General features: G+C 52.8%; 49 protein-coding genes and 1 riboswitch (2 of these 50 cut by a window edge). Of the genes, 33 read left to right on the top strand and 16 right to left on the bottom strand.

Annotation, left to right across the window (positions count from 1 at the left end; translation table 11 throughout):
• On the bottom strand, positions 1–398 hold the beginning of the coding sequence (gene thiB / locus HV243_RS20740) for a thiamine ABC transporter substrate binding subunit (protein WP_047358335.1). Its footprint begins 586 nt before the window's first position; the window shows 398 of its 984 coding nt (coding positions 1–398); it begins with the start codon at positions 396–398; its stop codon lies beyond the left edge, outside the window.
• A 33-nt stretch (positions 399–431) separates the two neighbouring features.
• A riboswitch (TPP riboswitch) is annotated at positions 432–534 on the bottom strand.
• A gap of 239 nt (positions 535–773) precedes the next feature.
• On the bottom strand, positions 774–2,429 hold the full coding sequence (gene sgrR / locus HV243_RS20735) for an HTH-type transcriptional regulator SgrR (RefSeq protein ID WP_053388885.1): 1,656 nt from the start codon (positions 2,427–2,429) through the stop codon (positions 774–776).
• A 99-nt stretch (positions 2,430–2,528) separates the two neighbouring features.
• Here sgrR and sgrT point away from each other — a divergent pair, with 99 nt between their 5' ends.
• Together sgrT and HV243_RS20725 are read left to right on the top strand one after the other, a co-directional pair.
• On the top strand, positions 2,529–2,651 hold the full coding sequence (gene sgrT, locus HV243_RS20730; protein WP_016151681.1) for a glucose uptake inhibitor SgrT: 123 nt from the start codon (positions 2,529–2,531) through the stop codon (positions 2,649–2,651).
• 115 nt (positions 2,652–2,766) lie between these two features.
• Complete coding sequence (locus HV243_RS20725; RefSeq protein ID WP_019078362.1) at positions 2,767–3,945, top strand: sugar efflux transporter; 1,179 nt, start codon at positions 2,767–2,769, stop codon at positions 3,943–3,945.
• Positions 3,946–3,994: 49 nt separating this feature from the next.
• On the opposite strand, the gene leuD is transcribed toward HV243_RS20725, so the two are convergent.
• From leuD to leuA, 4 genes are read right to left on the bottom strand one after another with little or no spacing between them, the layout of a single operon-like run.
• On the bottom strand, positions 3,995–4,600 hold the full coding sequence (gene leuD, locus HV243_RS20720) for a 3-isopropylmalate dehydratase small subunit (protein ID WP_053388886.1): 606 nt from the start codon (positions 4,598–4,600) through the stop codon (positions 3,995–3,997).
• 10 nt (positions 4,601–4,610) lie between these two features.
• Positions 4,611–6,011, bottom strand: a complete 1,401-nt coding sequence (gene leuC / locus HV243_RS20715; RefSeq protein ID WP_016155685.1) for a 3-isopropylmalate dehydratase large subunit — start codon at positions 6,009–6,011, stop codon at positions 4,611–4,613.
• Positions 6,012–6,013: 2 nt separating this feature from the next.
• Positions 6,014–7,105 (bottom strand): 3-isopropylmalate dehydrogenase, encoded by a 1,092-nt coding sequence (gene leuB, locus HV243_RS20710; protein WP_016155686.1) that lies wholly within the window; start codon positions 7,103–7,105, stop codon positions 6,014–6,016.
• Entirely contained in the window at positions 7,105–8,676 is a 1,572-nt protein-coding gene (gene leuA / locus HV243_RS20705; RefSeq protein WP_016151686.1) for a 2-isopropylmalate synthase, read from the bottom strand. The genes leuB and leuA overlap by 1 nt, the downstream gene beginning before the upstream one ends.
• Positions 8,677–9,507: 831 nt before the next feature.
• On the opposite strand from leuA, the gene leuO reads away from it, so the two are divergent.
• The 23 genes from leuO to mutT all read left to right on the top strand — a co-directional run bounded on the left by leuO (position 9,508) and on the right by mutT (position 36,756).
• Positions 9,508–10,455 (top strand): transcriptional regulator LeuO, encoded by a 948-nt coding sequence (gene leuO, locus HV243_RS20695; RefSeq protein ID WP_016151687.1) that lies wholly within the window; start codon positions 9,508–9,510, stop codon positions 10,453–10,455.
• A gap of 318 nt (positions 10,456–10,773) precedes the next feature.
• The gene (gene ilvI, locus HV243_RS20690; protein ID WP_016151688.1) at positions 10,774–12,498 is read left to right on the top strand and encodes an acetolactate synthase 3 large subunit; all 1,725 of its coding nucleotides are present in this window, start codon (positions 10,774–10,776) and stop codon (positions 12,496–12,498) included.
• A gap of 2 nt (positions 12,499–12,500) precedes the next feature.
• Positions 12,501–12,992, top strand: a complete 492-nt coding sequence (gene ilvN / locus HV243_RS20685; RefSeq protein ID WP_003829566.1) for an acetolactate synthase small subunit — start codon at positions 12,501–12,503, stop codon at positions 12,990–12,992.
• A gap of 175 nt (positions 12,993–13,167) precedes the next feature.
• Positions 13,168–14,172 carry a catabolite repressor/activator gene (gene cra, locus HV243_RS20680; protein WP_016151689.1) on the top strand — a complete coding sequence of 335 codons (1,005 nt, stop codon included), beginning with the start codon at positions 13,168–13,170 and terminating at the stop codon, positions 14,170–14,172.
• Positions 14,173–14,785: 613 nt separating this feature from the next.
• Positions 14,786–15,244, top strand: a complete 459-nt coding sequence (gene mraZ / locus HV243_RS20675) for a division/cell wall cluster transcriptional repressor MraZ (protein ID WP_005124560.1) — start codon at positions 14,786–14,788, stop codon at positions 15,242–15,244.
• Position 15,245: 1 nt separating this feature from the next.
• A complete protein-coding gene (gene rsmH / locus HV243_RS20670; RefSeq protein WP_016151690.1) occupies positions 15,246–16,187 on the top strand; it encodes a 16S rRNA (cytosine(1402)-N(4))-methyltransferase RsmH in 942 nt (313 codons plus the stop codon).
• Positions 16,184–16,549 (top strand): cell division protein FtsL, encoded by a 366-nt coding sequence (gene ftsL, locus HV243_RS20665; RefSeq protein WP_006686695.1) that lies wholly within the window; start codon positions 16,184–16,186, stop codon positions 16,547–16,549. Before rsmH ends, ftsL begins: the two co-directional genes overlap by 4 nt.
• 15 nt (positions 16,550–16,564) lie before the next feature.
• Positions 16,565–18,331, top strand: coding sequence for a peptidoglycan glycosyltransferase FtsI (gene ftsI / locus HV243_RS20660; RefSeq protein ID WP_016151691.1), 1,767 nt, complete (start codon positions 16,565–16,567; stop codon positions 18,329–18,331).
• Positions 18,318–19,805 carry a UDP-N-acetylmuramoyl-L-alanyl-D-glutamate--2,6-diaminopimelate ligase gene (gene murE, locus HV243_RS20655; protein WP_016151692.1) on the top strand — a complete coding sequence of 496 codons (1,488 nt, stop codon included), beginning with the start codon at positions 18,318–18,320 and terminating at the stop codon, positions 19,803–19,805. Before ftsI ends, murE begins: the two co-directional genes overlap by 14 nt.
• Positions 19,802–21,160, top strand: a complete 1,359-nt coding sequence (gene murF, locus HV243_RS20650) for a UDP-N-acetylmuramoyl-tripeptide--D-alanyl-D-alanine ligase (protein ID WP_019078371.1) — start codon at positions 19,802–19,804, stop codon at positions 21,158–21,160. Before murE ends, murF begins: the two co-directional genes overlap by 4 nt.
• Positions 21,154–22,236, top strand: a complete 1,083-nt coding sequence (gene mraY / locus HV243_RS20645; protein WP_016151694.1) for a phospho-N-acetylmuramoyl-pentapeptide-transferase — start codon at positions 21,154–21,156, stop codon at positions 22,234–22,236. Before murF ends, mraY begins: the two co-directional genes overlap by 7 nt.
• A 2-nt stretch (positions 22,237–22,238) precedes the next feature.
• On the top strand, positions 22,239–23,555 hold the full coding sequence (gene murD, locus HV243_RS20640) for a UDP-N-acetylmuramoyl-L-alanine--D-glutamate ligase (protein ID WP_047417193.1): 1,317 nt from the start codon (positions 22,239–22,241) through the stop codon (positions 23,553–23,555).
• Positions 23,555–24,799 carry a cell division protein FtsW gene (gene ftsW / locus HV243_RS20635; protein ID WP_016151696.1) on the top strand — a complete coding sequence of 415 codons (1,245 nt, stop codon included), beginning with the start codon at positions 23,555–23,557 and terminating at the stop codon, positions 24,797–24,799. The genes murD and ftsW overlap by 1 nt, the downstream gene beginning before the upstream one ends.
• Positions 24,796–25,863 (top strand): undecaprenyldiphospho-muramoylpentapeptide beta-N-acetylglucosaminyltransferase, encoded by a 1,068-nt coding sequence (gene murG / locus HV243_RS20630; RefSeq protein WP_181603870.1) that lies wholly within the window; start codon positions 24,796–24,798, stop codon positions 25,861–25,863. Before ftsW ends, murG begins: the two co-directional genes overlap by 4 nt.
• 51 nt (positions 25,864–25,914) lie before the next feature.
• Positions 25,915–27,390, top strand: coding sequence for a UDP-N-acetylmuramate--L-alanine ligase (gene murC / locus HV243_RS20625; RefSeq protein ID WP_016151698.1), 1,476 nt, complete (start codon positions 25,915–25,917; stop codon positions 27,388–27,390).
• Positions 27,383–28,303, top strand: coding sequence for a D-alanine--D-alanine ligase (locus HV243_RS20620; RefSeq protein WP_016151699.1), 921 nt, complete (start codon positions 27,383–27,385; stop codon positions 28,301–28,303). The genes murC and HV243_RS20620 overlap by 8 nt, the downstream gene beginning before the upstream one ends.
• Before the next feature lies 1 nt (position 28,304).
• A complete protein-coding gene (gene ftsQ / locus HV243_RS20615; protein ID WP_003018758.1) occupies positions 28,305–29,138 on the top strand; it encodes a cell division protein FtsQ in 834 nt (277 codons plus the stop codon).
• Complete coding sequence (gene ftsA, locus HV243_RS20610) at positions 29,135–30,397, top strand: cell division protein FtsA (protein ID WP_003018755.1); 1,263 nt, start codon at positions 29,135–29,137, stop codon at positions 30,395–30,397. The genes ftsQ and ftsA overlap by 4 nt, the downstream gene beginning before the upstream one ends.
• Before the next feature lie 186 nt (positions 30,398–30,583).
• On the top strand, positions 30,584–31,735 hold the full coding sequence (ftsZ, locus tag HV243_RS20605) for a cell division protein FtsZ (protein ID WP_003018753.1): 1,152 nt from the start codon (positions 30,584–30,586) through the stop codon (positions 31,733–31,735).
• Between the two features lie 100 nt (positions 31,736–31,835).
• On the top strand, positions 31,836–32,753 hold the full coding sequence (gene lpxC / locus HV243_RS20600) for a UDP-3-O-acyl-N-acetylglucosamine deacetylase (protein ID WP_006686706.1): 918 nt from the start codon (positions 31,836–31,838) through the stop codon (positions 32,751–32,753).
• A 284-nt stretch (positions 32,754–33,037) separates the two neighbouring features.
• Positions 33,038–33,544 (top strand): secA translation cis-regulator SecM, encoded by a 507-nt coding sequence (gene secM, locus HV243_RS20595; protein ID WP_029139762.1) that lies wholly within the window; start codon positions 33,038–33,040, stop codon positions 33,542–33,544.
• Between the two features lie 60 nt (positions 33,545–33,604).
• Positions 33,605–36,310 carry a preprotein translocase subunit SecA gene (gene secA / locus HV243_RS20590; protein WP_016151702.1) on the top strand — a complete coding sequence of 902 codons (2,706 nt, stop codon included), beginning with the start codon at positions 33,605–33,607 and terminating at the stop codon, positions 36,308–36,310.
• A 56-nt stretch (positions 36,311–36,366) separates the two neighbouring features.
• A complete protein-coding gene (gene mutT, locus HV243_RS20585; RefSeq protein WP_016155691.1) occupies positions 36,367–36,756 on the top strand; it encodes an 8-oxo-dGTP diphosphatase MutT in 390 nt (129 codons plus the stop codon).
• An 88-nt stretch (positions 36,757–36,844) separates the two neighbouring features.
• On the opposite strand, the gene yacG is transcribed toward mutT, so the two are convergent.
• The 3 genes from yacG to coaE are packed head-to-tail and all read right to left on the bottom strand — an operon-like array spanning position 36,845 to position 38,412.
• Entirely contained in the window at positions 36,845–37,039 is a 195-nt protein-coding gene (gene yacG / locus HV243_RS20580) for a DNA gyrase inhibitor YacG (RefSeq protein WP_016151704.1), read from the bottom strand.
• A 9-nt stretch (positions 37,040–37,048) separates the two neighbouring features.
• Positions 37,049–37,792 carry a cell division protein ZapD gene (zapD, locus tag HV243_RS20575; protein ID WP_016151705.1) on the bottom strand — a complete coding sequence of 248 codons (744 nt, stop codon included), beginning with the start codon at positions 37,790–37,792 and terminating at the stop codon, positions 37,049–37,051.
• Positions 37,792–38,412, bottom strand: coding sequence for a dephospho-CoA kinase (gene coaE / locus HV243_RS20570; protein WP_046275369.1), 621 nt, complete (start codon positions 38,410–38,412; stop codon positions 37,792–37,794). The genes zapD and coaE overlap by 1 nt, the downstream gene beginning before the upstream one ends.
• Before the next feature lie 225 nt (positions 38,413–38,637).
• Here coaE and HV243_RS20565 point away from each other — a divergent pair, with 225 nt between their 5' ends.
• A complete protein-coding gene (locus HV243_RS20565) occupies positions 38,638–39,681 on the top strand; it encodes a GMP reductase (RefSeq protein ID WP_019078378.1) in 1,044 nt (347 codons plus the stop codon).
• Between the two features lie 55 nt (positions 39,682–39,736).
• Here HV243_RS20565 and hofC read toward each other — a convergent pair whose 3' ends face one another.
• The 4 genes from hofC to nadC all read right to left on the bottom strand — a co-directional run bounded on the left by hofC (position 39,737) and on the right by nadC (position 43,898).
• On the bottom strand, positions 39,737–40,939 hold the full coding sequence (gene hofC, locus HV243_RS20560) for a protein transport protein HofC (protein ID WP_053388888.1): 1,203 nt from the start codon (positions 40,937–40,939) through the stop codon (positions 39,737–39,739).
• Positions 40,929–42,314: a type II secretion system protein GspE gene (gene gspE / locus HV243_RS20555; RefSeq protein WP_053388889.1), complete on the bottom strand. Its 1,386-nt coding sequence runs from the start codon at positions 42,312–42,314 to the stop codon at positions 40,929–40,931. The genes hofC and gspE overlap by 11 nt, the downstream gene beginning before the upstream one ends.
• 9 nt (positions 42,315–42,323) lie before the next feature.
• Entirely contained in the window at positions 42,324–42,761 is a 438-nt protein-coding gene (gene ppdD, locus HV243_RS20550) for a prepilin peptidase-dependent pilin (protein ID WP_016151710.1), read from the bottom strand.
• A gap of 243 nt (positions 42,762–43,004) precedes the next feature.
• The gene (gene nadC, locus HV243_RS20545; protein WP_047358402.1) at positions 43,005–43,898 is read right to left on the bottom strand and encodes a carboxylating nicotinate-nucleotide diphosphorylase; all 894 of its coding nucleotides are present in this window, start codon (positions 43,896–43,898) and stop codon (positions 43,005–43,007) included.
• 87 nt (positions 43,899–43,985) lie between these two features.
• Between nadC and ampD the strand changes: the two genes are divergently transcribed.
• Together ampD and ampE are read left to right on the top strand one after the other, a co-directional pair.
• A complete protein-coding gene (gene ampD, locus HV243_RS20540) occupies positions 43,986–44,549 on the top strand; it encodes a 1,6-anhydro-N-acetylmuramyl-L-alanine amidase AmpD (RefSeq protein WP_016151712.1) in 564 nt (187 codons plus the stop codon).
• The gene (gene ampE, locus HV243_RS20535; protein WP_016155697.1) at positions 44,546–45,400 is read left to right on the top strand and encodes a beta-lactamase regulator AmpE; all 855 of its coding nucleotides are present in this window, start codon (positions 44,546–44,548) and stop codon (positions 45,398–45,400) included. Before ampD ends, ampE begins: the two co-directional genes overlap by 4 nt.
• An 85-nt stretch (positions 45,401–45,485) precedes the next feature.
• On the opposite strand, the gene HV243_RS20530 is transcribed toward ampE, so the two are convergent.
• From HV243_RS20530 to aroP, 3 genes are all read right to left on the bottom strand, one after another.
• Entirely contained in the window at positions 45,486–46,436 is a 951-nt protein-coding gene (locus HV243_RS20530) for a family 43 glycosylhydrolase (RefSeq protein WP_047358326.1), read from the bottom strand.
• Positions 46,436–47,842 carry an MFS transporter gene (locus tag HV243_RS20525; protein WP_016151715.1) on the bottom strand — a complete coding sequence of 469 codons (1,407 nt, stop codon included), beginning with the start codon at positions 47,840–47,842 and terminating at the stop codon, positions 46,436–46,438. Before HV243_RS20525 ends, HV243_RS20530 begins: the two co-directional genes overlap by 1 nt.
• A 157-nt stretch (positions 47,843–47,999) precedes the next feature.
• Complete coding sequence (aroP, locus tag HV243_RS20520) at positions 48,000–49,373, bottom strand: aromatic amino acid transporter AroP (protein ID WP_087121850.1); 1,374 nt, start codon at positions 49,371–49,373, stop codon at positions 48,000–48,002.
• A 564-nt stretch (positions 49,374–49,937) separates the two neighbouring features.
• On the opposite strand from aroP, the gene pdhR reads away from it, so the two are divergent.
• From pdhR to tnpA, 5 genes are all read left to right on the top strand, one after another.
• Positions 49,938–50,702 carry a pyruvate dehydrogenase complex transcriptional repressor PdhR gene (pdhR, locus tag HV243_RS20515; RefSeq protein WP_003018699.1) on the top strand — a complete coding sequence of 255 codons (765 nt, stop codon included), beginning with the start codon at positions 49,938–49,940 and terminating at the stop codon, positions 50,700–50,702.
• 162 nt (positions 50,703–50,864) lie between these two features.
• Positions 50,865–53,528 (top strand): pyruvate dehydrogenase (acetyl-transferring), homodimeric type, encoded by a 2,664-nt coding sequence (gene aceE / locus HV243_RS20510; protein WP_016151717.1) that lies wholly within the window; start codon positions 50,865–50,867, stop codon positions 53,526–53,528.
• A gap of 14 nt (positions 53,529–53,542) precedes the next feature.
• A complete protein-coding gene (gene aceF, locus HV243_RS20505; RefSeq protein ID WP_053388890.1) occupies positions 53,543–55,438 on the top strand; it encodes a pyruvate dehydrogenase complex dihydrolipoyllysine-residue acetyltransferase in 1,896 nt (631 codons plus the stop codon).
• Positions 55,439–55,613: 175 nt separating this feature from the next.
• Entirely contained in the window at positions 55,614–57,038 is a 1,425-nt protein-coding gene (lpdA, locus tag HV243_RS20500; RefSeq protein ID WP_149330698.1) for a dihydrolipoyl dehydrogenase, read from the top strand.
• A 186-nt stretch (positions 57,039–57,224) separates the two neighbouring features.
• On the top strand, positions 57,225–57,671 hold the 5' portion of the coding sequence (gene tnpA, locus HV243_RS20495; protein WP_149330718.1) for an IS200/IS605 family transposase. It continues 12 nt past the right edge of the window; 447 of the gene's 459 nt are visible here — the first part of the coding sequence; it begins with the start codon at positions 57,225–57,227; its stop codon lies beyond the right edge, outside the window.

Raw genomic sequence — 57,671 nt, 5'->3', positions numbered from 1 at the left:
TTGTTCTTATCATAAACAAAGGCGAAATAGCCGTAATCAAACGGAACGAAGGTATCGTTTTTCCAGCCGCCGGGCACGTTTACGGCTTCACTTGCTACACCGCTTTTGGCAAACAGTTTGGTTTGGGTGGCGGCTTCCAGAAGGTTGTTATCGAGGCCCAGTACGACGTCAGCTTTACTGTTTTTTCCTTCCATGCGCAGGCGGTTAAGCAGCGAGACGCCATCTTCCAGCGCGACCAGTTTCAGTTCACAGTTGCAGTCAGCTTCAAAGGCTTTTTTTATTGTCGGGCCCGGGCCCCAGTCAGCTGCGAACGAGTCGTAGGTATAAATGGTCAGTACAGGTTTGGCGAAAGCAGGCGCTGCGCACAGCAGTAAAAGCGGAAGACATTTTTTAAACACTTTGCACCTCATAAAGTTGGGTGGCAAAGGACTTGAGTTGCAGCCTCAAATCCCTTCGCCGGCATTATCCGGATCAGGTTCGACGGGTATCTCTCAGCCCATACACTTCATCATTCACGCTGCCTCTGTGTTGGCTGCGTTACTCGGCCCATCTCCGGGCCTCGCCCCTTCGGGGCCGCTGCAAGCAGCGTTCAAATCTGCTCCCGGCAGATTTGTCGCTCACCCCAGTCACATAGTTATCTATGCTCCTGGGGACTCACTCGCTTGCCGCCTTGATGCATCATGAATGATTTTGTGTATGTTTTTATTTAGCACCCCGTTGAGAACGGCGTTAGTGTAATGATTTTGTTGCTATGCGGCAATCAAGAGCCGGATCTAAGGATCCGGTGGTGCAAACCACGCTGATTTAAAATCAAACCAGCCGAGGGTATTCATGCGTAACCCGCGCATACTGCGCTGTCCTTGAATGATGAGCCAGTGGTGGATTAGCGGCACAATGGCCTTTGTAGCGAGCAACTGTTGGCACCATGCCGCCAGGCTCATTTCGCCCGTTCGCCAGCGAGCTGCATCGTTTTCCCAGTCCCGCGAGATACAGTTTTGCAGCAACGGGACTTCGCACAAATGGGCGAACAGCGAGAAATCCAGCGGTAGGGTAAAGTTGGCGCTGTTGAGCCAGATATCACTGACGATTTCACCCGCATGCCATTGATCGTAGTCGATCTCCTGAATATTTAACTGTACCTGATGCTCTGCCAGCAACGTCTTCATGATCTGCGCGATAATCCGATGTTCGATGTGATCGCGATAGTAGGTGATCGTCAGCGTTTCCAGTCCGGCGGGTTTTTCACCATGGCCGGGTTTGGCATGGTGCCAGCGGGGGAGCAAACCGTAGGCGGGAAACCACAGTCGCTGGAACTGTTCGTCGGCGTGGCAGATGAGATGGGTTGGCGAAAGAACGCGGCTAACCCAATCGCGAACCTCCTGATTAGCGCCACGGTGGGTGCGCGCATCAAACAGCAGGTAGTAGCATCCTTCCTCGAGGCGGCTTTCGATCGCCTTTTCATCCTCCGTGGGGCCTTTTAGCGTCAACCCACCGCCAGGCTCTTCGCCGATATCGGGTAATACCCAAACGTTAACTTCGTCGATCAGCGCCCGGTAGCCAAAGTAATCATCAAATGCATGAATTTTCAGTTGGTTATTGGTATTGCGCATCACCGAATAGGGACCAGTGCCAATTGGGTGGCTGGAGAAGTTGCTGAGCGTCTCCCATTCTCGCGGCAGGATCATGGCGGGGACTTGCCCCAATAGCCAGGGAAGCCAGCGGTCGGGTTGGGCGAGATGGATATCCAGCGTCCAGGCCGTGGGAGAAACGATCTGCGTGATGTGCGAGTACAGCGGCAGGGCGTTAATGCGCATCAGCGAGGTGATGACATCTTCCATTTCCAGTTCGCGGCCATGATGAAAATGAATCCCCGGACGCAGGAAGAATCGCCAGTGTAACGGTGAAATCTGCTGCCAGTGATGGGCGATGTCCGCTTCCAGTTCCCCATTTTCCTCATTTACCCGAATTAAGGCGCTGAAGATTTGCCGGGCGATATGAGTTTCTGAACGGCGTAGCGCCGTACCGGGAAGCAGGTTGTGCATGGGACGATAATAGAGAACGCGCATGATGTGCCGCCCCTGGCGAAAACTGCGCCCCAGGTGAGAAACCAGCATCTGTCGTACGGCCGTTTTGTCACCGACCAACTGCACCAGTTGATCGATGCGATCCTGTTCCAGCAGGTCTTCTGCCCGCTGCTGCTGGAGTGCCAGCCCGGTATAGAGGAAAGTCAGGCGCGAGCGTTTACCTCGCCCTACTTCGGCTTCCCACGTTAACCAGCCGCGTTCTTGCATGGTATTGAGCAGGGTACGCATATGGCGGCGCGAACAACTCAGCAGCTCCGCCAGCTCGTTCAGCGTCGTGTCTTGCGTTTTGCCGTCACAGCATTGCCACAGACGGATGAACTGTTGTTGCAGACGACCAGAAGACATAAAAGGGGAACTCCTGCGAAAAACTCAGCAATTTTATTATCCCTATATTAAGCCAATAATAGATTCCGATGAAGCGATGAGACAACGAAGGGGTCATCTATGCGTCAGTTCTGGTTGAAATACTTTACCGCGACAGAAAAATCGTCCTGGTTGGCTTGCCTGAGCGCACCGCAGCGCTTAAAGATGCTCGAAGAACTGATGCAGTGGGAGGTGACAGCCTGACTCCTGAATTGGGAATTGCAGACATCATGTGTGACTGAGTATTGGTGTTAATCGCCGCGCCAGCAGATAATCACTGCTGGCTTTTTTTGTTTCTGCTGCGCTAAAAGGAACTGTAATGCTCTGGATTATGACCATGGGACGGCGCCTCAACGGCGTTTACGCGGCATTTATGCTAGTCGCTTTTATGATGGGCGTAGCAGGTGCATTGCAGGCACCCACGCTGAGCTTGTTCCTGAGCCGTGAAGTCGGGGCGCAGCCGTTTTGGGTCGGGCTGTTTTATACCGTCAATGCGATTGTCGGGATCGTTGTCAGCCTTGGCCTCGCGAAACGATCCGACAGCCAGGGCGACAGGCGCAAGCTGATCATGTTCTGCTGCCTGATGGCAATCGGAAACGCGCTGCTGTTTGCGTTTAATCGCCACTATCTCACGCTTATCACCTGCGGTGTACTGCTGGCCTCGCTGGCGAATACCGCCATGCCGCAGCTGTTTGCGCTGGCGCGGGAATACGCTGATAACTCCGCGCGTGAAGTGGTGATGTTTAGCTCGGTGATGCGTGCGCAGCTTTCGCTGGCCTGGGTAATTGGACCGCCGCTGGCCTTCATGCTGGCGCTGAATTACGGCTTTACGGCGATGTTTTCCATTGCCGCAGGGATTTTCGCCATTAGCCTGGTGCTGATTGCGCTGATACTGCCGTCAGTTACACGGGTGGAGCAACCTGTTGACGTACCGCTGGAACAGACCGGCGGTTGGCAGGACAAAAATGTGCGCATGTTGTTTATTGCCTCCACGCTGATGTGGACCTGCAATACCATGTACATCATCGATATGCCGCTGTGGATAAGCCTTGAGCTGGGGTTACCGGACAAGCTGGCCGGGATCCTGATGGGGACGGCGGCTGGGCTGGAAATTCCGGCGATGATCCTGGCGGGCTACTATGTGAAGCGCTTTGGCAAACGGCGAATGATGATCGCGGCCGTCGCGGCGGGCGTACTGTTTTATCTTGGTTTGATCTTCTTTCACAGCCGCACGGCGCTGCTGGTGCTGCAACTGTTTAATGCAGTATTTATCGGTATCATCGCCGGGATAGGAATGCTGTGGTTTCAGGATCTTATGCCCGGGCGTGCGGGGTCAGCGACCACATTATTTACCAACAGTATTTCAACGGGGGTCATTCTCGCGGGAGTGATTCAGGGGGCTGTTGCGCAAAGCTACGGTCACTTTGCCGTCTATTGGGTGATTGCGGCGATTTCTGTGGTCACGCTGGTGATGACCGGGCGGGTAAAGGACGTTTGATTTTTGTAGTGCCGGATGGCAGCTTACGCCTTATCCGGCACCACAAGGACTAGCGCATAAACGCTGGCTGCTTGTCTTCGTACTCGGTGATGGCCGCTTCATGCTGCAGCGTCAGCCCGATGCTGTCCAGACCGTTCAGCATGCAGTGGCGGCGGAAGTCGTCGATTTTAAAGCTGTAGGACTTATCGCCCGCTTTCACCACCTGCGCTTGCAGATCCACTTCAAATGTAATGCCCGGATTGGCTTTCACCAGGGCGAACATTTCATCTACCTGCGCGTCGCTCAAGGTCACCGGCAGCAGTTGGTTATTGAAGCTGTTGCCGTAGAAGATGTCAGCGAAGCTTGGCGCGATCACTACTTTAAAGCCGTAATCGGTCAGCGCCCATGGCGCATGTTCACGGGAAGAGCCGCAGCCAAAGTTTTCCCGCGCCAGCAGAATTGACGCGCCTTTATATTCCGGGAAGTTCAGTACGAACTCTGGGTTAGGCTGTTGCCCTTTTTCATCCAGAAAACGCCAGTCGTTAAACAGATGAGCGCCAAAACCGGTGCGCGTAACCTTCTGCAAAAACTGTTTGGGAATAATCGCGTCGGTATCCACGTTGGCGGCATCCAGTGGGACAACCAGGCCGGTATGTTGGGTAAATTTCTCTGCCATGGTAGTTTCCTTATTTGATGCTGCGAATGTCGGCAAAATGACCGGTAACGGCGGCAGCGGCGGCCATGGCCGGGCTGACTAAGTGCGTGCGACCACCGCGGCCCTGGCGGCCTTCAAAGTTACGGTTGCTGGTGGATGCACAGCGCTCGCCTGGGTTCAGGCGGTCATTGTTCATGGCCAGACACATGGAACAGCCCGGTAAACGCCATTCAAACCCGGCTTCGATGAAGATCTTGTCCAGACCTTCCGCTTCAGCCTGCGCTTTCACCGGACCAGAACCCGGCACAACCAGCGCCTGTACGCCTGGCGCAACTTTGCGCCCTTTGGCGATTTGGGCCGCAGCGCGTAAATCTTCAATACGCGAGTTGGTACAGGAACCGATAAACACTTTATCGATGGCCACTTCTGTTAACGGAATGCCCGGTTTCAGCCCCATATATGCCAGCGCTTTTTCAGCCGATGCGCGCTCAACGGGATCGGAAAATGACGCCGGGTCGGGAATATTATCGTTCACCGAGATGACCTGACCCGGGTTCGTACCCCAAGTGACCTGCGGTGCGATCTCTTCTGCCTGCAGGGTAACGACGGTATCAAACGTCGCGTTGTCGTCGGTTTTCAGCGTTTTCCAGTACGCAACCGCGTTGGTAAAATCCTCACCCTTCGGTGCGTGTAAACGCCCCTGCACATAGTTAAAGGTGGTTTCATCCGGTGCGACCAGACCCGCTTTGGCGCCCATTTCAATGGCCATGTTGCACAGGGTCATACGGCCTTCCATGCTCAGCGCACGGATGGCTTCGCCACAAAATTCAACGACGTGCCCGGTACCGCCTGCACTACCGGTTTTACCGATAATCGCCAGCACGATATCTTTGGCGGTAATGCCAGGTGCTGCCGTGCCGTTAACTTCAATCTTCATGGTTTTGGCACGCCCCTGTTTCAGGGTCTGCGTCGCCAGAACGTGTTCAACTTCAGAGGTGCCAATACCAAAGGCCAGCGCGCCAAACGCGCCGTGTGTGGCGGTGTGGGAGTCGCCGCAAACGATGGTCATACCCGGCAACGTTACGCCTTGCTCAGGCCCCATCACGTGAACGATCCCCTGATACGGGTGGTTCAGGTCGTACAGTTCGACGCCAAATTCATTGCAGTTTTTGATTAATTCCTGCATCTGAATGCGGGCCATTTCGCCGGAAGCGTTAATGTCTTTGGTCTGCGTGGAGACGTTATGGTCCATGGTGGCAAAGGTTTTACCCGGCTGGCGCACCTGACGGCCATGCGCACGCAGGCCATCAAACGCCTGCGGAGAGGTCACTTCATGCACCAGATGTCTGTCGATATACAACAGCGGGGTTTCGTTTTGCGCTTCGTAAACGACGTGCGCATCGAACAATTTTTCGTATAACGTTTTGGCCATGATTACACCCCTTCTGCGACGTAACGGGCAATAATGTCACCCATTTCATCGGTACCGACTGCGGCAGCGCCACGGGCTAAGTCACCGGTGCGAATGCCTTCTTCTAATGCGCGGTTGATGGCGCTCTCAATTGCGGTTGCCGCATCATTGGCGTCCAGGCTGTAGCGCAGCAGCAGCGCCAGCGAAAGGATTTGGGCGATAGGGTTAGCAATGTTTTTCCCGGCGATATCCGGAGCGGAGCCGCCAGCGGGCTCGTACAGACCAAAGCCCTGCTCATTCAGGCTGGCGGACGGTAACATCCCCATTGATCCGGTGATCATGGCGCATTCGTCAGACAGAATGTCGCCAAACAGGTTGGAGCACAGCAGCACGTCGAACTGGGATGGATCTTTGATCAACTGCATCGTCGCGTTGTCGATGTACATATGCGCCAGCTCAACATCCGGATATTCATTAGCAATTTCATTGACGATTTGGCGCCACAGAATAGACGTTTGCAGTACGTTGGCTTTATCAATCGACGTGACTTTGCGGCGACGCTGGCGAGCAGATTCAAACGCGATACGTGCGATACGCTCGATCTCGAAACGGTGATAAACCTCGGTATCAAAGGCTTTTTCATGTTGTCCGCTGCCTTCGCGGCCTTTTGGCTGACCGAAGTAGATACCGCCGGTCAGTTCGCGCACGCACAGGATGTCGAAACCGTTCGCGGCAATATCTGCGCGCAGAGGGCAAAATGCTTCCAGACCCTGGTACAGCTTAGCCGGGCGCAGGTTGCTGAATAATTTGAAGTGTTTACGCAACGGCAGCAGCGCGCCGCGTTCAGGCTGCTGGTTTGGTGGCAGATTTTCCCATTTCGGGCCGCCAACGGAGCCAAACAGAATGGCGTCAGCTTGCTCACAGCCTTCAACCGTCGCAGGCGGCAGCGGCTGACCATGGTTATCGATAGCGGCACCCCCCACGTCGTAGTGGCTGGTGGTAATGCGCATGTTAAAACGGTTGCGGATTGCGTCCAGTACCTTCAGGGCTTGCGCCATCACTTCCGGGCCAATACCGTCGCCCGGCAAAACAGCAATATGATAATTCTTCGACATCACACGGTTTCCTTGTTGTTCTCGTTGTTCTGAGCTTTGCGTTGCAATTCTTTTTCGACTTCTTCGGCGCGCCAAATGTTGTTCAGCACATGAACCATCGCTTTCGCGGACGATTCGACGATATCTGTTGCCAGACCGACGCCGTGGAAGCGGCGACCGTTATAATTAGCAACGATATCCACCTGGCCCAGCGCATCTTTACCGTGCCCTTTGGCGGTCAGGCTGTATTTCACCAGTTCGATGTTGTACTCGGTCACACGGTTGATGGCCTGATAAATGGCATCGACCGGACCGTTACCGTTCGCCGCTTCGGCTTTGACTTCTTCACCGCAGGCCAGCTTGACGGAGGCGGTGGCGATGTCATTTGAGCCGGACTGCACGCTGAAGTAATCCAGACGGAAATGCTCCGGCTCTTCCTGCTGTTTATTAATAAAGGCCAGCGCTTCCAGGTCGTAATCAAATACCTGACCTTTTTTATCCGCCAGCTTCAGGAATGCGTCGTACAGGTTGTCCAGGTTGTATTCATTCTCTTTATATCCCATCTCGTCCATACGGTGTTTCACCGCGGCGCGTCCGGAACGGGAAGTCAGGTTCAACTGCACCTGGTTCAGACCGATGGATTCAGGCGTCATGATTTCGTAGTTTTCACGATTTTTCAGTACGCCGTCCTGATGGATGCCAGAGGAGTGGGCAAAGGCGCCGCTACCGACAATGGCTTTGTTGGCCGGAATGGGCATGTTGCAGATTTGGCTGACTAACTGACTGGTACGCCAGATTTCCTGGTGATTAATGCGGGTCTGTACGTTCAGGATATCTTTGCGCACTTTGATCGCCATGATCACTTCTTCCAGTGAGCAGTTACCGGCGCGTTCGCCGATACCGTTCATCGCGCCTTCCACCTGGCGAGCACCGGCGTGGACGGCCGCCAACGCGTTGCCAACGCCCAGACCTAAATCATCATGGGTGTGCACGGAGATGATGGCTTTATCGATATTCGGTACGCGTTCATACAGACCAGAAATGATTGCTCCGAATTCGAAAGGCATGGTGTAGCCAACGGTATCGGGGATATTGATAGTTTTGGCACCCGCATTAATCGCGGCTTCGACCACGCGGGCCAGATCGGCAATAGGGGTACGGCCAGCATCCTCGCATGAGAACTCCACGTCATCCGTATAATTACGCGCACGCTTCACCATGTAGACTGCTCGCTCGATCACTTCATCCAACGTGCTACGCAATTTCGTCGCGATATGCATCGGCGAGGTGGCGATGAACGTATGAATGCGGAAAGCCTCAGCGACCTTCAGAGATTCTGCGGCAACGTCGATATCTTTTTCTACGCAGCGGGCTAAGGCGCAAACGCGGCTGTTCTTCACCTGACGAGCGATGGTTTGTACGGACTCAAAGTCACCCGGTGAAGAGACCGGAAAACCGACCTCCATCACGTCAACGCCCATACGCTCGAGGGCCAGCGCAATCTGCAGTTTTTCTTTCACACTCAGGCTCGCCTGTAACGCCTGTTCACCGTCACGTAAGGTGGTATCGAAAATAATGACTTGCTGGCTCATGGTTTAGGTCCTTGGTCTTTAGGGCGCCTTGCTTCGAGCATAAAAAAACCCGCGCAACGGCGCGGGTTTTTTGTCTTAACTGGAGCTGACTTAATGCTGAATGTCGTCCACCAGTCTACCGCGCAATGAGAATGCGTTTAGTAGTAGTAGACCGATAAAACGAGCAATGTAAGTCATCAATCAAGCTCCAGGCGAATGCGATATGCTTTTAGTGGTACTGGATATGAAGACTGATGTCAACCCCATTCCCTGCAAATGCTCCCGTTAAGGGGGAAAGTTTCTGATAAACTTAAGCGAATTGTGCTGAATTTCTCAGGTTATATAAAATTAATCATCTGATCGTTGAACATGTTTTTCACGGTTTGACATATTTAAGCATATTTATTTGCATTTATGGTAACGAAGAACTAAAGATAACGCCTCATTTGGGATTTCATATCTTTATGATTTATCAGCTTTTATATTCATTCTGAATGGATGAAACCAATGTGTTACCCAATAATTGATAAATTAATGTTAACTTTTAATGTGTTAATAATAGAAATGTTTAATTAAAACTTAAATACATATTCACTGTGCGTATGATTGTGTATTCGCCACGCTTATGGTTATATTGTTTTCGAAATTTAAACATATGAATCATCGCGCAGTGACATCTGCCGCACTACGCTTGTGGTGTTCTTTTGTACATTTAGATTTGTGCCTTTATGTTTTCCTAATTTTAATGTTTTTCCTTTTTCTTATTTTATATGCATGGTAAATCATATTAACGGAGATTATTTCTGCACTCCGTCTGGGAAAAGGGAGTTTAGAGTGACAGTGGAGTTAAATATGCCAGAAGTAAAAATAATAGATAAATCTAATCTCATAGAGATGGGGAAGCCACAGCTTCGCATGGTTGATCTTAATTTATTAACTGTTTTTGATGCGGTGATGCAGGAACAAAATATTACGCGTGCTGCACATACGCTGGGGATGTCGCAACCCGCTGTCAGTAATGCGGTCGCACGCCTGAAAGTCATGTTTAACGATGAGCTTTTTGTTCGTTATGGCCGTGGAATCCAGCCGACAGCAAGAGCCTTCCAGCTGTTTGGCTCCGTTCGTCAGGCATTGCAATTAGTGCAGAATGAACTGCCTGGTTCCGGCTTTGAACCTACCAGCAGCGAGCGTGTATTCAATCTTTGCGTATGCAGTCCATTGGATAATATTCTTACTTCGTTGATTTATAATCGAGTTGAACAAGTCGCGCCGAACATTAATGTCGTTTTTAAATCTTCACTAAATCTAAATACCGAGCACCAATTACGTTATCAGGAAACTGAGTTTGTTATTAGCTATGAAGAATTCCGTCGTCCGGAATTTACCAGTGTTCCGTTATTCAATGACGAAATGGTGTTAGTGGCAAGCAAAAAACATCCGCGCATTAGTGGCCCATTGCTGGAAAGCAATCTCTATCATGAACAGCATGCCGTGGTTTCGCTTGATCGCTTCGCCTCATTCAGCCAGCCGTGGTATGACACACCGGATAAACAATCCTGCGTGGCTTATCAGGGAATGGCATTAATCAGCGTGCTTAATATTGTGTCGCAAACGCACCTGGTCTCTATTGCGCCGCGTTGGTTGGCGGAAGAGTTCGCCGATTCTTTAGAACTGCAGATATTGCCTTTACCTTTAAAATTGAACAGCCGCACATGTTATCTTTCCTGGCATGAGGCTGCGGGGCGCGATAAAGGACATCAATGGATGGAAGAACTGTTGGTCTCCGTCTGTAAGAAGTAGCCGCTGGCAGAATAAATCGGGGAATACATCTGGTTTATTCTGCTTTTATCTTTATATCTAAAATTTTGTGCTGAACTCAACTTTTTACGTATGTCTGAAAGTGTAAAAAAATAGACTAATTGCTGTAAGTCCCCCTTTTTAAGCGATTATTTATCATATCAATTGCTTATGCTGGTTTAATTCTCCATTTATTCAATTCTGACCTCCGTTTTATTCTTATTTACTCCAGTGCCACCCCTTCGGAGTCAATTGCCATGCGTCATCGTCAGCGGTTAATGTGTTGTTAAACCGTAATTCATTATAAGAGTGAGGCAAGCCATGGAGATGTTGTCTGGAGCCGAGATGGTCGTCCGATCGCTTATCGATCAGGGTGTGAAGCAGGTATTCGGTTATCCCGGGGGGGCCGTCCTCGATATTTATGATGCATTGCATACGGTCGGCGGTATTGATCATGTGTTAGTCCGTCATGAGCAAGCCGCGGTACATATGGCTGATGGCCTGGCGCGTGCCACGGGAGAAGTGGGCGTCGTTTTGGTCACTTCCGGACCAGGGGCAACCAATGCGATCACCGGGATTGCAACAGCATATATGGATTCCATTCCGCTGGTGATCCTCTCCGGCCAGGTCGCCACTTCCCTGATTGGCTACGATGCCTTCCAGGAGTGCGACATGGTGGGTATATCCCGCCCGGTGGTAAAACACAGTTTTCTGGTTAAACAAACGGAAGATATCCCGCAGGTGCTGAAAAAAGCCTTCTGGTTGGCGGCAAGCGGTCGTCCGGGGCCTGTGGTGGTGGATTTGCCGAAAGATATTCTGAATCCGGCGAAAAAACTGCCTTATAGCTGGCCGGAGTCGGTGAGTATGCGTTCGTATAACCCGACAACGACCGGGCACAAAGGACAGATAAAACGTGCTTTGCAGACGCTGGTCGCGGCGAAGAAACCGGTTGTCTATGTTGGTGGTGGCGCGGTGAATGCCGCCTGTCACGAACAACTGGGGCAAATTGCCGAAGCACTTAATCTGCCGGTTGTCTCCTCGCTGATGGGGTTAGGCGCGTTTCCGGCCACGCATCGCCAGGCGCTGGGAATGTTGGGCATGCATGGTACTTACGAAGCGAATATGACCATGCATCATTCTGATGTGATCTTTGCCGTCGGCGTTCGTTTTGACGATCGAACGACCAATAACCTGGCAAAATATTGCCCGAATGCGACCGTGCTGCATATCGACATCGATCCGACCTCAATTTCAAAAACCGTCACTGCGGATATTCCGATTGTGGGCGATGCTCGCCTGGTGCTGGATCAGATGCTTGAACTGCTGCCGCAGGAGAAATCGCAGCAGCCGCTGGATGATAACCGTGACTGGTGGCAACAGATCGAACACTGGCGCGCTCGTCAGTGCCTGAAATACGACACGCAAAGTGAAAGTATTAAACCGCAGGCGGTGATTGAAACCATCTGGCGTCTGACGAAAGGGGATGCATACGTGACCTCTGACGTTGGCCAGCATCAAATGTTTGCCGCACTTTACTATCCGTTCGATAAACCACGCCGCTGGATTAACTCAGGCGGCCTCGGCACCATGGGATTCGGTTTACCCGCGGCGTTAGGGGTGAAAATGGCGCTGCCGGATGAAACAGTGGTGTGCGTTACCGGGGATGGCAGCATTCAGATGAACATCCAGGAACTGTCGACGGCGCTGCAATATGAGCTACCGGTACTGGTGCTCAACCTTAACAACCGCTATCTCGGCATGGTCAAACAGTGGCAGGACATGATTTACTCCGGGCGTCACTCCCAGTCTTACATGCAGTCGCTACCCGATTTTGTGCGCCTTGCTGAAGCTTATGGGCATATCGGTATCCAGATTAATCATCCAGGCGAACTGGAGAGCAAGCTGGGCGAAGCGCTGGAACATGTGCGTAACCATCGCCTGGTGTTTGTTGATGTCACCGTCGACGGCAGTGAGCATGTCTACCCGATGCAGATTCGTGGGGGCGGGATGGACGAAATGTGGTTAAGTAAAACGGAGAGGACCTGATTATGCGCCGGATATTATCAGTATTGCTGGAAAACGAGTCGGGTGCATTGTCACGTGTGATTGGCCTCTTCGCCCAGCGCGGATACAACATTGAAAGCCTGACCGTCGCGCCGACTGACGACCCGACCTTATCGCGGATGACGATTCAAACGGTAGGGGATGAGAAAGTCCTGGAGCAGATCGAAAAGCAGCTACACAAACTGGTGGATGTTCTGCGCGTCAGCGAACTGGGGCAGGGCGCCCACGTTGAACGAGAAATCATGCTGGTGAAAATCCAGGCCAGCGGCTATGGCCGGGAAGAGGTGAAACGCAACACGGAGATATTCCGTGGGCAAATCATCGATGTTACGCCGTCGATCTACACCGTACAGCTGGCGGGCACCAGCGATAAGCTGGATGCGTTTCTGGCAACGCTACGGGAAGTCGCCAAAATCGTGGAAGTTGCCCGTTCCGGCGTGGTGGGGCTTTCCCGCGGCGATAAAATTATGCGCTAACGCTTACCTGACCTACGCGAGATGCCTTGGCTATCGGTTGCTTTTTTTTGCGAAATCAGCAGTAACCAGAGACAAAAGCGGTTGCCGCAGTCATTATTCTGCGCTTAGATGTTAAGAAGTTTAACCCATGCCATCTTAAAGGTTATGGTTTGTACATTTTATGCAAGGGGCAATTGTGAAACTGGATGAAATCGCTCGGTTGGCCGGCGTTTCGCGAACGACTGCAAGCTACGTTATTAACGGCAAAGCAAAGCAATACCGCGTAAGCGACAAAACGGTTGAAAAAGTCATGGCGGTGGTGCGTGAGCATAATTACCACCCGAATGCCGTGGCGGCCGGGCTGCGTGCTGGACGCACACGTTCTATCGGGCTGGTGATCCCGGATCTCGAGAACACGAGCTATACCCGGATCGCAAACTATCTGGAGCGCCAGGCGCGTCAGCGCGGGTATCAACTACTGATTGCCTGCTCTGAAGATCAGCCGGATAACGAAATGCGCTGTATTGAGCATCTTTTACAACGTCAGGTTGATGCCATTATCGTTTCGACTTCCTTGCCGCCTGAACATCCGTTTTATCAGCGCTGGGCGAACAGTTCATTCCCGATTGTGGCGCTGGATCGCGCGCTGGATCGTGAACATTTCACCAGCGTGGTGGGCGCAGACCAGGATGATGCGCAGATGCTGGCGGAGGAGTTACGTAAATTCCCTGCTGAAACCGTGCTCTATCTGGGGGCGCTTCCTGAATTGTCCGTCAGTTTCCTGCGCGAACAGGGTTTCCGTACCGCGTGGAAGGACGATCCGCGTGAAGTGCATTTTCTCTATGCCAACAGCTATGAGCGGGAGGCGGCCGCGCAGTTATTTGATAAATGGCTGGAAACGCATCCAATGCCTCAGGCGTTGTTTACCACGTCGTTTGCCCTGTTGCAGGGGGTGATGGATGTGACCCTGCGCCGCGACGGGCAGTTACCGTCTGATTTAGCGATTGCGACTTTTGGCGACCACGAGCTGCTCGACTTCCTGCAGTGCCCGGTTCTGGCGGTGGCGCAGCGCCATCGAGATGTCGCGGAACGCGTGCTGGAGATTGTGTTGGCAAGCCTGGATGAGCCGCGTAAACCCAAACCAGGTTTAACGCGTATACGGCGTAATCTGTACCGTCGCGGTATTCTAAGCCGTAACTAAGTTGCCTCAATTGATGATGTCGGCGGATAAGCCTCTGACATCATCAATTATCCCGTTCTCGGAAATAACCGCATTATAATTAAGAATATTCTTTAGAATTATCTGAAATTGATTCTTCTATTATGCCGAATTAAAAATGCAACTATCCATTTTTGGGTAATTGAGACGTAACGATGCGTTACGGTTGTATTATTTTGTTACAAGCATGTAGGGATTTGCCGAATTAACAAACACTTTACTGGTGTGTTGCGACAATCTCGCCCTTATCTCGCTCCTGTGCGGCGTACAGACTGATTAACTGGTACTGTTATCTCGCTGCATATTGTCCTAAAATGCCGCTCGCGTCGCAAACTGACACTTTATATTTTTCTTTTGATGATATTCAGTTGTTTTAAACAATCATGAGTTGTTGGATTTTTTTCTTACAAATATTCATGACGTTAATTTGCTTCGTTTGCTGTACGGAATTTGTTCAACGCTGATATTAGCCGTAAACAATGGGTTTTTTGCTCCGCTAAGCGCCGTGACTTGCTTGACAAGGTTTTCCTCCGCTCCGTAAACTCCTTTAAGTGGGAATTTGTGGGATAAAGTGGTAATCGGGGGTGAGGCTGGCATGTTCCGGGGAGCAACGTTAGTTAATCTCGACAGTAAAGGGCGCTTATCTGTGCCTACCCGTTATCGGGATCAACTGCTCGAGAGCGCTACCGGTCAAATGGTTTGCACCATTGACATCCATCACCCGTGCCTGCTGCTGTACCCCCTGCCTGAATGGGAAATTATCGAGCAGAAGTTATCGCGTCTGTCGAGCATGAATCCAGTTGAGCGTCGCGTACAGCGCCTGTTGTTGGGTCATGCTAGCGAATGTCAGATGGATAGCGCTGGCCGATTATTGATAGCGCCCATTCTGCGGCAACACGCAGGGCTAACGAAAGAAGTGATGCTGGTTGGGCAGTTCAATAAGTTTGAGCTGTGGGATGAAACGACCTGGTATCAACAGGTCAAGGAAGATATCGACGCTGAGCAGTCTGTTACCGGCGCGCTGTCGGAACGATTGCAGGATTTGTCTCTATAAAATGATGGAAAATTATAAACATACAACGGTGTTGCTGGATGAAGCCGTAAACGGCCTGAATATTCGTCCAGACGGCATCTACATTGACGGGACATTTGGTCGCGGTGGTCACTCACGTCTGATCCTCTCGCAACTTGGCGAAGAGGGGCGTTTACTGGCCATCGATCGCGATCCGCAGGCGATTGCCGTTGCAAAGACGATTACCGATCCCCGTTTTTCCATCGTCCATGGTCCTTTTTCTGCGCTGGCTGATTATGTCGCCGAGCGCGGACTTACCGGTAAGATCGACGGGATTCTTCTTGATCTTGGGGTGTCTTCTCCACAGCTTGATGATGCTGAGCGCGGATTCTCATTTATGCGTGACGGTCCGTTAGATATGCGTATGGACCCTACACGCGGTCAGTCAGCGGCCGAATGGCTGCAAACCGCCGATGAAGCAGATATTGCCTGGGTGATTAAAACCTTTGGCGAAGAGCGCTTCGGCAAACGTATTGCTCGCGCCATCGTAGAGCGCAACCGCATCGAACCGATGACCCGCACTAAAGAGCTGGCGGAAGTGATTGCGGCGGCAATGCCGGTGAAAGACAAATTCAAACATCCCGCGACCCGTACCTTCCAGGCGGTGCGCATTTGGGTGAACAGTGAACTGGAGGAGATAGAGCAGGCGCTAAAAAGCTCGCTCAGCGTGCTGGCACCAGGTGGTCGCCTTTCGGTAATCAGTTTCCATTCGCTTGAAGATCGCATTGTGAAACGCTTTATGCGCGAACAAAGCCGTGGTCCTCAGGTTCCGGCTGGAATACCGATGACCGAAGCGCAGATCAAAAAGCTGGGCGGCCGTGAGTTAAGAGCACTAGGCAAGATGATGCCGGGTGAAGAAGAGGTAGCTGAAAATCCTCGTGCCCGTAGTTCAGTTCTGCGTATTGCAGAGAGGACGAACGCATGATCAGCAGAGTGACAGAAGCCCTCAGCAAAGTTAAAGGATCGATAGGAAGCAACGAGCGCCATGCCTTGCCTGGCGTGATCGGTGACGATCTTTTGCGGTATGGGAAGCTGCCACTCTGTCTGTTCATTTGCATTATTTTGACGGCGGTTACCGTCGTGACAACAGCACACCATACGCGGTTACTGACCGCGCAGCGTGAGCAGCTGGTTCTGGAGCGAGATGCGTTGGATATCGAATGGCGCAACTTGATCCTTGAGGAGAACGCGCTCGGCGACCATAGCCGTGTTGAACGGATCGCAACGGAAAAGCTGCAAATGCAGCATGTTGATCCCTCACAAGAAAATATCGTAGTACAAAAATAAGGATAAACGCGACGCATGAAAGCAGCGGCAAAAACGCACAAGCCAAAACGCCAGGAAGAACAAGCCAACTTTATCAGTTGGCGTTTTGCGTTACTGTGCGGCTGTATTTTGCTGGCACTGGGTTTTCTGCTGGGGCGCGTTGCCTGGCTGCAAATCATCGCGCCGGACATGCTGGTGCGTCAGGGCGATATGCGCTCTCTGCGCGTACAGGAAGTGTCCACATCGCGCGGGATGATTACCGACCGTTCAGGTCGTCCGCTGGCGGTGAGCGTTCCGGTTAAGGCGATTTGGGCCGACCCCAAAGAGGTGCATGACGCAGGCGGTGTAAGCGTTGGTGAACGCTGGAGAGCGCTGTCGACCGCGTTGAATCTCCCGCTCGATCAACTGGCTTCCCGCATTAACGCCAACCCGAAAGGGCGCTTTATCTATCTGGCGCGTCAGGTAAACCCTGACATGGCTGACTACATCAAAAAACTGAAGCTGCCAGGCATTCACCTGCGCGAAGAATCCCGCCGTTACTATCCTTCCGGAGAAGTGACCGCTCACCTTATCGGCTTTACTAACGTCGACAGCCAGGGGATTGAAGGCGTTGAGAAGAGCTTCGACAAATGGCTCACCGGGCAACCGGGCGAACGTATTGTACGTAAAGACCGTTATGGCCGCGTCATTGAGGATATTTCCTCTACCGACAGTCAGGCGGCGCATAACCTTGCGCTAAGTATCGATGAGCGTTTACAGGCGCTGGTCTACCGCGAACTGAATAATGCCGTGGCGTTTAACAAGGCGGAGTCAGGCAGTGCGGTACTGGTGGATGTGAACACCGGTGAAGTGCTGGCGATGGCCAACAGCCCGTCCTACAACCCGAACAATCTCACCGGTACGCCGAAGGATGCGATGCGTAACCGTACGATTACCGACGTGTTTGAACCGGGTTCCACCGTCAAACCGATGGTGGTGATGACGGCGCTGCAGCGTGGCGTGGTTCGCGAAAATACCGTACTTAACACTATCCCTTACCGAATTAATGGCCACGAAATTAAAGACGTGGCGCGTTATAGCGAATTGACCCTCACCGGGGTTTTGCAGAAGTCGAGTAACGTCGGTGTTTCCAAGCTGGCGTTAGCGATGCCGTCCTCAGCGTTAGTAGACACTTACTCACGTTTTGGGCTGGGAAAAGCGACCAATTTGGGGTTGGTCGGAGAACGCAGTGGCTTATATCCTCAAAAACAACGGTGGTCTGACATAGAGAGGGCCACCTTCTCTTTCGGCTATGGGCTAATGGTAACGCCGTTACAGTTAGCGCGAGTCTATGCAACGATCGGCAGCTATGGCGTTTATCGGCCACTGTCGATCACCAAAGTTGACCCTCCTGTTCCGGGCGAGCGTATCTTCCCGGAATCAACCGTGCGTACCGTAGTGCACATGATGGAAAGCGTGGCGCTGCCCGGCGGCGGCGGCGTGAAGGCGGCGATTAAAGGCTATCGTATCGCCATTAAAACCGGTACGGCGAAGAAAGTAGGGCCGGATGGCCGCTACATCAACAAATACATTGCTTATACCGCAGGCGTTGCGCCTGCGAGTCAGCCGCGCTTCGCGCTGGTTGTTGTTATCAACGATCCGCAGGCGGGTAAATACTACGGTGGCGCCGTTTCCGCGCCGGTCTTTGGTGCCATCATGGGCGGCGTACTGCGCACCATGAACATCGAACCGGATGCGCTGACAACGGGCGATAAAAATGAATTTGTGAATAATCAAGGCGAGGCAACAGGTGGCAGATCGTAATTTGCGCGACCTTCTTGCTCCATGGGTGCCGGGTGCACCGGAGCGAGCACTGCGGGAGATGACGCTCGACAGCCGTATGGCTGCATCGGGCGATCTCTTTGTCGCAGTATTGGGTCATCAGGCGGACGGGCGTCGGTATATCCCGCAGGCGATAGCGCAAGGTGTGGCTGCCATTATTGCAGAAGCAAAAGATGAAGCTACTGACGGTGAAATCCGTGAAATGCACGGCGTTCCAGTTATCTATCTCAGTCAGCTTAACGAACGTTTATCTGCACTGGCGGGCCGCTTTTACCACGAGCCTTCTGAAAAAATGCGACTGGTCGGCGTGACCGGGACCAACGGTAAAACCACCACCACCCAATTGCTGGCACAGTGGAGCCAACTGCTTGGCGAAACCAGCGCGGTGATGGGAACAGTCGGCAATGGCCTGCTGGGCAAAGTGATCCCGACGGAAAATACCACCGGTTCAGCCGTAGATGTCCAGCATGTGCTGGCAGGGCTGGTTGCACAAGGCGCAACGGTTGGCGCGATGGAAGTGTCTTCACACGGTCTGGTTCAGCATCGCGTGGCGGCGCTGAAGTTTGCCGCATCAGTATTTACTAACTTAAGCCGTGACCATCTTGATTACCACGGCGACATGGAACATTACGAAGCCGCGAAATGGCTGCTGTATTCCACGCACCATTGCGGCCAGGCCATCGTTAATGCGGATGATGAAGTCGGTCGTCGCTGGTTGGCCAAACTTCCGGATGCGGTTGCCGTATCGATGGAAGATCACATCAACCCGAACTGTCATGGTCGTTGGTTAAAGGCGATTGACGTGAATTATCACGACAGCGGGGCAACAATTCGTTTTACCTCCTCATGGGGTGACGGCGAAATTGAAAGTCGCCTGATGGGCGCGTTTAACGTCAGCAATCTGCTGTTGGCACTGGCAACGCTGCTGGCGTTGGGATATCCGTTAGCTGATTTACTGAAAACGGCAACACAATTACAGCCAGTTTGTGGGCGCATGGAAGTGTTCAGCGCGCCGGGTAAAACCACCGTTGTGGTTGATTATGCCCATACGCCAGATGCGCTGGAAAAAGCGCTGCAGGCGGCACGTCTGCACTGTACTGGAAAACTGTGGTGCGTTTTTGGCTGCGGCGGCGATCGCGACAAAGGCAAACGTCCGTTGATGGGCGCGATTGCCGAGCAGTTTGCTGATGTTGTCGTGGTGACCGATGACAACCCGCGTACCGAAGAGCCGCGCGCCATTATTAACGACATTCTGGCGGGTATGCTGGATGCCGGACAGGCGAAAGTGATGGAAGGTCGCGCAGAGGCTGTGACAAACGCCATTATGCAGGCGAAAGAAAACGATGTGGTGCTGGTGGCCGGGAAAGGTCACGAAGACTACCAGATCGTTGGCTCGCAGCGCCTCGACTATTCTGACCGCGTCACGGCAGCGCGTCTGCTGGGAGTAATCGCATGATTAGCGTAACGCTCAGCCAACTGGCGGAGATCCTCCGTGGCGAACTGAAAGGAGCCGATCTGACTCTTGATGCGGTGACAACCGATACGCGTAAAGTTACGCCGGGCTGCCTGTTTGTCGCGCTGAAAGGCGAACGCTTTGATGCCCACGATTTCGCAGACAAGGCGCAAGAGAGCGGGGCGGGTGCGCTGCTGGTCAGCCGTCCGCTGGACACCAACCTGCCGCAACTGATTGTTAAAGATACACGTCTGGCGTTTGGTGAACTGGCGGCATGGGTACGCGCCCAGGTTCCGGCGCGCGTTGTCGCGCTGACCGGCTCTTCCGGTAAAACGTCCGTCAAAGAGATGACCGCATCCATTCTGAGTCAGTGTGGCAACACCTTATATACCGCGGGCAACCTGAATAACGACATCGGCGTACCGATGACGCTGTTGCGCTTAAACAACGATTACGACTATGCCGTGATTGAGCTTGGCGCTAATCATCAGGGCGAAATCGCCTGGACCGTTGGCCTGACGCGTCCGGAAGCGGCGCTGGTGAATAACCTGGCAGCCGCGCATCTGGAAGGCTTTGGTTCACTGGCGGGCGTTGCGAAGGCAAAAGGTGAGATTTTTACCGGCCTGCCAGCGAACGGAATCGCCATTATGAATGCCGACAATAACGACTGGCTGAACTGGCAGAGCATTATCGGCGATCGCAAAGTCTGGCGCTTCTCCCCGAATGCGGCCAACAGCGACTTTTCGGCGGCCAATGTTCATGTGACTTCACACGGCACAGAGTTTTCTCTGCAAACGCCAACCGGAAGCATTGATGTTCTGCTGCCGCTGCCGGGTCGTCACAACATTGCTAACGCCCTGGCGGCGGCTGCTCTCTCTATGGCGGTAGGCGCGACGCACGAAGCGATTAAAGCGGGTCTGAAGGAGCTGCAAGCGGTACCGGGGCGTCTGTTCCCGATTCAACTGGCAGAAAATCAGCTACTGCTGGATGACTCCTATAACGCAAATGTCGGGTCAATGACCGCAGCGGTAAACGTGCTGTCCGAAATGCCGGGCTACCGCGTGTTGGTCGTTGGCGATATGGCAGAGCTTGGCGCGGAAAGCGAAGCATGCCACGTGCAGGTGGGTGACGCTGCGAAGGCTGCAGGTATCGACCGTGTGCTGAGTACAGGGAAACTGAGTCAGGCAATTAGCCATGCCAGCGGTGTGGGTGAGCATTTTGCGGATAAAACCGCGTTGACCGCGCATCTTAAGGCGCTGATTGCAGAACATCAGATTATGACGATTTTAGTGAAGGGTTCACGTAGTGCCGCCATGGAAGAGGTAGTACGCGCATTACAGGAGAATGGGACATGTTAGTTTGGCTGGCCGAACATTTGGTCAAATATTATTCCGGCTTTAACGTCTTTTCCTATCTGACGTTTCGCGCCATCGTCAGCCTGCTGACCGCGCTGTTCATCTCTTTGTGGATGGGCCCGCGCATGATCGCCCGCTTGCAAAAAATGTCCTTTGGACAGGTCGTGCGTAACGACGGTCCGGAATCACACTTCAGTAAACGCGGTACGCCGACCATGGGCGGGATTATGATCCTTACCGCGATTGTTATCTCCGTACTGCTGTGGGCATACCCGTCGAACCCGTACGTATGGTGCGTGCTGGTGGTATTGGTCGGTTACGGCATTATCGGTTTTGTCGATGACTACCGCAAAGTGGTACGCAAAGACACCAAGGGCCTGATCGCGCGCTGGAAATACTTCTGGATGTCGGTGATTGCGCTGGGCGTGGCCTTTGCCCTGTATCTGGCTGGTAAAGATACCCCGGCCACTGAGCTGGTGGTGCCGTTCTTTAAAGACGTGATGCCGCAGTTGGGGCTGTTCTACGTGCTGCTGGCGTACTTCGTGATTGTGGGTACTGGCAACGCGGTCAACCTCACCGATGGTCTGGATGGTCTGGCGATTATGCCGACCGTGTTTGTGGCCGCAGGTTTTGCGTTGGTAGCGTGGGCGACCGGTAACATGAACTTCGCCAACTATCTGCATATTCCCTATTTACGTCATGCCGGCGAATTGGTGATCGTCTGTACGGCAATTGTCGGTGCGGGGTTAGGCTTCTTGTGGTTTAACACCTATCCGGCGCAGGTCTTTATGGGCGACGTCGGATCGCTGGCGCTGGGCGGCGCGCTGGGCATTATTGCCGTGCTCCTGCGTCAGGAGTTCCTGCTGGTGATCATGGGCGGTGTATTCGTCGTAGAAACACTGTCGGTCATTTTGCAGGTTGGCTCCTTTAAGCTGCGCGGACAGCGCATATTCCGTATGGCGCCGATCCACCATCACTATGAACTGAAAGGCTGGCCGGAACCGCGCGTAATTGTACGCTTCTGGATTATTTCGCTGATGCTGGTGCTGATTGGCCTGGCAACGCTGAAGGTACGTTAATCATGGCTGATTACCAGGGTAAAAAAGTCGTCATTATCGGTCTGGGTTTGACCGGGCTGTCCTGCGTGGATTTCTTCCTGGCGCGTGGCGTGACGCCGCGCGTAATGGATACCCGCGCGACGCCGCCGGGCCTGGACAAATTACCGGAAGCGGTTGAGCGTCATGTTGGCAGTCTGAATGATGACTGGCTGCTGGCCGCTGATCTTATTGTCGCCAGCCCTGGTATTGCCCTGGCGCATCCTTCGTTGAGCGCCGCCGCCGATGCGGGAATTGAAATTGTCGGCGACATTGAGCTGTTCTGTCGCGAAGCACAAGCCCCGATCGTCGCGATCACCGGTTCCAACGGGAAAAGTACAGTCACTACGCTGGTAGGTGAGATGGCGAAAGCGGCCGGTGTGAACGTGGGGGTTGGCGGTAATATTGGCCTGCCCGCGCTGATGCTGCTGGATGACGAACGTGAGCTGTATGTTCTGGAACTGTCGAGCTTCCAACTGGAAACGACCTCCAGCTTACAAGCCGTAGCCGCTACCATTTTGAACGTCACCGAAGACCATATGGACAGATATCCGTTTGGCTTGCAGCAGTACCGTGCGGCCAAACTGCGCGTCTATGAAAACGCGAAAGTGTGTGTGGTCAACGCTGATGATGCGCTGACCATGCCGGTTCGCGGAGCGGATGAGCGTTGCGTGAGCTTTGGCATCAACATGGGTGACTATCACCTGAACCGTCAGCAGGGCGAAACCTGGCTGCGAGTGAAGGGTGAAAAAGTTCTTAACGTGAAAGAGATGACGCTTTCCGGTCAGCATAACTATACCAACGCCCTGGCTGCGCTGGCGCTGGCGGATGCTGCGGGTCTGCCGCGGGCGTCGAGCCTGAAAGCGCTCACCACGTTTACCGGTCTGGCGCACCGTTTTCAGAATGTGCTTGAGCACAACGGCGTGCGCTGGATTAACGATTCTAAAGCCACCAACGTCGGCAGCACTGAAGCCGCGCTGAATGGCCTGCACGTTGACGGTACGTTGCACCTGTTGCTGGGGGGTGACGGGAAATCCGCTGACTTTACGCCGCTGCAACGATACCTGACCGGCGACAACATTCGTCTGTATTGCTTTGGTCGCGATGGCGCGCAGCTTGCCGCTCTGCGACCTGACGTTACGGAACAAACTGAAACCATGGAGCAGGCAATGCGTCTGCTCGCACCGCGCGTGAAGTCGGGCGATATGGTGCTGCTGTCGCCTGCCTGCGCCAGCCTCGACCAGTTCAAGAACTTTGAGCAACGCGGTGACGTCTTTACCCGCCTGGCGAAGGAGTTGGGTTGATGCGCTTATCTCTCCCTCGTCTGAGAATGCCGCGCTTACCGGGACTGGGTATCCTGGCGTGGGTCTTCGCGGCACTTAAAGGCTGGGTGATGGCTTCGCGTGATAAAGACGCGGACAGCCTGATCATGTATGACCGCATGCTGCTGTGGTTGACCTTTGGTCTGGCAGCGATCGGTTTTGTGATGGTGACATCGGCATCGATGCCCGTAGGACAACGTCTGGCGGGCGATCCTTTCCTGTTTGCTAAGCGTGACGCACTGTACATCTTCCTCGCCTTCTGCCTGGCGATGGTGACGCTGCGTCTGCCGATGGAGTTCTGGCAAAAGTACAGTACGACGATGCTGATTGCCTCGATCATCATGCTGCTGATTGTGCTGGTGGTGGGTAGCTCCGTTAACGGGGCGTCGCGCTGGATTGCGCTGGGGCCGCTGCGTATTCAGCCTGCGGAATTTACCAAGCTGTCGCTGTTCTGTTACCTCGCCAACTACCTGGTGCGTAAAGTTGATGAAGTGCGTAACAACCTGCGCGGTTTCTTAAAACCGATGGGCGTGATCCTGGTGCTGGCTATTTTACTGCTGGCACAGCCTGACCTTGGTACGGTGGTGGTGCTGTTTGTCACTACCCTGGCGATGCTGTTTCTCGCCGGAGCAAAACTGTGGCAGTTCATTGCCATCATCGGCATGGGTATTTCGGCAGTTGTGCTGCTGATCCTTGCCGAACCGTATCGTATTCGCCGCGTAACCTCCTTCTGGAACCCATGGGAAGATCCGTTCGGCAGTGGCTACCAGCTGACGCAATCCCTGATGGCCTTTGGTCGCGGTGAGGTTTGGGGGCAGGGCTTAGGTAATTCAGTCCAAAAACTGGAGTATTTACCAGAAGCGCACACCGACTTCATCTTCGCCATCATTGGGGAAGAGCTGGGTTATATCGGTGTGGTATTGGCACTTTTAATGGTATTCTTCGTCGCTTTTCGCGCGATGTCGATTGGCCGTAAGGCGTTGGAAATTGACCACCGTTTTTCAGGCTTTTTAGCCTGCTCTATCGGGATCTGGTTTAGCTTCCAGGCACTGGTAAACGTCGGTGCGGCGGCGGGTATGCTGCCAACCAAAGGTCTGACGCTGCCGCTGATCAGTTATGGTGGTTCAAGTTTGTTGATTATGTCGACGGCCATCATGTTTTTGTTACGTATTGATTATGAAACGCGTCTGGAAAAAGCCCAGGCGTTTACACGAGGTGCACGATGAGTGGTCAACCGAAGCGGTTAATGGTGATGGCAGGCGGTACCGGCGGGCATGTATTCCCGGGGCTGGCGGTCGCGCACCATTTAATGGCCCAGGGCTGGCAGGTTCGTTGGCTGGGCACCGCCGATCGTATGGAAGCGGACTTAGTGCCGAAACACGGCATTGAAATTGACTTTATTCGTATCTCCGGTTTGCGTGGCAAAGGCGTCAATGCGCTGCTTGCCGCACCTGTGCGTATTTTTAATGCCTGGCGTCAGGCGCGCGCCATCATGAAGCAGTTTAAACCCGATGTGGTGCTGGGTATGGGCGGCTACGTGTCTGGCCCTGGCGGTCTGGCGGCCTGGTCATTAGGTATTCCGGTTGTACTGCATGAGCAGAACGGCATTGCGGGATTAACTAACAAATGGCTGGCGAAGATTGCCACTACGGTGATGCAGGCTTTTCCTGGCGCTTTCCCGAATGCGGAAGTGGTGGGCAACCCGGTGCGCACTGACGTGCTGGCGCTGCCATTGCCCAAAGCGCGTCTGGCCGGGCGTGAAGGTCCAGTTCGTGTGTTGGTTGTCGGGGGATCCCAGGGCGCACGCGTACTGAACCAGACGATGCCGCAGGTTGCCGCAAAGCTTGGCGACGCGGTGACTATCTGGCATCAGAGCGGCAAAGGCGCGCAGCAGACCGTTGAACAGGCGTATGCCGTCGCGGGACAACCGCAGCACAAGGTCACTGAGTTTATTGATGATATGGCAGCGGCCTATGCGTGGGCTGATGTCGTGGTTTGTCGCTCAGGCGCGCTGACGGTGAGCGAAATTGCCACCGCAGGTTTGCCTGCGCTGTTTGTGCCGTTCCAGCACAAAGACAGACAGCAGTATTGGAATGCGCTGCCGCTGGAGAAAGCGGGCGCCGCCAAAATTCTGGAGCAGCCGCAGTTTACTGTGGATGCCGTCGCCAGCACCCTTGCCGGGTGGTCGCGAGAAACGTTATTAACCATGGCAGAACGTGCGCGCGCCGCATCCATACCGGATGCCACAGAGCGCGTTGCAAATGAAGTGAGCCGGGCTGCCCGGGCGTAATTGTGGTGATGCCTTTTGCATCGCATGAACTAAGAAGTTAATGGCTAAAGAATGAATACACAACAACTGGCAAAACTGCGTTCCATCGTGCCCGAAATGCGTCGCGTTCGGCACATTCACTTTGTCGGCATCGGTGGTGCTGGTATGGGCGGTATTGCCGAAGTTTTGGCCAATGAAGGTTATCAGATCAGCGGTTCTGACTTAGCGCCGAATCCTGTGACGCAGCAGTTGACGAATCTGGGTGCCACGATTTTCTTCAACCATCGCCCGGAAAACGTGCGCGATGCGAGCGTGGTGGTGGTATCCAGCGCTATTTCTGCGGATAACCCGGAAATTGTTGCAGCGCATGAAGCACGTATTCCGGTGATTCGTCGTGCTGAAATGCTGGCGGAGTTAATGCGTTTTCGTCACGGTATCGCTATTGCCGGGACGCACGGTAAAACCACGACTACGGCAATGGTCTCCAGCATCTACGCGGAAGCGGGTCTGGATCCCACTTTTGTCAACGGCGGTCTGGTGAAGGCTGCAGGCGTGCATGCGCGCCTGGGTCATAGCCGTTATTTGATTGCCGAAGCGGACGAGAGCGACGCGTCGTTCCTGCATTTGCAGCCGATGGTGGCGATTGTCACCAATATCGAAGCCGACCACATGGATACCTACCATGGCGATTTCGAAAATTTAAAGCAGACGTTTATTAATTTCCTGCATAACTTGCCGTTTTATGGCCGTGCGGTGATGTGCGTTGACGATCCGGTGATCCGCGAACTGTTACCGCGAGTTGGCCGTCAAACCACAACCTATGGTTTCAGTGATGATGCCGATGTGCGCGTTGAAGATTACCAGCAGATTGGTCCACAAGGACATTTCACGCTGGTGCGTCAGGGGATGGCCGATTTACGTGTTACGTTAAACGCGCCGGGTCGTCACAATGCACTGAACGCGGCAGCAGCAGTGGCGGTCGCGACGGAAGAAGGTATTGAAGACGACGCTATTCTGCGCGCGCTGGAAAGTTTCCAGGGTACCGGACGTCGTTTTGACTTCCTCGGCGAATTCCCGCTTGAGCCGGTGAACGGTAAAGCCGGGACCGCGATGCTGGTTGATGACTATGGCCACCACCCAACGGAAGTGGACGCCACGATTAAAGCCGCGCGCGCGGGTTGGCCGGACAAAAACCTGGTGATGCTGTTCCAGCCGCACCGGTTTACGCGTACTCGCGATCTGTACGACGACTTTGCCAACGTGCTTACCCAGGTCGATGCGCTGTTGATGCTGGATGTGTATGCCGCGGGCGAAGCCGCGATTCCGGGGGCCGACAGCCGCTCGTTGTGCCGTACGATTCGTGGCCGCGGTAAGATCGATCCGATTCTGGTATCCGATCCGGCCCAGGTGGCAGAAATGCTGGCACCCGTATTAACCGGCAACGATCTGATTTTGGTGCAGGGCGCTGGAAATATCGGCAAAATCGCGCGTTCCTTAGCTGAAATCAAACTGAAGCCGCAAAACCCGGAGGAAGAACAACATGGCTGATAAAATCGCGGTCCTGTTAGGGGGAACCTCCGCTGAACGTGAAGTATCGCTGAATTCAGGCGCGGCCGTATTGGCAGGGTTACGCGAAGGTGGTGTAGATGCCCATCCGGTTGACCCTAAAGAGGTCGATGTCACTCTTTTGAAATCTATGGGGTTTCAGAAGGTGTTTATTGCGCTGCATGGTCGTGGCGGTGAAGATGGCACATTGCAGGGCATGCTGGAGCTGATTGGCCTGCCGTATACCGGCAGCGGCGTCATGGCTTCCGCGATTTCCATGGACAAACTGCGCAGCAAGCTGCTGTGGCAGGGCGCAGGTTTACCCGTCGCCCCATGGGTTGCGCTGACCCGCGCTGAGTTCGAAAAAGGTCTTAGCGATGAAGCAGTTACAAAAATTTCTGCGTTAGGCTTGCCGCTGATTGTAAAGCCAAGCCGTGAAGGTTCCAGCGTAGGGATGTCAAAAGTTGAAGAAGAAAATGCTTTGCAGGGTGCATTAGCATTGGCTTTTCAGCATGATGAAGAAGTACTGATTGAAAAATGGCTCAGTGGCCCGGAATTTACAGTTGCGATACTTGGCGAAGAAATTTTACCGTCAATACGTATCCAACCCGCGGGAACCTTCTATGATTATGAGGCGAAGTATCTCTCTGATGAGACACAATATTTCTGCCCTGCTGGTCTGGAAGTCGAACAAGAAGCCTTTTTACAGGAATTAGTCCTGAAAGCGTGGACTGCATTGGGCTGTAAAGGTTGGGGTCGCATTGACGTCATGCTGGACAGCGATGGCCAGTTTTATCTGCTGGAAGCGAATACCTCTCCGGGTATGACCAGCCACAGTCTGGTGCCGATGGCGGCGCGTCAGGCGGGCCTGAGCTTCTCGCAGTTGGTGGTAAGAATTCTGGAGTTGGCGGACTGATATGTCGCAGGCTGCGCTGAACACGCGAAACGGTGATGAAGAAGAAGTAAACTCCTCACGCCGCAATAATGGAACGCGTCTTGCAGGAATACTGTTCCTGCTGACAGTGCTGTGCACCGTGTTTGTCAGCGGCTGGGTAGTGTTGGGATGGATGGAAGATGCGCAGCGCCTGCCATTGTCAAAACTGGTATTAACCGGCGAACGGCATTACACGCGCAATGACGATATCCGTCAGTCCATTCTGGCGCTGGGCGCTCCGGGAACATTTATGACTCAGGATGTGAACATTATCCAGAGCCAGATTGAACGCCTCCCCTGGATCAAACAGGCGAGCGTCAGAAAGCAATGGCCTGATGAATTGAAGATTCATCTGGTTGAATATGTGCCAATAGCGCGTTGGAATGACCAACATATGGTGGATGCCGAAGGAAATACCTTCAGTGTCCCAACCGGTCGGGCCAATAAGCAGGTATTACCTATGTTGTACGGACCGGAAGGCAGCGCAAGTGAAGTGCTGCAAGGGTTCCGCGATATGGGGCAGGTGCTGGCTAAGGACAGATTCACCCTGAAGGAAGCGGCAATGACCGCTCGTCGTTCCTGGCAGTTGACGCTGAATAACGATATTAAGCTGAATCTGGGCAGGGGCGATACGATAAAACGTTTGGCTCGCTTTGTGGAACTCTACCCGGTTTTACAGCAGCAGGCGCAAACCGATGGCAAACGGATTAGCTACGTTGATTTGCGTTATGACTCAGGAGCGGCAGTAGGCTGGGTTCCCTTGCCTCCTGAGGAATCTAATCAGCAACAGAATCAGGCACAGGCAGAACAACAATGATCAAGGCGACGGACAGAAAACTGGTAGTTGGACTGGAGATTGGCACCGCGAAGGTAGCCGCTTTAGTAGGGGAAGTTCTGCCCGACGGTATGGTCAATATCATTGGCGTGGGCAGTTGCCCATCGCGAGGTATGGATAAAGGCGGGGTGAATGACCTTGAGTCAGTGGTGAAGTGCGTACAGCGCGCCATTGACCAGGCTGAACTGATGGCAGATTGCCAGATCTCTTCAGTGTATCTGGCGCTTTCCGGTAAACATATTAGCTGTCAGAATGAAATTGGTATGGTGCCCATTTCCGAAGAGGAAGTGACGCAGGAAGATGTGGAAAACGTGGTACATACGGCAAAATCCGTACGCGTTCGCGATGAACATCGTGTTCTGCACGTCATCCCGCAGGAATACGCCATCGACTACCAGGAAGGTATCAAAAATCCGGTCGGTCTTTCCGGTGTGCGTATGCAGGCAAAAGTCCATCTTATTACCTGCCACAACGACATGGCGAAGAATATTGTCAAAGCCGTTGAACGTTGTGGTCTGAAAGTTGACCAACTGATTTTTGCCGGGTTGGCAGCCAGTTATTCCGTATTGACGGAAGATGAACGTGAACTGGGTGTCTGCGTGGTGGATATTGGTGGTGGTACAATGGACATCGCCGTTTATACTGGCGGGGCGTTGCGCCACACTAAAGTTATCCCTTATGCAGGGAATGTCGTGACCAGCGATATCGCGTATGCCTTTGGTACGCCGCCGAGCGATGCTGAAGCCATCAAAGTGCGTCATGGCTGCGCACTGGGTTCCATCGTGGGTAAAGACGAGAGCGTTGAAGTGCCAAGCGTTGGTGGTCGTCCGCCGCGTAGTCTGCAACGTCAGACTCTGGCAGAGGTCATTGAGCCGCGTTATACCGAGCTGCTCAACCTGGTCAACGAAGAAATTTTGCAATTACAGGAACAGCTTCGCCAGCAGGGTGTGAAACATCATCTGGCGGCGGGGATTGTGTTAACCGGCGGTGCTGCGCAAATTGAAGGTCTTGCGGCCTGCGCACAGCGCGTGTTCCATACACAAGTACGTATTGGCGCACCGCTGAATATTACCGGTCTGACGGATTATGCCCAGGAGCCGTATTATTCAACGGCGGTAGGGCTGCTGCACTACGGGAAAGAATCCCATTTAAGTGGTGAGGCTGAAGTAGAAAAGCGCGTAACTGCCTCGGTCGGATCGTGGATCAAGCGACTGAATAGCTGGTTACGTAAAGAGTTTTAATTTTTAAAGAGACCGACGCAAATTAACGGTCTCAGGCGACAGGCACTACACAAAGTCATTCAAGTTGCATCGCGGCGGCAACTGAGCGAATCTCCTGGAGCATAGTTTACTATGTCACGGGAGTGAGTGAAGGCAGCCAACAAAGAGGCGGCTTGAAGGATGAAGTGTAAAACGGAGAGAGAAACTATGTTTGAACCTATGGAACTAACCAACGACGCGGTGATTAAAGTCATCGGCGTCGGTGGCGGCGGCGGTAATGCCGTTGAACACATGGTGCGTGAGCGCATCGAAGGTGTTGAATTCTTCGCGGTGAATACCGACGCTCAGGCGTTGCGTAAAACGGCGGTTGGACAGACCATTCAGATTGGTAGCGGCATCACCAAAGGTCTGGGCGCGGGTGCAAACCCGGAAGTCGGTCGTAATGCGGCAGACGAAGATCGCGAAGCTCTGCGCGCAGCGCTTGACGGCGCAGACATGGTGTTTATCGCAGCTGGCATGGGCGGCGGTACCGGTACCGGTGCAGCGCCAGTGGTAGCTGAAGTCGCAAAAGATTTAGGTATTCTGACCGTTGCTGTCGTGACTAAGCCTTTCAACTTTGAAGGCAAGAAGCGTATGGCATTCGCGGAGCAGGGTATCACCGAGCTGTCCAAACACGTGGACTCTCTGATCACTATCCCTAACGACAAGCTGCTGAAAGTACTGGGCCGTGGTATCTCCCTGCTGGATGCATTTGGCGCAGCGAACGACGTGCTGAAAGGCGCAGTCCAGGGTATCGCTGAACTGATTACTCGTCCTGGCCTGATGAACGTCGACTTTGCAGACGTGCGCACCGTGATGTCCGAAATGGGCTACGCGATGATGGGTTCTGGCGTGGCGAGCGGTGAAGACCGTGCAGAAGAAGCGGCTGAAATGGCTATCTCTTCTCCGCTGCTGGAAGATATCGATCTGTCCGGCGCACGCGGCGTGCTGGTTAACATTACTGCGGGCTTCGACCTGCGTCTGGATGAGTTCGAAACCGTGGGTAACACGATTCGTGCCTTTGCATCGGATAACGCGACCGTGGTTATCGGTACCTCTCTGGACCCGGATATGAACGACGAACTGCGCGTGACCGTTGTTGCGACTGGAATTGGTATGGACAAGCGTCCTGAAATCACTCTGGTGACCAACAAACAGGTACAGCAGCCGGTAATGGATCGTTACCAGCAGCACGGTATGGCGCCGTTGACGCAAGAGCAGAAACCGGTAGCAAAAGTGGTTAACGACAATACGCCGCAAACCACGAAAGAGCCGGATTATCTGGATATCCCTGCATTCCTGCGTAAGCAAGCTGATTAAGAATTAGCTGGAATTTGGGAATTGTGGCTCTTTGTGCTAAACTGGCCCACCGAATGTATAGTACACTTCGGTTGGATAGGTAATTTGGCGAGATTATACGATGATCAAACAAAGGACTCTTAAACGTATCGTTCAGGCGACTGGCGTCGGTTTGCATACCGGCAAAAAAGTCACCCTGACATTACGCCCTGCGCCGGCCAACACCGGGGTCATCTATCGTCGCACCGACTTGAATCCTCCGGTAGATTTCCCGGCCGATGCCAAATCTGTGCGTGATACCATGCTCTGTACGTGTCTGGTCAATGAGCATGATGTGCGGATTTCAACCGTAGAGCACCTTAATGCTGCTCTGGCGGGCTTAGGTATCGATAACATCGTTATTGAAGTCAACGCCCCGGAAATCCCGATTATGGATGGCAGTGCCGCTCCGTTCGTTTACCTGCTGCTTGATGCAGGTATTGAAGAACTGAGCAGCGCCAAAAAATTTGTTCGCATCAAAGAGACCGTTCGTGTCGAAGATGGCGATAAGTGGGCTGAGTTTAAGCCGTATAATGGTTTTACGTTGGATTTCACCATCGACTTTAACCATCCGGCGATCGACTCCAGCACGCAGCGCTACGCGATGAACTTCTCTGCGGATGCGTTCATGCGCCAGATCAGCCGCGCGCGTACTTTCGGCTTCATGCGTGATATCGAATATCTGCAGTCCCGCGGCCTGTGCCTGGGCGGCAGCTTCGATTGTGCCATCGTTGTTGACGATTATCGCGTATTGAACGAAGACGGCCTGCGTTTTGAAGACGAATTCGTTCGTCACAAAATGCTCGACGCGATTGGTGACTTGTTCATGTGTGGTCACAACATTATTGGTGCATTCACCGCGTATAAATCCGGTCATGCACTGAATAACAAACTATTGCAGGCAGTCCTGGCAAAACAGGAAGCCTGGGAATATGTGACCTTCCAGGACGATGCAGAACTGCCGTTGGCGTTCAAAGCACCTTCGACTGTACTGGCATAACGACATACGCTGTCGCATAAATTCGACTGGTAAATCTGGCACTCTCTCCGGCCAGGTGAGCCAGTCGTTTTTTATCTTTCGATTGCAAAACCACCTTATCTGAAGCGACTTTTTCCCCACCAACAGATTAAAACACCGTTCGATCGCTGCTTTCTTAAGCATATTTACCCGCGACTTGCTGTCATTACTGCTGTGGAGCGTACGCTTTAATGGTAATATTTATGCGCAAAAAAATGGTTTTGCATTTGTAACCCCAAACGCAGGGTATATCAGGTGGCAATAACGTGAGTGGAATACTGACGCGTTGGCGACAGTTAGGCAGACGGTACTTCTGGCCGCATCTCCTGTTGGGGATGGTCGCGGCTAGTTTTGGCCTGCCTGCGCTCGGTAATGCTGCTGAACCTAATACTCCCGCGAAGGCGACCGCCAGCAATCACGATCAATCTGCCAAAGTTAACTTTAGCCAGCTTGCTTTGCTGGAGGCGACCAATCGCCGCCCGAATTTTACCGTTGACTACTGGCATCAGCATGCCATTCGTACGGTCATTCGCCATCTTTCTTTTGCCATGGCTCCTCAGGCGCTGCCTGTTGCCGAAGAGCCGTTGCCAATCCAGGCGCACCATCTTGCGTTACTGAATACGCTCAGCGCGATGCTGACGCAAGAAGGCAGACCGCCCGCGACCGTGAGTCGCGTGACATATGCCCATTTTACCTCTCAGGCCGCATTTAGCGTTCCGGTCTGGATCAGCCAGCTGCAGGGTATCCGTGCTGGCCCTCAACGCCTCAGCTAAAAAAGAACCTTCCAACTTATAATTTTTGACTCCGCACCGCGGGGCGTTTGAGATTTTATTATGCTAATCAAATTATTAACAAAAGTATTCGGTAGCCGTAACGAGCGTACGCTGCGTCGTATGCGTAAAGTGGTCAATGTCATCAATGCAATGGAACCGGAGATGGAAAAACTCTCCGATGATGAACTGAAAGCGAAGACCGCTGAATTCCGCGCCCGTCTGGAAAAAGGCGCCAGCGTTGAAAGCCTGATCCCGGAAGCGTTCGCGGTGGTCCGCGAAGCGAGTAAGCGTGTGTTCGGCATGCGTCATTTCGACGTACAGCTGCTGGGCGGTATGGTGCTTAACGATCGCTGCATCGCGGAAATGCGTACCGGTGAAGGTAAAACCCTGACCGCAACGCTGCCAGCCTACCTCAACGCCTTAAGCGGGAAAGGTGTACACGTGGTTACCGTGAACGACTACCTGGCTCAGCGTGACGCCGAAAATAACCGCCCGTTGTTTGAATTCCTCGGCATGACCGTGGGTATCAACATGTCTGGCCTGCCTGCGCCAGCCAAGCGTGAAGCCTACAATGCCGATATTACTTACGGTACCAACAACGAATACGGCTTTGACTACCTGCGCGACAACATGGCGTTTAGCCCGGAAGAGCGCGTTCAGCGTAAACTGCACTATGCGCTGGTCGATGAAGTCGACTCCATCCTGATCGATGAAGCGCGTACGCCGCTGATCATTTCCGGTCCGGCTGAAGACAGCTCGGAAATGTATAAAAAAGTGAACAAAATCATCCCGCACCTGATTCGTCAGGAGAAGGACGATTCCGACACGTTCCAGGGGGAAGGCCACTTCTCTGTTGATGAGAAAGCGCGCCAGGTCAACCTGACCGAACGTGGTCTGGTACTGATTGAAGAGCTGTTGGTTAACGAAGGCATTATGGATGAGGGCGAGTCGCTGTACTCTCCGGGCAACATTATGCTGATGCACCACGTGACTGCTGCACTGCGCGCGCACGTGCTGTTTACCCGCGACGTTGACTATATTGTGAAAGACGGTGAAGTTATCATCGTCGACGAACACACCGGTCGTACCATGCAGGGCCGCCGCTGGTCCGATGGTCTGCACCAGGCTGTTGAAGCCAAAGAAGGCGTAGATATCCAAAACGAGAACCAGACGCTGGCATCCATTACCTTCCAGAACTACTTCCGTTTGTACGAAAAACTGGCCGGTATGACCGGTACAGCAGATACTGAAGCCTTTGAATTCAGCTCCATCTACAAACTGGATACCGTGGTTGTGCCGACCAACCGCCCGATGATCCGTAAGGATTTACCGGATCTGGTGTACATGACTGAAGCGGAAAAAATTCAGGCGATCATTGAAGATATTAAAGAGCGTACCGCAAATGGCCAGCCGGTGCTGGTTGGTACTATCTCTATTGAAAAATCGGAAGTGGTTTCTAATGAGCTGAACAAGGCGGGTATCAAACACAACGTTCTGAACGCCAAGTTCCACGCCAACGAAGCCGCAATCGTCGCCCAGGCGGGTTATCCGTCCGCAGTGACTATCGCGACAAACATGGCAGGTCGTGGTACCGATATCGTGCTGGGTGGTAGCTGGCAGGCGGAAATTGCCGAGCTGGAGGACCCGACTCCAGAACAAATCGCGCAGATCAAAGCCGAGTGGCAGGTTCGCCATGATGCGGTGTTAGCTGCAGGCGGTTTACATATTATCGGTACCGAGCGTCACGAATCTCGTCGTATAGATAACCAGCTGCGTGGTCGTTCTGGTCGTCAGGGGGATGCGGGGTCTTCTCGTTTCTATCTGTCGATGGAAGATGCGCTGATGCGTATTTTTGCTTCTGACCGCGTGTCCGGCATGATGCGTAAACTGGGCATGAAGCCTGGTGAAGCAATTGAACACCCGTGGGTGACTAAAGCGATTGCAAACGCGCAGCGTAAAGTAGAAAGCCGCAACTTCGATATTCGTAAGCAATTGCTGGAATATGATGACGTTGCCAATGACCAGCGTCGCGCAATCTACACCCAGCGTAACGAACTGCTGGACGTAACTGACGTTAGCGAAACCATTAATAGCATCCGTGAGGATGTCTTCAAAGCGACAATTGATGCCTATATTCCGCCGCAGTCTCTGGAAGAAATGTGGGATATTCCGGGTCTGCAGGAACGTCTGAAAAACGACTTCGATCTGGAAATGCCTATTTCAGAGTGGCTGGATAAAGAGCCTGAGCTGCATGAGGAAACGCTGCGCGAACGTATTCTGGCAAACGCCATCGAAGTTTATCAGCGTAAAGAAGAAGTTGTGGGCGCGGAGATGATGCGTCACTTCGAAAAAGGCGTGATGCTGCAAACTCTCGATTCTCTGTGGAAAGAGCACCTTGCGGCGATGGACTACCTGCGTCAGGGTATCCACCTGCGTGGTTATGCGCAAAAAGATCCGAAGCAGGAATACAAGCGTGAATCCTTCTCTATGTTTGCATCAATGCTGGAATCACTGAAGTACGAAGTGATCAGTACCCTGAGCAAAGTTCAGGTACGTATGCCTGAAGAAGTAGAAGCGATGGAGCAGCAACGTCGTGAAGACGCTGAACGTTTAGCGCAGATGCAGCAGTTGAGCCATAAAGGTGACGATTCTGCCGCGGCAGAAGAGCTGGCAGCACAAACTGGCGATCGTAAAGTGGGTCGTAACGATCCGTGTCCTTGCGGTTCCGGCAAAAAGTACAAACAGTGCCATGGCCGCCTGAGTTAAGAAAATAACTTACTGAAAAGGCGCAGAATTCTGCGCCTTTTTTATGGACGATAAAGATGAAAATACTACAGATCGCCGTCGGGATTATTCGCAACCAGCACCATGAAATTTTTATTACCCAGCGTGCGGCTGATGCCCACATGGCAAATAAGCTGGAGTTCCCCGGCGGGAAAATTGAAGCGGGCGAAACGCCGGAGCAGGCGCTGATTCGCGAGTTACAGGAAGAAGTAGGCATTACGCCGACTCAAAGCTCACTGTTCGAAAAGCTGGAGTACCAGTTTCCGGACCGGCATATCACTCTGTGGTTCTGGCTGGTTGAAAGCTGGGAAGGCGAACCGTGGGGGAAAGAGGGGCAACCGGCGCAGTGGATTGCGCAAGATGCTCTGAATACAGAAGATTTTCCGCCTGCGAATGCGCCGGTAATTGAAAAGCTGATTGCTGGATAAAGGTGTTCGTAGGCCGGATTAGGCAACCCCACCATCCGGCAAATTAGGGCGGGGTCGCTACGCTTGCCCGCCCTACGTTTTAGCTGAATTACTTCTGCTCTTCACTCCAGTCGTCGTTTTCCGACAGATCACCAGAGCTTGGGATACGTTTCTCTTCTGCGGCCCACTCACCCAGATCGATTAACTGGCAGCGCTTGCTGCAGAATGGGCGAAACGGGCTGACTTCACCCCACACTACGGGTTTGCCGCAGGTTGGGCAGTTGACGATGGTTTGTTCAGACATGTTGACTCCTTAACAGCACGCCAGATCAAAATCGAGACGCTCAGGCACCTGGCCATTCTCGCTATCCAGCGGCATAAAGCGAATAGCAAAGCGGCTCTTATGACCAGAAATTTGCGGATAAAGCTGCGAATCAAGCGGCAGCTGCAAGCGAAGCAGATCGGCATCTTCGCCGTTGTCCTGATAAAAACCATTCAAGCTGGTTTGCTTACGGAATGGCGCAGAGTTGCGAATTAAATCCAGCACCAGCGACAGTGCCTGATTGAGCGGATTCAGACTTGCAAGCCATGTTTCAACCTGCGCGTCGCGATGCGACTGCGGTAGATGTAACCAAATATGCAGGGTCGGCAGATCGAAACTGCAGCATCCGCCAGGAATGCTTAAACGCTGACGTACAAGGCCAATCAGACGATCTTCGCGCAGCGTCTGTCCAATACGCGGAGCCGAAATCAGAATGCTGCCCGCGCTTTTTAACTGCTGGCGCAATGCGTCGATCCTGTTTTGATCGACGCCGGGAACTTCAACCCAGGCCTGGAGTTTACGCTGTTGTCTTTCCAGCTCTTTGAGGAGTTCGGTACGGACTTCGCCGCGTTCAAATACATCCAGTAAGTCCCCGATGTTGCGGAAAAAATGCAGTGCGCCTGCATGGTCCGCTATGGGTACATTAACGGAGAGCTGTTGGATTAAAAACTCAATGCGCAGCCATGTACGCATCTTCTCATTGAGAGGGTGTTCAAAAAGGACCTGGGTGTGCATTACGGTTTTTCCTGTGAGACAAACTGCAACGCGCATTGCAAATAGAGCGCGTGCAGGCGGGCGACATCCGAGGCGATGGCCTCCGGTGCGCCATTATTATCAATAACATCGTCTGCCACGGCCAGACGCGCTTCGCGCGTTGCCTGGGCAGCAAGAATTTGTTCAACATGCTCACGCGTGACGTCATCGCGCTGCATAGTGCGTCTGAGCTGTGTCTCGGGGGTAACATCCACCACGAGTACGCGGTTGGCTTTTTTATACAGCGAATTTTCCACCAGCAAAGGTACAACCCACAACAGATAAGGGGAGGTTGCTTGCTGAAACTGGCGCTGCGTTTCCTGCTGAATAAGCGGATGGAGCAAGGCATTCAGCCAGCTTTTCTCCTCAGGACTGGAAAAAATGCGTTCGCGTAAAATGCGTCGCTGCAACGATCCGTCGGTAGCTATAACTTCGGTACCAAAATGTTCTTCGATCGCCTTAAGGGCTGGGGTACCGGGTTCAACCACCTGGCGCGCAATAATATCTGCATCAATGACGTTTATTCCGAGGTCAGCGAACGCATTTGCAACGGTACTTTTACCACTGCCAATGCCGCCGGTTAAGGCTACCGTATACCTCATAGATGCAGATCCTGGAGTTTAAGTTTGATTATCAAACAGTTAAAAGTTACGCGTGCGACGGCGAGGTTGCTGCAGGATTAACCTACTATTCGCCAGGTAAATTTATGGGATTGTAGCGTAAAAAAAGAGAATTTCGCAGTCTTGCGCGGCATTGATTAGTGCGTATGATAGCGTCACTGGAGTTGTGAGTTTCGATTTTTCGCCATTAACCCCAGGAATCCGCACATGCGTATCGAAGAAGATCTGAAGTTAGGTTTCAAAGACGTTCTTATCCGCCCTAAGCGTTCTACTCTCAAAAGCCGTTCCGATGTTGAGCTGGAACGTCAATTTACCTTTAAGCACTCAGGTCAGACCTGGTCCGGCGTACCGATTATTGCCGCGAACATGGACACTGTCGGGACGTTTGCCATGGCAACGGCGCTGGCATCCTTCGACATCCTGACTGCGGTGCACAAACACTATTCTGTTGAAGACTGGACTGCTTTCATCGCAGAGAGCTCTGCTGATGTGCTCAAACACGTAATGGTTTCAACCGGCACCTCTGATGCAGATTTCGAAAAAACCAAACAGATTCTGGCGCTCAACCCGGCGCTGAACTTTATCTGCATTGATGTGGCAAATGGCTACTCAGAGCATTTTGTTCAGTTTGTGTCGAAAGCGCGTGAAGCATGGCCGACAAAAACAATTTGTGCGGGCAATGTGGTTACTGGAGAAATGTGTGAAGAGCTGGTACTTTCCGGCGCGGACATTGTTAAAGTCGGCATTGGCCCGGGTTCTGTATGTACCACACGTGTAAAAACCGGCGTTGGCTACCCACAGCTTTCTGCGGTTATTGAATGTGCCGATGCCGCTCACGGTCTGGGCGGCATGATTGTCAGTGACGGCGGCTGCACAATGCCGGGTGACGTGGCAAAAGCGTTCGGCGGTGGCGCGGACTTCGTTATGCTCGGCGGTATGTTGGCCGGTCATGAAGAAAGCGGCGGCAAAATTGTTGAAGAGAACGGTGAGAAATTCATGCTGTTCTACGGCATGAGCTCTGAATCAGCCATGACGCGTCACGTCGGTGGTGTTGCACAATACCGCGCTGCGGAAGGTAAAACAGTTAAGTTGCCTCTGCGTGGCCCGGTTGATAACACTGCACGCGATATCCTTGGTGGCCTGCGTTCTGCCTGTACCTATGTCGGTGCATCTCGCCTGAAAGAACTGACCAAACGTACAACGTTTATTCGTGTACAGGAACAAGAAAACCGCGTTTTCAATAGCCTGTAAGAACAGGTAGTACTATGACATGCCGGATAAGCTGTGCGCCATCCGGCATTTGAATTTATCCCACCCCGCTCATCGCATCTCCTAAATGAAAAATCGGCAAATACATCGCAACGACCAGCGTACCGATTATCAGCCCCGTAATGACCAGTAACGCAGGCTCGAGTAGCGCAGCCAGATTCTCTGCCTGAGACAATGTTTTCTCGCCGTGGTGATGGGCGAGATTACGCAGCATTGTATCCAGCGAGCCGGAAGCCTCACCTGTTCTGACCAACTGTATGCACAATGGGCTGAATTCACCGCAATTTTTTAGCGCTAACCAGACCGGTTTTCCGGCGCTGATATCTTGATGTACCTGCGCTAAACGTTGTGACCAGAAAGGGTTGGCCAGCGTTTCAGTGACGCTCTCAAGACCTTGCAGAAAAGGAATACCTGCATTTTGCGTTAACGCCAGAACAGTGAAGATCTGCGTGAGTTTTTGCCCTCTCACCATCGGTCCTATGACCGGGAAGCCGAGCAGCAATTTCTGGCGCAGAGTGAGCCAGTATGGCTGCTGCTTCATCAGGTGATATGCTGCAACCGCTATCAGGATGAATGCTCCCACCAGCCATCCCCATTGGCTGCTAAAATGCGCGATGGCGATAATCCGCTGAGTGAGTACTGGTAGCGGGGTGTTAAACGTCTGGTAAATGGCGGCAAACTCAGGGAGTACAAACTGCAGCATCGCGAATACCACCATCACTGCCATCGTGATGATGAATATCGGATAGCGTAGGGCTTTTTTAACTTTATCCGCCAGTTGCTGTTGATTCTTCTGCTGGCGAGCGAGTTCAAAGCAGCAGTCGTCCAGCTTACCCGTAAGCTCTCCGGTACGGATCATTGCCTGATAAAGAGGCGGAAAAACGTGTTGCCACTGAGATAGCGAGGTGGAGAGAGAAATACCCTGTTCCATATCGTGAGCCAGCGTGCGCAGTAGCGCTTGCCATTGGCTGCTGGGATGCTGTTCAGCCAGCAAAGCTAAACTTGCCGAGAGTGTTAGCCCTGCTTTCAGCAACGTCGCCAGTTGATGTATGGTTTCAGCGCTTTTTTCACGGCTCCAGTGTGAGGCTTTGACACGCATACGATTAATGCGCAGCGGCGTGATATGCCGTTGCTCGAGAGCAAGCATCAATGAGGGGCGGGTATCGGCCCAAAGTACGCCTTCCAGTGGATTACCTTCGTTGCTAATACCTTGCCAGCGCCAAAGCAGTTTAGCTGACATGGGGTATGCCCAGTACGCGTACCAACTCTTCAAATGTTGTTAACCCTTGTTCGACGGCCTTGCAACCATTTTCGAAAAGCGTGCTCATCCCCAGTTGCTGAGCATTCGATTCCACTCCGTCTACGGACGTACCGTTGGCGATGCTCTGGCGCAATGCAGGTGTAACGGGGAGAACTTCAAACAATGCCGTACGGCCATAAAATCCGTGATAGCAATGTTGGCAGCCCGGAGCCTGCCAACGAGGCAGTGGCGTAGGCCAGATCGCTTCCGGGAGCATGATCGGCGTTTCCAGACGTTGTCGGCAATGGGGACACAATTTTCTCACCAACCGCTGCGCAATGACGAGCGTCAGCGCGGAGGCGATCATCCAGCGTGCAACCCCCATTTGCTGCAAGCGTATTAGTGTTTCTGTGGTGGAATTGGTATGTAGTGTTGATAGAACCAGATGACCGGTTTGTGCGGCTTTAAGGGCTATTTCAGCCGTTTCGCCATCACGGATTTCACCCACCATGATAATGTCGGGATCCTGACGCAGCAGCGCGCGCAATACTCCCTGAAAAGTGAGACCGGCACGTGGATGAATTTGTGTCTGGTTAAGACCTGCGATCGGGATCTCGACTGGATCTTCCACGCTACAGAGGTTAACGTCCGGGGTGTTTCGGGTCTGCAGCGCACTGTACAGCGTGACCGTTTTACCGCTTCCGGTCGGTCCGGTGACCAGAATCAGCCCCTGAGGCTGCTGCAACGCTTGTGAAAATGCTGCCAGCTGCGCGTCCTGCATTCCCAGCGCGGTGATTTCCAGCGCTTGATCGACCTGATGCAGTAGCCGTAGCACCACTTTTTCGCCAAAGCGACAGGGCAAGGTGGCGATGCGAAACGAGACCGGCTCTCCTGAAATATCAACGGTAAATTGGCCGTCTTGCGCAAGTCGGTGCTCGGCAATATCCAGACTGCCTAAAACTTTTAGTCTGGCAGTGATGGCGATACCCATCTCGGTCGTGACGTCCGGTAAAGCATGCAGTACGCCATCCACACGTAATCTGATTCGATAGTGATTTTCCGCTGGCTCAAAATGAATATCAGAAGCCCGTTGCACCAGAGCGGATTGAAACGTCTGATTCAGCAAATCTGCTGCGCTGGCGCTGCTTTTCGTGACCACTGCCGGGAGCATTTTCTGTGGCGTATGCGTGTGGCCTTCCATTTGTTGACGCGTCCAGCAGACGATGTCGATACGTCGGGTGGTGGCAAAATGCAGTGCGTCCAGCAATTCGTGGGACGGAGCGTCCACGACGGCGATGTGCACCACTTCATTGTCTGCATCCAGTAATATTCCCTGATGACGTTGGCACAGCGCCGTAAGTTGGGTGGTATTCATCTCTTTTCCTTAATTGATATCGAAACGGAAAACGTCTTCACAGGCCTGTTGCAATGCGCTGTCATTCTGGATAACGCAGTTACGACTCCAGCCGGTAATACCGTTGGCATTGTCCCAACCCGGCGTCATGGTGATGCTTAACCCGTTCAGGCTTTCTTGTCCGCTGAGGCTGACCACCCCTTTTTCAACGCTCATGGCTGAGACATAACGGGTGGTGGCTGGAGAAGGGATGCCATTCGTTCCGGCATCACAGGTTGTTGTTCCGCCATGCTCCAGCGCACAGAGCTCAACCGCCGTGCGATAGGGAACAAAGGTTTGCAGCATGTCTGTTAACGCGGCTTTGCGCAGATAGTTTTGATAAGCCGGAATACCGATGGCGCTAAGGATGGCAATAATGCCAATGACCACCATGAGTTCGATAAGTGTGAAGCCTCGTTGCTTGTCCATCGTTCGCTCCTTGAGTTAGCTGGCGCTACTTTGGCAAACGCTCGGGGTCACGGCGAGAGGCAAAAAACAGAACGGGAAGGCGGGTTCCGAGGATTTTTATGAAATTACAGAGTCAGACACCGTATTTGCGAAGAGGCTCCAAGAAACAGCCGTATGGCGGCGGAAACGCTTTATCCGGCCGATAGAAAAACCGACGTGATGGGCCCGATAAGTGAAAGTACTATCGGGCTACACCATCAGTAATTAGCGAAAACGCATAGAGAGATCGAGCGCGCGAACATGCTTGGTCAGCGCGCCAACAGAGATGAAATCCACGCCGGTTTCGGCAAATTCGCGCAGAGTTTCATGAGTGACGTTACCCGACACTTCCAGACGCGCCTGGCCGTTGGTGCGTTTTACCGCTTCCCGCATTTGGTCAGTTTCGAAGTTATCGAGCATGATGATGTCGGCCCCTGCTTTCAGCGCGTCGTCCAGTTCATCCAGGCTTTCTACTTCGACTTCAACCGGCACATCCGGGTGCAGCCAGAAGGCTTTTTCAACGGCCTGACGTACCGAACCTGAAGCAATAATGTGGTTTTCTTTAATCAGGAAAGCGTCAGAAAGGCCCAGACGATGATTCGCGCCGCCGCCGCATAATACGGCGTATTTCAGCGCGGTACGCAGCCCCGGCAGAGTTTTACGTGTATCCAGCAGTTGGGTTTTTGTTCCCGCCAGCAGGTCGACATATTTACGCACCTCGCTCGCCACACCCGAAAGCGTCTGTACAAAATTAAGCGCGGTACGTTCGCCGGTTAGCAGCACGCGGGAAGGGCCGTCCAGTTCAAATAGCGGCTGATTGGTCTTAATGCTGTCGCCATCTTCGACATGCCAGGTGATGTTGACATCATCGCCAGCCAGTTGAATAAAGACCTCTTCCACCCAACGTTTTCCACAAAAAACGCCATCTTCGCGGGTGATCACGGTGGCGTGGGAGCGCATCTCCGCGGGTAAAAGCTGTGCGGTGATATCGTTATTGGCATCAACTTCTCCGCCTAAATCTTCACGCAGCGCCTGAGCTACAGCGGCAGGGATATCCAGATTTATGCGTTCCAACAGCGCGTCACGTCGGTAGTCAGGGTTATAGCGGCGAGGCGGCATGATAAAACTCCAAATTGCTAACGAATCATAAGGTGGAAACATGCTACCCTGAACCTGATATGAGCACCACCAATAAGGAGATTCTGCATGTTGTTAGACGAGGGCTGGCTGGCAGAGGCGCGACGCGTTCCCTCTCCTCATTACGATTGCCGCCCGGATGACGAAAACCCTTCTCTGCTGGTGGTGCATAATATCAGCCTGCCGCCTGGCGAGTTTGGCGGCCCGTGGATCGATGCGCTGTTTACGGGCACGATTGATCCCAATGCCCATCCTTATTTTGCCGGGATCGCCCATTTGCGCGTTTCGGCACATTGTTTAATTCGCCGTGACGGTGAAATCGTGCAGTATGTCCCCTTTGATAAACGCGCCTGGCATGCTGGCGTGTCGAACTATCAAGGCCGCGAACGCTGTAATGATTTCTCAATTGGTATTGAGCTGGAAGGGACGGATACGCTGGCTTATACCGATGCGCAGTATCAGCAACTGGCAGCCGTGACGAATGCCCTGATTACGCGTTATCCGGCCATTGCCAACAACATGACAGGACATTGCAATATTGCGCCCGAGCGTAAGACCGATCCCGGGCCCTCTTTTGACTGGGCAAGGTTTCGCGCCCTGGTCACCCCCTCGTCGCACAAGGAGATGACATGACGCTGTTTACAACATTACTGGTGTTGATTGTTGAACGCCTGTTTAAGCTGGGTGAGCACTGGCAGCTTGATCACCGGGTTGAAGCTTTTTTCCGCCGGGTGAAGCATTTTTCGATGATGCGTACGGTAGGCATGGCCCTTATTGCGATGGGGGTGACGTTCCTGCTGCTGCGCGCACTTCAAGGCCTGTTGTTTAACGTGCCTTTGCTGGTGGCGTGGATCTTAATTGGTTTGCTGTGCATCGGCGCTGGCAAGACGCGTCTTCATTATCATGCCTATCTGAACGCGGCTGCTCGCGATGACGCTCACGCCCGTGAAGCGATGGCCAGCGAGCTGACCTTGATTCATGGGATTCCGCCTGAGTGCGATGAGCGTGAGTTCTTGCGTGAACTGCAGAACGCGCTGTTATGGAACAACTTTCGCTTTTATCTGGCGCCGTTATTCTGGCTGATTGTCGGTGGCCCGTGGGGACCGGTGACGCTGGTGGGTTATGCCTTTCTACGTGCCTGGCAGTCCTGGCTGGCGCGCTATCAGACGCCACACCAGCGTTTGCAATCAGGTATCGATGCGATCCTGCACGTGCTGGACTGGATCCCGGTGCGCCTGGCGGGTGTCGTCTATGCGCTGCTGGGGCACGGCGAGAAGGCGTTGCCTGCCTGGTTTGCGTCGCTGGCGGATCTGCATACTTCGCAATATCAGGTGCTTACTCGCCTTGCGCAGTTTTCTTTAGCGCGTGAACCACATACCGATAAAGTCGCAACGCCAAAAGCCGCGGTTTCGATGGCGAAGAAGACCTCGTTTGTGGTGGTGGTGGTCATTGCCGTGTTGACCATTTATGGAACATTAATTTAAGCCATTATTATTGGTGGATGGCGTTGCGCTTATCCGTCGAGGAAAAAAGATTGGCCCGGTCGCTTGGTGCTTGCGGGCCAATCTTTCAAAGCGTATCAGCAGGTGGGATGCCAAAATCTGGCATCCCGTTTTCGTTCCAGCGCACCAGCTTCAGACGAGTGTGGCGGTTTGGATCGTATAGCGGATCGCCCTCGATTTCAGTGTAATTTCTCGCGTGGTACACAAGCACATCTTCTCCTTCCGGCGTTTGCGTAAAGCTGTTGTGTCCCGGCCCGTATTGGCGGTTTTCGTAGCTGGTGGTAAAGACCGGGCGCGGCGATTTGTGCCAGTTCTGCGGGTTGAGCGGATCGGCATTGAGATCAATCCACAATAATCCCATACAGTAGTTCTCATCGGTGGCGCTGGCGGAATAGCTGATAAACAGCTTATCGCCGTGAACCATGACGGCCGGGCCTTCGTTGACCCAAAAACCCCGGCATTCCCAGTCATACTCTGGATGACTGAGCATTACCGGCTCGCCTTTAATCGTCCATGGATTTTCCAGTTCGGCGAGATAGATATTGGAGTTTCCGGAGATATCGGGGGATTTCTGCGCCCACAGATACCACTGTTTTCCCTGATGGTTAAAGGTGGTGGCATCGAGCGCGAAGGTATCAAACTGCGTTTTAATCTGCCCTTTCTCTGTCCATTGGCCGGTCAGCGGATCGGCGTCTGCACATTCGAGCGCAAACATACGGTGCTGGAACATCCCCAGCTTGTCGAGCGCCTGTGTGTGGGCGGCGGCAAAATAGATGTACCACTTGCCTGCCAGACGATGGATCTCAGGTGCCCAGATCAGCTGGCTCATGGGGCCGTTTTCTGGTTTGCGCCAGACGACAACCGGGATAGCGGTGCGTAACCCTTCCAGCGAGTCCGCCCGGCGGATCTCCAGACGATCGTATTCGGGCACTGAAGCAATGAAATAGTAGTGGCTACCGTCACGTAAAATAAACGGGTCGGCACGCTGTTCAATAAAGGGATTTGGCCACTGACTCATTAGGCTTTCCTTACGTTTTCAGTCGTTTTTATATCGTGGTACTCATTCAGTTCACGGTAGTTGGCGCGGCGCTTTTCTAAATCTGTCTGGATTTGTTGCATAAACTCGCGGTCAACTTTCAGCAGACGAACTACGCCTGCGGTAATCAGGTAGCCTACACCCGGTATGATGGTAAACAGCAACATAATACCGTTAATGGCGGAGTCGCTTTGCGCTTTCGCCCCTGCGTCGTAGCCGTACCAGGAGAGCAGGAAACCAACCATCGCTCCGGCAATCGCCAGGCCCAGTTTCAAGAAGAACAGGTTGCCGGAGAAGCTGATTCCGGTGATACGTTTACCGGTTTTCCACTCGCCGTAATCATCGACATCTGCCATCAGCGACCAGTGCAGTGGGGATGGGATCTGATGCAGAATGTTGAGCAGGAAGTAAAGCACCATAATCATCATGGTGGCTTTAGGATCGAAGAAGTAAAACGCGCCGGAGAAAATCGCCAGGATGATATTGGTCCAGAAGAAGACTTTCAGTTTGCACCAGCGATCTGTCAGCACCTTCGCCAGCATGCTGCCGATCATCATGCCCACAACGCCAAGGCTGATAAACAACGTTGCGAACTGCGTGCTTTGCTGCATAACCCAGGTTACGTAGTACATGGTGGCAGCCATGCGAATAAAGCCCGGACAGACGTTGCATAGGGTTAACAGCAGGATTTTTACCCACTGATCGTTCTTCCATACGTCTTTCAGGTCGGCTTTTAAATCGTCGTTAGTCGGGACGGCAGGACGTACGCGCTCACGGACGGTTGCAAAGCAAAACAGGAACATACACATGCCGATGAAGGCCAGCACTGCCATCGCCATCTGATAGCCTTTAGCTTTATCTTCCCCGCCAAACCAGTCCGCCATTGGCAGCAAGGTGAGGGAGAGCAGCAGGGTTGCAATTCCTACCAACACAAAACGATATGACTGGCAGGCGACACGTTCCTTTGGATCGTTAGTGATGACGCTGCCGAGCGAGCAGTAAGGGATGTTGATCGCCGTATAGGTGATAGAGAGCAGGAAGTAGGTGACGAACGCATAGATTACTTTGCTGTTATATGTCCACTCAGGGGTGGTAAACATGAGTACGCTAAATAATGCGTATGGGAAAGCCATCCACAAAAGCCATGGACGAAATCGACCATATTTGCTGCGGGTGCGGTCGGCCATCGCGCCCATAATAGGGTCGGTAACGGCATCTATAACGCGTACTGAGAGCAGTAACACGCCGACCAGGGCCGGTGCCAGGCCAAAAATATCTGTGTAAAAATAGTTAACAAACAACATGATGGCGCCAAAGATGATGTTGCATCCGGCGTCGCCCATTCCATAGCCGATCTTTTCTTTCACCGTGAGCTTACTGGTTTCCATCAACTGCACTCCATTAATAAGATATGGAGATAATTATTGTCTGGCAGAGGTTTTTTTGCGTTGCAGGATAACGCCAGTGATATGGACGAAACAGTCGTGAGTGGGAAAGTGTGAGGCAGGTAACAACCCCCACCTGATGCAGGTGGGGGAGGGAGAATTAATGCGCTTTAGCTACTTTGGCGGTTTTCTGTTTGCACAAATAGCCGATGCCAAGAATGGCTATCCATACCGGGATTAAGTACACCGAAATCGCCATGCCCGGCGTCATCAGCATAATCACCAGCACTGCAGCCATGAAAATCAGACATACCCAGTTACCAAGCGGATAGAGCAGCGCCGGGAAACGGGTGGTAACGCCTTGCTGCTGTTTGGCTTTGCGGAACTTCATGTGCGCCAGGCTAATCATTGCCCAGTTGATCACCAGTGCGGAAACCACCAGCGCCATCAGCAGGCCAAAGGCGGATTCCGGGGCCAGATAGTTGATCAGTACACACAGAGCCGTAACCAGCGCGGAGACCAGAATGGTGTTCACCGGTACGCCGCGTTTGTCGACGTTCATCAGCGCTTTTGGCGCGTTGCCCTGCTGTGCCAGACCGAACAGCATACGGCTGTTGCAGTATACGCAGCTGTTATACACAGAAAGGGCAGCGGTCAGCACTACGATGTTCAGTGCATTGGCAACAAAGGTGTCGCCCAGCTCGTGGAAAATAAGGACAAACGGGCTGGTATCAGCCGTGACGCGCGTCCACGGCATCAGGGAAAGCAGAACAGCCAGCGAACCTACATAGAAAATCAGGATACGGTAGATAACCTGGTTGGTTGCTTTGGGAATGCTTTGCTCCGGGTTATCGGCTTCTGCTGCGGTGATCCCGACCAGCTCCAGCCCACCGAAAGAGAACATAATAATAGCCATCATCATCACCAGACCGGTGAAGCCGTGCGGCAGGAAGCCACCCTGACTCCACAGGTTACTGACGCTGGCCTGCGGGCCGCCGTTGCCGCTAAACAGCAACCAGCCGCCGAACAGAATCATCGCAACCACGGCAATGACTTTAATAATGGCGAACCAGAACTCCATTTCCCCAAACACTTTCACGTTGGTCAGGTTGATGGCGTTGATCAGCACGAAGAAGGCTGCAGCAGAAACCCAGGTGGGGATCTCCGGATACCAGAACTGGATGTATTTACCTACGGCAGTCAGTTCAGCCATGGCAACCAGGACGTACAGTACCCAATAGTTCCAGCCAGAAGAGAAGCCCGCAAAACCGCCCCAGTATTTATAAGCAAAGTGGCTAAAGGAGCCTGCAACCGGCTCTTCAACCACCATTTCACCTAACTGACGCATAATCAAAAAGGCGATAAAGCCGGCAATTGCGTAACCCAGAATAATACCCGGTCCTGCAGACTGGATAACGGATGCGCTACCGAGGAATAACCCGGTACCAATCGCGCCACCCAGCGCGATTAGCTGTATATGGCGGTTCTTAAGACCGCGCTTGAGCTGATCGCCATGCTGTTGACTTTCCATCATTAAACCTCGTGTGTGGTTTTACTCTTCATATTTCGAGTACTTATTTTTTGAACTACGCAGCAATGCGTGTGTAAGTTTGCAATTCCGTTTGTTGTATTTATTTGTTTACAGATGCTTTAGATAAAATGTTGCCTCAATGCTTTTGTCTTGATCAGAATAATGATATGCGAGCGCGAATGCACCTGCTTTATGCGGGCAAGATGACGAGTTGAATAAAAAGAAACCATTTGTAAATGCGAGTTTATCTACCACAAAATTTCCATTTTGAATTTTTATTCACTAATTGTGGCTAATGTGTCGATAAATAATCAGGTGAATCGGTTCAGATGAGATATTTTTTCGTTTCAATTCCGTTAAAACTACCCCGTGGTGGGTAAATTTAACATTTGTGCATAGTTACATGTTTGAAACGTTATTTCTGTAATGTTGTTAAAATATGCCCACTTTACTGATTTCAATCAAAACCTGTATGGACAGAAGGTGAATACTTTGTTACTTTAGCGTCAAGAACATGAAATTGGTAAGACCAATTGACTCCGGGCAAATGGCTTAAGACAGGAAATCATGGCCTACAGCAAAATCCGCCAACCAAAACTCTCCGATGTGATTGAGCAGCAGCTGGAGTTTTTAATTCTTGAGGGGACACTTCGCCCCGGAGAAAAACTCCCACCGGAACGCGAGCTGGCAAAACAGTTCGACGTCTCCCGCCCCTCCTTACGCGAGGCGATCCAACGCCTTGAAGCGAAGGGGTTACTGCTTCGTCGTCAGGGCGGTGGCACTTTTGTTCAGAGCAGCCTGTGGCAGAGCTTTAGCGACCCACTGGTAGAGCTGCTCTCCGACCATCCTGAATCCCAGTTTGACCTGCTTGAGACGCGCCATGCGCTGGAAGGTATTGCAGCCTATTACGCTGCACTGCGCAGCACGGATGAAGACAAAACGCGTATCCGTGAACTCCACCATGCGATCGAGCTTGCTCAACAGTCCGGCGATCTTGACGGCGAATCTGACGCGGTACTCCAGTATCAAATTGCTGTCACCGAAGCGGCACATAATGTGGTGCTGCTCCATTTGCTAAGGTGTATGGAGCCAATGCTGGCCCAGAACGTTCGGCAAAACTTCGAATTGCTGTATGCGCGTCGCGAGATGCTGCCGCTGGTGAGCAGTCACCGTACCCGCATCTTTGAAGCAATTATCGCCGGGAAGCCTGAAGAAGCGCGTGAAGCGTCTCACCGTCACCTGGCGTTTATCGAAGAGATTCTGCTGGACAGGAGCCGTGAGGAAAGCCGTCGTGAACGCGCCTTACGCCGTCTGGAGCAACGAAAGAATTAGTGATTTTTCTGGCAGAACGTTAACCAGAAGATGTTGTAAATCAAGCGCTATCGAAAGGCGCGGCAACTAAACGCAGAACCTGTCTTATTACGCTCTCTGGTGAGAACGTAATGGGACAGGTTCCAGATAACTCAACGTATTAGATAGATAAGGAATACCCCCATGTCAGAACGTTTCCCAAATGACGTGGATCCGATCGAAACTCGCGACTGGCTACAGGCGATCGAATCGGTCATCCGTGAAGAAGGTGTTGAGCGTGCTCAGTATCTGATCGACCAACTGCTTTCAGAAGCTCGCAAAGGCGGCGTGAAAGTAGCGGCAGGTGCTGGGGCCAGCAATTATGTAAACACTATTGCCGTTGAAGATGAACCGGAATACCCGGGCAATCTGGAGCTGGAACGTCGTATTCGTTCTGCTATCCGCTGGAACGCCATCATGACCGTACTGCGCGCGTCTAAAAAGGACCTCGAGCTGGGTGGCCACATGGCATCCTTCCAGTCCTCCGCAACGGTATATGATGTTTGCTTCAACCACTTCTTCCGTGCACGCAACGAACAGGATGGCGGCGATCTGGTTTACTTCCAGGGCCACATCTCTCCGGGCATCTACGCTCGCGCATTCCTGGAAGGTCGTCTGACTGAAGAGCAGATGAACAACTTCCGTCAGGAAGTACATGGCAAAGGCCTGTCTTCCTACCCGCACCCGAAACTGATGCCGGAATTCTGGCAGTTCCCGACCGTATCTATGGGTCTGGGCCCAATCGGTGCAATCTACCAGGCTAAATTCCTGAAATATCTGGAACACCGTGGCCTGAAAGATACCTCTAAACAAACCGTTTACGCCTTCCTGGGCGACGGCGAAATGGATGAGCCAGAATCTAAGGGTGCAATCACCATCGCGACCCGTGAGAAACTGGACAACCTGGTCTTTGTTATCAACTGTAACCTGCAGCGTCTTGACGGTCCGGTCACCGGTAACGGCAAGATTGTTAACGAACTGGAAGGCATCTTCGCGGGCGCTGGCTGGAACGTTATCAAAGTCATGTGGGGCGGTCGTTGGGATGAGCTGCTGCGTAAAGATACCAGCGGTAAACTGATCCAACTGATGAACGAAACCGTTGACGGCGACTACCAGACCTTTAAATCCAAAGATGGCGCATACGTACGTGAGCACTTCTTCGGTAAATACCCGGAAACCGCAGCCCTGGTTGCTGACTGGACTGACGAGCAGATTTGGGCTCTGAATCGTGGTGGTCACGATCCGAAGAAAGTCTACGCTGCACTGAAGAAAGCGCAGGAAACCAAAGGCAAAGCAACTGTAATCCTGGCCCATACCATCAAAGGTTACGGCATGGGTGACACCGCCGAAGGTAAAAACATCGCTCACCAGGTTAAGAAAATGAACATGGACGGCGTGCGTTATATCCGCGACCGTTTCAACGTTCCTGTGACCGATGAGCAGGTTGAAAACCTGTCTTACATCACCTTCCCGGAAGGTTCTGAAGAGCACACTTATCTGCACGCTCAGCGTCAGAAACTGCACGGCTATCTGCCTGCTCGTCAGCCGAACTTCACCGAGAAGCTGGAACTGCCTGCTCTGGAAGACTTCGGTGCGCTGCTGGAAGAGCAGAACAAAGAAATCTCCACCACTATCGCTTTCGTTCGTGCCCTGAACGTAATGCTGAAGAACAAGTCGATTAAAGATCGTCTGGTTCCGATCATCGCTGACGAAGCGCGTACTTTCGGTATGGAAGGTCTGTTCCGTCAGATCGGTATCTACAGCCCGAACGGTCAGCAGTACACCCCGCAGGACCGTGAGCAGGTTGCTTACTATAAAGAAGACGAGAAAGGTCAGATCCTGCAGGAAGGCATCAACGAACTGGGTGCTGGCGCATCCTGGCTGGCTGCTGCGACCTCCTACAGCACCAACGATCTGCCGATGATTCCGTTCTACATCTACTACTCCATGTTCGGGTTCCAGCGAATCGGTGACCTGTGCTGGCAGGCAGGCGACCAACAGGCTCGCGGCTTCCTGGTAGGGGGAACTTCTGGTCGTACGACGCTGAACGGCGAAGGTCTGCAGCACGAAGATGGTCACAGCCATATTCAGTCTCTGACTATCCCGAACTGTATCTCTTACGATCCGTCTTACGCGTACGAAGTTGCGGTCATCATGCACGATGGTCTGGAGCGTATGTACGGTGAGAAACAAGAGAACGTTTATTACTACATCACCACGCTGAACGAAAACTACCACATGCCGGCAATGCCAGCAGGTGCCGAGGAAGGTATCCGTAAAGGTATCTACAAACTCGAAACCCTCGAAGGTAAGAAAGGTAAAGTTCAACTGCTGGGCTCCGGTTCTATCCTGCGTCACGTGCGTGAAGCAGCACAGATCCTGGCGAACGACTACGGTGTAGGTTCTGACGTTTACAGCGTAACCTCCTTCACTGAACTGGCACGTGATGGCCAGGATTGTGAACGCTGGAACATGCTGCACCCGATGGAAACTCCGCGCGTTCCGTACATCGCTCAGGTGATGAACGACGCTCCGGCAGTGGCATCTACTGACTATATGAAACTGTTTGCCGAACAGGTTCGTACTTATGTACCGGCTGATGATTATCGCGTACTGGGTACTGACGGCTTCGGTCGCTCTGACAGCCGTGAAAACCTGCGTCACCACTTCGAAGTTGATGCTTCTTATGTGGTTGTAGCGGCCCTGGGCGAACTGGCTAAACGTGGCGAAATCGATAAGAAAGTGGTTGCTGACGCAATCATCAAATTCAACATCGATGCAGATAAAGTTAACCCGCGTCTGGCGTAAGAGGTAAAAGAATAATGGCTATCGAAATCAATGTACCGGACATCGGGGCTGATGAAGTTGAAATCACCGAGATCCTGGTCAAAGTGGGCGACAAAGTTGAAGCTGAACAGTCGCTGATCACCGTAGAAGGCGACAAAGCCTCTATGGAAGTTCCGTCTCCTCAGGCAGGTATCGTTAAAGAGATCAAAGTCTCTGTTGGCGACAAAACTGAGACCGGCAAACTGATCATGATTTTCGATTCCGCCGATGGTGCAGCAGCCGCTGCACCTGCTCCGGCAGAAGAGAAGAAAGAAGCAGCTCCGGCAGCAGCACCTGCTGCGGCAGCGGCGAAAGAAGTACACGTACCGGACATCGGCGGTGACGAAGTCGAAGTTACCGAGGTTATGGTTAAAGTGGGCGACACCGTTGCGGCTGAACAGTCTCTGATCACCGTTGAAGGCGATAAAGCGTCGATGGAAGTTCCGGCGCCGTTCGCGGGCACCGTTAAAGAGATCAAAATCAACACGGGCGACAAAGTGTCTACCGGTTCTCTGATTATGGTCTTCGAAGTTGCAGGCGCAGCGCCTGCTGCAGCACCGGCTCAGGCGGCAGCTCCAGCAGCAGCAGCGGCGGCTCCGGCAGCTTCTGGCTCGAAAGAGGTTAACGTTCCGGATATCGGCGGTGACGAAGTTGAAGTCACTGAAGTGATGGTTAAAGTGGGCGATAAAATTGCCGCTGAGCAGTCACTGATTACCGTTGAAGGCGATAAAGCGTCGATGGAAGTTCCGGCACCGTTCGCGGGCACCGTGAAAGAAATCAAAATCAGCACCGGCGACAAAGTCAAAACCGGTTCTCTGATTATGATCTTCGAAGTTGAAGGCGCAGCACCTGCTGCCGCTCCAGCTGCCGCGGCTGCTCCAGCCTCTGCAGCTGCACCGGCTCAGGCTGCTAAACCAGCCGCAGCTCCGGCCGCGAAAGCGGAAGGTAAATCTGAGTTCGCTGAGAACGACGCTTACGTTCATGCAACGCCGCTGATTCGTCGCCTGGCGCGCGAGTTCGGTGTAAACCTGGCGAAAGTGAAAGGTTCTGGCCGTAAAGGTCGTATCCTGCGTGAAGACGTTCAGGCTTACGTGAAAGACGCTATCAAGCGTGCTGAAGCTGCTCCGGCAGCAGCAGGCGGCGGTATTCCGGGCATGCTGCCTTGGCCGAAAGTGGACTTCAGCAAGTTTGGTGAAATCGAAGAAGTGGAACTGGGCCGTATCCAGAAAATCTCTGGTGCTAACCTGAGCCGTAACTGGGTGATGATCCCGCACGTTACTCACTTCGACAAGACCGATATCACCGATCTGGAAGCGTTCCGTAAACAGCAGAACGCCGAAGCTGAAAAACGTAAACTGGATGTGAAATTCACGCCAGTGGTCTTCATCATGAAAGCCGTTGCCGCCGCTCTGGAACAGATGCCGCGCTTCAACAGCTCTCTGTCTGAAGACGGTCAGCGTCTGACCCTGAAAAAATACATCAACATCGGTGTCGCGGTAGATACGCCGAATGGTCTGGTTGTTCCGGTCTTCAAAGACGTGAACAAGAAGAGCATTACCGAGCTGTCTCGTGAACTGACCACCATCTCCAAGAAAGCGCGTGATGGCAAGCTGACCGCTGGCGAAATGCAGGGCGGTTGCTTCACCATCTCCAGCATCGGTGGCCTGGGTACGACCCACTTCGCGCCGATTGTGAACGCGCCGGAAGTGGCTATCCTCGGTGTCTCCAAGTCCTCTATGGAGCCAGTGTGGAACGGTAAAGAGTTTATGCCGCGTCTGATGATGCCGATTTCGCTCTCCTTCGACCACCGCGTAATCGACGGTGCTGATGGTGCGCGCTTTATCACCATCATCAACAACATGCTGTCTGACATTCGCCGCCTGGTGATGTAAGCGAAAAAGCCGGCCCGACGGCCGGCTTTTTTCTGGTAATCTCATGAAGTCAGTGAGGTTATTGTGCGAAAGACAAATCGGTTGCCGTTTGTTGTTTCAAAATTGTTAACAATTTTGTAAAATACGGGCGGATAGAACGACCCGGTGGACGACGGGTATAAATTAAGAGGTCATGATGAGCACTGAAATCAAAACTCAGGTCGTGGTACTTGGGGCAGGCCCTGCAGGTTACTCTGCTGCCTTCCGTTGCGCAGATTTAGGTCTGGAGACCGTCATCGTAGAACGTTACAGCACCCTCGGTGGTGTTTGTCTGAACGTCGGCTGTATCCCTTCTAAAGCGCTGCTGCACGTAGCAAAAGTTATCGAAGAAGCCAAAGCGCTGGCTGAACACGGTATCGTTTTTGGCGAGCCGAAAACCGATATCGACAAGATTCGTACCTGGAAAGAAAAAGTTATCACTCAACTGACCGGCGGTCTGGCGGGTATGGCCAAAGGCCGTAAAGTGAAAGTGGTTAACGGTCTGGGTAAATTTACCGGGGCAAACACCCTGGAAGTTGAAGGTGAAAACGGCAAAACCGTGATCAACTTTGACAACGCGATCATCGCGGCGGGTTCCCGTCCGATCGAACTGCCATTCATTCCGCATGAAGATCCGCGCGTGTGGGATTCCACCGATGCACTGGAACTGAAAACTGTTCCTAAGCGCCTGCTGGTAATGGGCGGCGGTATTATCGGTCTGGAAATGGGTACCGTTTACCATGCGCTGGGTTCAGAGATCGACGTGGTTGAAATGTTCGACCAGGTTATCCCGGCTGCCGACAAAGACGTGGTTAAAGTCTTTACCAAACGCATCAGCAAGAAATTCAACATGATGCTGGAAACCAAAGTAACTGCCGTTGAAGCGAAAGAAGACGGTATCTACGTTTCCATGGAAGGCAAAAAAGCGCCTGCTGAAGCTCAGCGTTACGATGCAGTGCTGGTGGCTATCGGTCGTGTACCGAACGGCAAAAACCTCGACGCGGGCAAAGCTGGCGTGGAAGTTGATGACCGTGGCTTCATCCGCGTTGACAAACAGCTGCGCACCAACGTGCCGCACATCTTTGCTATCGGCGATATCGTCGGTCAGCCGATGCTGGCGCACAAAGGTGTTCACGAAGGTCACGTTGCCGCTGAAGTTATCGCCGGTAAGAAACACTACTTCGATCCGAAAGTTATCCCATCCATCGCATACACTGAACCAGAAGTTGCATGGGTTGGCCTGACTGAGAAAGAAGCGAAAGAGAAAGGCATCAGCTTTGAGACCGCCACCTTCCCGTGGGCTGCTTCTGGTCGTGCTATCGCTTCCGACTGCGCAGACGGTATGACTAAACTGATTTTCGACAAAGAATCTCACCGTGTTATCGGTGGTGCGATTGTCGGTACCAACGGCGGCGAGCTGCTGGGTGAAATCGGTCTGGCGATCGAAATGGGTTGTGATGCTGAAGACATCGCGCTGACCATCCACGCGCACCCGACTCTGCACGAGTCTGTGGGCCTGGCGGCAGAAGTGTTCGAAGGTAGCATCACCGACCTGCCAAACCCGAAAGCGAAGAAAAAGTAATCTTCCCGCTTTTGTGAAAACGCCTCTTCGGAGGCGTTTTTTTGTGCACAGAAAACCCCCAGCTAGGCTGGGGGTTCCGGAAAGCTTTCAGCTTTGGGCCAGTTATTAAAACCCCTTTTGATTTGTTAAAACACATTGCGGTCTGGCAACTGCAAATGTTTAACAAGAAATCAAAAGGGGGTCCCAATGGGGGACGAAAAGAGCTTAGCGCACACCCGATGGAACTGTAAATATCACATAGTTTTTGCGCCCAAATACCGAAGACAAGCATTCTACGGTGAGAAACGCAGGGCGATAGGCAGCATCTTAAGAAAGCAGTGTGAGTGGAAAAACGTGCGGATCCTGGAAGCGGAATGCTGTGTAGATCATATTCATATGCTTGTGGAAATCCCACCCAAAATGAGCGTATCCGGCTTTATGGGGTATCTGAAAGGGAAAAGCAGTCTGATGCTGTATGAACAGTTTGGGGATATGAAATTCAAGTACAGGAATAGAGAGTTCTGGTGCCGGGGATACTACGTAGATACGGTGGGTAAGAACACGGTGAAGATACAGGAATACATAAAGCACCAGCTTGCAGAAGATAAAATGGGTGAGCAGTTATCGATCCCTTATGCGGGTAGCCCGTTTACG

Origin of the sequence: Citrobacter sp. RHBSTW-00599 (assembly GCF_013784065.1) — a bacterium.
Lineage (GTDB): Bacteria > Pseudomonadota > Gammaproteobacteria > Enterobacterales > Enterobacteriaceae > Citrobacter > Citrobacter braakii.
The sequence above is the reverse complement of the archived record's forward strand: the minus strand, read 5'-3'. Positions and strand labels throughout refer to the sequence as shown.

Excerpts from the sequence above, each read along its gene's own strand:
- ftsA (WP_003018755.1), top strand. The coding sequence starts at position 29,135 with ATGATCAAGGCGACGGACAGAAAACTGGTAGTTGGACTGGAGATTGGC.
- murD (WP_047417193.1), top strand. The coding sequence starts at position 22,239 with ATGGCTGATTACCAGGGTAAAAAAGTCGTCATTATCGGTCTGGGTTTG.
- ampD (WP_016151712.1), top strand. The coding sequence starts at position 43,986 with ATGTTGTTAGACGAGGGCTGGCTGGCAGAGGCGCGACGCGTTCCCTCT.
- mraZ (WP_005124560.1), top strand. The coding sequence starts at position 14,786 with ATGTTCCGGGGAGCAACGTTAGTTAATCTCGACAGTAAAGGGCGCTTA.
- ftsI (WP_016151691.1), top strand. The coding sequence starts at position 16,565 with ATGAAAGCAGCGGCAAAAACGCACAAGCCAAAACGCCAGGAAGAACAA.
- leuA (WP_016151686.1), bottom strand. The coding sequence starts at position 8,676 with ATGAGCCAGCAAGTCATTATTTTCGATACCACCTTACGTGACGGTGAA.
- HV243_RS20725 (WP_019078362.1), top strand. The coding sequence starts at position 2,767 with ATGCTCTGGATTATGACCATGGGACGGCGCCTCAACGGCGTTTACGCG.
- coaE (WP_046275369.1), bottom strand. The coding sequence starts at position 38,412 with ATGAGGTATACGGTAGCCTTAACCGGCGGCATTGGCAGTGGTAAAAGT.
- zapD (WP_016151705.1), bottom strand. The coding sequence starts at position 37,792 with ATGCACACCCAGGTCCTTTTTGAACACCCTCTCAATGAGAAGATGCGT.
- leuD (WP_053388886.1), bottom strand. The coding sequence starts at position 4,600 with ATGGCAGAGAAATTTACCCAACATACCGGCCTGGTTGTCCCACTGGAT.
- murG (WP_181603870.1), top strand. The coding sequence starts at position 24,796 with ATGAGTGGTCAACCGAAGCGGTTAATGGTGATGGCAGGCGGTACCGGC.
- secA (WP_016151702.1), top strand. The coding sequence starts at position 33,605 with ATGCTAATCAAATTATTAACAAAAGTATTCGGTAGCCGTAACGAGCGT.
- sgrR (WP_053388885.1), bottom strand. The coding sequence starts at position 2,429 with ATGTCTTCTGGTCGTCTGCAACAACAGTTCATCCGTCTGTGGCAATGC.
- murF (WP_019078371.1), top strand. The coding sequence starts at position 19,802 with ATGATTAGCGTAACGCTCAGCCAACTGGCGGAGATCCTCCGTGGCGAA.
- leuB (WP_016155686.1), bottom strand. The coding sequence starts at position 7,105 with ATGTCGAAGAATTATCATATTGCTGTTTTGCCGGGCGACGGTATTGGC.
- aceE (WP_016151717.1), top strand. The coding sequence starts at position 50,865 with ATGTCAGAACGTTTCCCAAATGACGTGGATCCGATCGAAACTCGCGAC.
- HV243_RS20620 (WP_016151699.1), top strand. The coding sequence starts at position 27,383 with ATGGCTGATAAAATCGCGGTCCTGTTAGGGGGAACCTCCGCTGAACGT.
- ilvN (WP_003829566.1), top strand. The coding sequence starts at position 12,501 with ATGCGCCGGATATTATCAGTATTGCTGGAAAACGAGTCGGGTGCATTG.
- mutT (WP_016155691.1), top strand. The coding sequence starts at position 36,367 with ATGAAAATACTACAGATCGCCGTCGGGATTATTCGCAACCAGCACCAT.
- mraY (WP_016151694.1), top strand. The coding sequence starts at position 21,154 with ATGTTAGTTTGGCTGGCCGAACATTTGGTCAAATATTATTCCGGCTTT.
- aroP (WP_087121850.1), bottom strand. The coding sequence starts at position 49,373 with ATGATGGAAAGTCAACAGCATGGCGATCAGCTCAAGCGCGGTCTTAAG.
- lpxC (WP_006686706.1), top strand. The coding sequence starts at position 31,836 with ATGATCAAACAAAGGACTCTTAAACGTATCGTTCAGGCGACTGGCGTC.
- ppdD (WP_016151710.1), bottom strand. The coding sequence starts at position 42,761 with ATGGACAAGCAACGAGGCTTCACACTTATCGAACTCATGGTGGTCATT.
- HV243_RS20525 (WP_016151715.1), bottom strand. The coding sequence starts at position 47,842 with ATGGAAACCAGTAAGCTCACGGTGAAAGAAAAGATCGGCTATGGAATG.
- ftsQ (WP_003018758.1), top strand. The coding sequence starts at position 28,305 with ATGTCGCAGGCTGCGCTGAACACGCGAAACGGTGATGAAGAAGAAGTA.
- yacG (WP_016151704.1), bottom strand. The coding sequence starts at position 37,039 with ATGTCTGAACAAACCATCGTCAACTGCCCAACCTGCGGCAAACCCGTA.
- ftsZ (WP_003018753.1), top strand. The coding sequence starts at position 30,584 with ATGTTTGAACCTATGGAACTAACCAACGACGCGGTGATTAAAGTCATC.
- ampE (WP_016155697.1), top strand. The coding sequence starts at position 44,546 with ATGACGCTGTTTACAACATTACTGGTGTTGATTGTTGAACGCCTGTTT.
- murC (WP_016151698.1), top strand. The coding sequence starts at position 25,915 with ATGAATACACAACAACTGGCAAAACTGCGTTCCATCGTGCCCGAAATG.
- ilvI (WP_016151688.1), top strand. The coding sequence starts at position 10,774 with ATGGAGATGTTGTCTGGAGCCGAGATGGTCGTCCGATCGCTTATCGAT.
- rsmH (WP_016151690.1), top strand. The coding sequence starts at position 15,246 with ATGATGGAAAATTATAAACATACAACGGTGTTGCTGGATGAAGCCGTA.
- ftsW (WP_016151696.1), top strand. The coding sequence starts at position 23,555 with ATGCGCTTATCTCTCCCTCGTCTGAGAATGCCGCGCTTACCGGGACTG.
- sgrT (WP_016151681.1), top strand. The coding sequence starts at position 2,529 with ATGCGTCAGTTCTGGTTGAAATACTTTACCGCGACAGAAAAATCGTCC.
- HV243_RS20565 (WP_019078378.1), top strand. The coding sequence starts at position 38,638 with ATGCGTATCGAAGAAGATCTGAAGTTAGGTTTCAAAGACGTTCTTATC.
- lpdA (WP_149330698.1), top strand. The coding sequence starts at position 55,614 with ATGAGCACTGAAATCAAAACTCAGGTCGTGGTACTTGGGGCAGGCCCT.
- leuO (WP_016151687.1), top strand. The coding sequence starts at position 9,508 with ATGCCAGAAGTAAAAATAATAGATAAATCTAATCTCATAGAGATGGGG.
- aceF (WP_053388890.1), top strand. The coding sequence starts at position 53,543 with ATGGCTATCGAAATCAATGTACCGGACATCGGGGCTGATGAAGTTGAA.
- ftsL (WP_006686695.1), top strand. The coding sequence starts at position 16,184 with ATGATCAGCAGAGTGACAGAAGCCCTCAGCAAAGTTAAAGGATCGATA.
- hofC (WP_053388888.1), bottom strand. The coding sequence starts at position 40,939 with ATGTCAGCTAAACTGCTTTGGCGCTGGCAAGGTATTAGCAACGAAGGT.
- leuC (WP_016155685.1), bottom strand. The coding sequence starts at position 6,011 with ATGGCCAAAACGTTATACGAAAAATTGTTCGATGCGCACGTCGTTTAC.
- gspE (WP_053388889.1), bottom strand. The coding sequence starts at position 42,314 with ATGAATACCACCCAACTTACGGCGCTGTGCCAACGTCATCAGGGAATA.
- HV243_RS20530 (WP_047358326.1), bottom strand. The coding sequence starts at position 46,436 with ATGAGTCAGTGGCCAAATCCCTTTATTGAACAGCGTGCCGACCCGTTT.
- pdhR (WP_003018699.1), top strand. The coding sequence starts at position 49,938 with ATGGCCTACAGCAAAATCCGCCAACCAAAACTCTCCGATGTGATTGAG.
- nadC (WP_047358402.1), bottom strand. The coding sequence starts at position 43,898 with ATGCCGCCTCGCCGCTATAACCCTGACTACCGACGTGACGCGCTGTTG.